Here is a 53,243-nt window from a genome sequence, read left to right as displayed (position 1 = left end):
ATCAGGCCGACCTGGTGAAAATCAGGGCCTGCCTAACGGCAGGCCGTTACCGGCCCGCACACAAAAAATCTGACAGTCCCGCGGCGCTCGATCTCACAGGCGCAATCCCTCCAAGAGGTTGACTCCCCGGCACAGCTCAACCCGAGTTTCGCACGCCCGCCGGCCGCCCACACCTGACATTTTTACCAGTTTCGGATTTGCATTCCCCCCATTAGCCTTCCCCCAACGTTGTACGGCTGTTCACAGCAACACGCGTATTCGGGAGATGGCAATGGCAAAACCAAAGGCCGGCAAGGCCGCATCGCTGTTCGAAAAGCTGCTCGATACCGAGCCAGGCATCAAGGTCAAGCTCAAGTCCACCCCGCTGGCCGACAATTTACTGGTCGGCCTGCAGCACCTGCGCCCGACAGCGTTGATGGCACAGTTCCCGACCCTGACCCACGCGCAAGCGAAGCGGCTCAAGGCACGCCTGGATGTCAGCCGCGCGGCCATGATGCGGGCCTTCCGGGAAAAGCGTTTGAGCGATGGCCGCAGGCGCTCGGCGGACGAACTCAAAGGCCCTCTCGCGCAGTCGACCGGGCCCACTTTCGAAAACCAGTTTCGCCCAAGCTGGGGCAATAGCGCTGATCCTCAGGCGGTGGATGCGACCATCTCGCCTGCTGCCTACTTGATCGATTTGCTCCTGTTCGTCCAGTTATGCCTGGAAAGCACGGCCGATGAAGACCGTGCGCTGTCCCTGCGAGCGCGCCGGCCCGATTTGTTCGAGCTGATGGTTGACGCGCAAACCATGAACCAGCAGGTGACCCAGGTCGAACTCGTCATCCATGTGCTGCAGAAACTGATCAAGAGGCAGCAAGCGGCGAATGACTTGACGCAGATCGAGGACAAGCTGCTGGCGGTTCGCTACCCGCCGCGGTTGTTTCCCTACGAAGCCTACTGGGCGCAGATCCGCACAGTCCTGGGCCACAGCAAGGTCCACCTGAGCGAAGTCTCCCGCCTGAGTGACACCCAGGCGCCATATTTCATCCGCCCAGGCGCCCACTCAGCACACTCTGACGATGCCTTGCTGCAGGACACTTCAATGGGGCCGCTGCTGCGCCAGATGCTCCTTGAGGTGCCCTATTTCGAAGAAGGCACCGGGGTTCAGCTGAGCCCACGGGCGGCACAACTGCATGCGATGCACAAGGGCAGCCGCGCCGGTGACGACGACGAAAAGCCGTCTCCCCAAGAGACGTTCTTCAAGCACAATTTTGGTGTTCAAGGGTTCCACAACCTGCAGAACGTGGTCAATTTCTACCAGGCGCTGCAGATCGATCAGCCGGGCATGGAGCAGCTCTTCGCCTTGGCCGACCACACCCCGCTGCGCTCGCCCAACGTGCCCGTCGCAGCCACCGGCAAATGGGCAAGCGCCAGCCAGGCAGGCGCGCGTTTCATCAACAGCGGCGGCGGCGAGCCGGTCGGGGTCGGCAGCAAGGACGGTGATGAAACACAGCACGAATTCCACTTTCTCACGGCCGCCCGGTGCGACCGGCTGAACCGCCTGGTGCGCGTGGCCAGCGCCCTTGGCCTGGCGTACGCGCAAGCCGACCAGCTGCTCTGTGCTGCCATCGATGGCGAAACGCGCAGCGTGATCGAGCGCAGCCGCGGGCGCCTGACCAACGTCGACGGGCCGATGGTGATCACGCCCAACACGCTACGCAGCCTGGGCCTGTTCCAGTTCCTGCGCGAACGGTTTGCCATGGCCGACACGCCGGAGAGCCTCGCCCGCTTCACCGAGGGGTTCTCGGCCTTGCTGTCCGGCATGTCCATCTACGGTACCAGCATGGCGTCCAGCCTGTTCGATCAGGTGTTCAATGGCGACGGCCCGAACGCCCTGGTGCTGGATGACCAACCGTTCAGCCTGGCGGCTGACGACAGCGCCAGCAAACGCACCGTCGACCAGTTGTGCAGCGGCTTGGGCATCAACATGGAGACCTTCCGGCCACTGTCGCGGGCGATCATGCAGGCCCAGGGCGGGGCAGGCCTGACCCGTTCGTTGGCGGTGGTTTCGGCGTTCTACCGGGTGGTATGGCTGGCCCGCCTGTTGTCGATCACCCCGGTCGAACTGCTGTCTTTGCTGGAAGTGCTCAACCCGGAGGGGCTGTACGCGCTGCAACTGGCGGGCAAACCCCAGGTCTCGATGTACCGCAACGACACGAGCCAGACCGATGTGGTCAACGTTGTCCATGCCCTCGCCACGTGCGTGCTCTGGTGCCAGGAGCAGGATATTCCGATTGCCTGGCTGGTGCGCCAATTGCTGCCCCTCGAGCGTTCGGATGTGGCGTCCATGGAGGTCAGGGTCACGCTGACCGAGCTGGCCAGCAAGCTGCAACCCTTCCGTGACTTCAACAGCCTGCTCAAGGACGCAGGGGTGATGCCGCTGAACAAAGGCAATTGGCAAAGCTACCTGGTGCAGATCGTGGATGGTGAGGGCTTGATCAGCGACAGCGGCAGCCCGGAAGAGGACTTCGACCCGGTGAAGTATGAAGACTTCGCCAAGCGGGAAATCCAGGCCGTGATCAAGCGATTGCAGCCACCGGAGGATGACCCAGGGCGCTCGGCCGAGGACGCCGAATTGCCGGAGTTGATGGAGGATGAAGCCGAGCACCTGACCAGCCTGATTCTTGGGGTGGTACTGCGCGTGCGCTTGCAGCAATGGGGCGTGGTGCAGGAACAGTTGGCGCAGTTGTTCGGCCTTGAGTCCAACATGATCGTCCCGGTGATTTACTGGGCCGAGTCCAACGTGCATCAGTGGATGGCCAGCGCGGTCGCGTTCGACCCGGGTCAGCTGGACTCGCGCGAGCTGGAGATCATCCTGCCGCTGGAGCGGCGCATGCAGACCCGCGCCGAAGTGGCCAGGCGCTTTACCTTGAGCCCGGCCTTGTTCTCCAGCTTGCTGGTCCGTGTGCACCGCCAGCGCTTGAGTATTCCGTCACTCGACCTGACCTTTGCGACGCTCTACTACCTTGAGCGCTACACCCGTTTGCTGCGCATGGCCAAGCAGTCGGAAGCGCAACTGTTGGGCTACTTCGCGTTGGTCGAGGCCCTGGGCGACATGACCGACAACGAACGCCGCCTGGTCAAGGATGCCGCCGCCGAGAAGATTGCCAACTGGCTGGGCTGCGGTATTCGTGAGGTGCTGGACGTGGCCAGCCTGATCTCGGCAGATGGCATCATCCGCAACCTCGGCCAATTGTGTGCACTGCTCGATACCCGCGAATTGTGCCGGCGAACCGGCTTGAGCGCTGCCTCGTTGATGAAGCTCAGCCAGCTTGGCCCCGGCAGCGATATTGCAGCCTTCCGTGCCGCAGCTGAAGAAATGCTCAGCAGCCTGCTGCATTCGGCCGGTGCACCGACGGATGACGAGGAACTGCGCCAGAGCCTGTCCACGCGCTGTACCGCGACCTCCCTGCGACTGGTGGCCAACGTGGTGGGTCACAAGCTTGAACAGCAGTACGAGGAACATGAAAAACGCACGACGTTGACGTTGACCTTGCTGGACATGAACAACAGCCCGGTATCGGACATTCGGGTGAATTGGTCCACCGACCAGGGGGTATTGCTCGACCATTTCAGTTACACGGATGAGCAAGGGCGTGCTGAGGTGACCCTGCAGGCGGGTAACACGCAGGGGGTTGCGAACGTCAAAGCCCGTTATCTGCTCGACAGCGAGGCGTTCGCGCCACCCGTCGTCATTGATTGCGATGACGCGACCTTGAGGATGTGGGCCGCCAGTGACCGGCCCCAGGAGCCTTGGCTCCCTGCGGGCAACCAAGGCACGTACACCCTGCGTTTCCAACTTGTGGATCAACTCGACAACGTGGGGGGGGATCGCCCTGTGCACTGGTCGACCAGCATCGGCCGTCTGGTCGACAGCGATGGTACCACCGCGACCGATCATGAAGGCTACAGCACCATGCGCGTGCAGAGCATGGCGGCGGGCACCGGCATTGTCATGGCCTGGTTCGGCGATTTGGCCCCGTTGCAGCGCGAAATCGGCTTCGCCAATCAACCGTTCATCAGCACCCTGACCCTTGTCTCGGCGGCTGTGGCCGGCGAGCCGATCGTCATCCGAGCCTTGATCAACGGCCTGGATGGCAACCCGGTGGGCAATCAGCCGCTGCGCTGGGAATGCGAAGGGGCTGAACTGGATATGGCTGACGCGCAGAGCGACAAGGACGGCATGGCCAGCGCCACCTTCAAGAATGCCGTCGCCGGTCCCATGCGGGTCACGGTGTTTTTGACCACTGATGGCCTGGACTACGTCAGTAAAGACCTGGCGTTCGAGGTACTGCTCGATGCCGATGAGCATGAGCTCATCCAGCCTTGGGACTGGCCAATGGCGGACGGTATCTCGGCGGCTGAATTCGCCGTGAAGATCTGCAGTTCCAAAGGCGAGCCGGTGGCGCGTTATCCGGTGACCTGGAAGGTGCTGGAAGACGATGCCCTGTCCACGGTGCAGTTGACCGGGGCAGAAGGTATCAGCCGCTTCTTGCTTAAGAGCGATGAACCGAAAACCTCCCAGGTCGTTGCCAGCTGGGCTGGAGAGGAACGCGAATTCGACCCCATCGAATTCCTGCCGGCGCTGGAGATTGACGTCGAACTGGACGGTGAGCCCGCACCACAGGGTGTCGAGATCACGCAGCCATTGTCAGGGCAAAGCACGCACGTTCTGAGCTTCCACCTGAAAGACCATCCATTGCTCGGCATGGAAGTGAACTTGCGCTATTTCGGCCGCCATTCGGCGTACTCGCTGGGGCTTTCCGTCGACCCTGGGCTTGGCGAGAAGCAAAAATTCGTCGATGGCAAGGTGCAATGGACCCTCGTGTGCGAAAACACGGCGTTGCCTGAAGCCCGCGCAGGCGAGTTCCGGCTGATGTACGACCATGCCGTTGACGGCGTGCTGGTTCCGGTCAAAGTCCATCCAGCCCGCTGAATCCCTTTTACCAAGACCCGGTCTTTCATCGCGGCTACCGAGGTGACCATGAACACTGCATTGAGCAATCAGCTGGCCGAACAATGGCGGGACGCCTTGTCGAACTACTGCATTCACCATGTTTTGCCCGACGTGTTGCAGGCGTCGGCGCTCAACATGGTGACGCCCGAGCACTTGAGCAAATACGTCTTGCTCGATACCCAGGTCACGTCGGCGGTGACCACGTCGTACCTGGCTGAAGCGCTGGCCTGTGTACAAACCTACATCAACGGCATTTTCAACAATATCGAGCCAGGCTATGACGAGGCGTTTGCACAGGACTTGCGCACGTTCTGGCAGCAGGGCATGGCCAACTATTCGATCTGGGCCGGCTACCAGATGCTCGAAGACTACCCGGAGAACTACATCCGCCCGGAACTGCGCTTCGACAAGACCGCGCTGTTCCAGACGCTGGAAAGCGACCTGGCCCAGGGCAAGATCACCGATGCGGCCGTGCAGAACGCGCTGTTGAACTACCTGAGCGGCTATGAGTTGCAGAACAGTATCCGCGTGCAGTCAGGCTACATCGATTATCCCGGCCCGCAGGGGGACGAGGGCCAGTTCCCCGGTTATACCTTGGCCAATTCGGATTACTACCTGCTGGGCTGCGACACCGCGTCGCCGCCGAAGTATTACTGGCGCAAAGTCGCTGTGCGCTTGGACCAGGACGCCACCTATGTGCAACCCGATGCCTGGAGCGAGTGGCAAGCCATCAGCATGCCGCCTGCCGCCACGGTACTCGAGGCCCGACTCGTGCTGTTCTGCGGGCGCTTGCACCTGGTGTGGCTGCAACAGGAAGCGCCGCGCGAAATCGAAGAGGGTACCAAGAAGCACTACGACTTCAACGTGCAGTTGATGTACCTGGGCTTGGATAAACAGTGGTCGACACCGGAGCTGTTGCTCAGTAGCTATGAGGAAACCGTAAAGGATAAAGATCCCCTAAAGCCCATCAATTATCGTTTACTGACCTTGGCCGTCGGTAAGGCGCAGGGTAGCGACGACCAGTTGTATGTCGCCTGGGTGGAAAACCAAACACTGGTCGGGCACGTGCAACGTGATGTTCTTAAGCGCGATACGCCTGAGGATAAAGTCTTCAGTGAAACTGACCGTAACGCGCTGCTCGCAACCTTTGCCGATCCAGCGGGCGGCCTGGCTTTTCAGCGCCGAATCACCCATGCGAAGCAGGAACCGGTGACGGTCACGCGAAAGCCTGGAAGTGACACCTTTCTTGAAGTGGATGTATCGCTTGAAGCACACCCAGCAGAAACCTACACACTTCGCGCACGAGGTCGCTGTGCCAAGGTTGAACCCATTCTGCGCCCCAAGTCGGTTTATCTCAGCAGCATTGGGGCTCATTTTGTCATCACGAGTGGCGTGAACGCAGAGGTGTTCACTGGCCCGTCCGGCGTGTTGTTGCTGCGTTGCATCACTCCTTTCTTACCAGCGTTCCAGAGTGTGGAGTTGAAGCACGAGGGAAAACCCGTCACTCAGGTATTGAGTAACAAATTCAAAATGCGCCGTTATGGCTGGTACGAGGTGGAGGTTGAACTTGAAGACTTTGATGTTCAATTGCTCGGCTATAAAGCCAGCGAAATCCTCAAGGGCGCCGGTTTCACCTTCAGCGTTGATGGCAGCCCGGCACGGCCACTGGCGAGCCACAACAACTTTATCACTGGGCTGGTCGAGACAATGGCCACCAGAGACTTCACGCTTACCATTGCTGGAGAAAAATTTGGCGCGCAGACCTTGACGCTGAACGGGAGCGCCACCAGCGCCTGGAGAAGTAAGCCGCTGACAAAAGGAGCCGATGAGGTCACGATCACATTTGCAAGTGGCAGCGAATCCGCAGAGTTTGTGGTCGAGCTGGGCAACCTGATCGATGTCGGTAAGGCACCGATCATCGCTCGGCAGGCGAGCGGTACGGACTTTCTGGTCGTGCGCTTGTATCAGGCGAAGGATAAATATCGAGACGTTATCTCGCGCTTGAACTCCCAGCATGTCACCGATCTGATCAACCGAGCGCAGGCCTCACCCCAGGCCGTTTTTGCCTGGGATGCCCAGCTGCTGCAAGAGCCCGCCTACAAAGCCAGCACGAACAGTGTGACTTATCAGGGATGGCAGCGCGCGGACAATGATCCCAGGGTGGAATATTTCGACGCCAATGGCCTGTACCTTCGCGAACTGTACTTCCATGTACCGCACCTGATCGCCTCGCGGCTACAGGAGGAGGAGCGCTTCGAGGACGCGCGCCGTTGGCTGGGGCTGGTGTTCGACCCGCAACGCAAGCAGGCGGCGACCGAACAGGCCGGTGTCGATTACTGGAGTTGTGCTTGGCTACTGGAAGACGACACCCAGGCCCCCGGCCTTGAGCACCAGCTGGCCGACCCCCACGCGATTGCCTTGCATGCACCGTCCCACTACCGCAAGGCGGTGTTCATGCAGCAGGTGCAGTTGCTGATCGGTGAGGCCGACCTGCTCTATCGGCGCCAGACCCGTGACAGCCTGGCCAATGCCTGGTTGCTCTACAACATGGCGGCAGACCTGATGGGGGAGGCGCCGAACGCCAGGGCGATTGATACCTGGCAGCCCAAGACCGTCGATGCGTTGCTGGAAGCATTCGATGGCGGGCAGATGAGGCTGCTTGAGCATGCCCATGCCTTGCAGCCCGCCGATCTGCCCAAGCAGCTGGAGACGTTCGTCTGGTGTGGCGCGGCGGCGCACCCGGCCTTCCGCGCACCGGCGAACCAGCAATTGCTGGACACCTGGGGCGTGCTGGCACGGCGGTTTCATAACCTGCGGCATTTCCTCACCCTCGAAGGCCAGCCGATGCAGTTGCCGCTGTACGAGGCCCCAGCCAACCCCTTCGACCTCCTGCTCGCGCGCATGGGCGGCAACGCCAGCCTGGCGCACCTGCAGGGCTACCGCACCGTGGTGCCGCCGTACCGCTTCCGCACCCTGCTCGCCAAGGCACAAGAAACAGTGGCCAGCCTGATCCAGTTCGCTGAGTTGCTGCGCGGTTTCATGGAAATGGAAGATCGCATCAATCAAGAGCAGCTGCAGTTCAGCCATGCGGCGGAGATCGCCGAGTATGCCATCAGCATGCAGCAACAGCTGTATGAGCAGCAGCGCAAGAACCATGACGTGCTGACGGTGATGCAGGCTGGCGCGCGAGAACGCCATGATCATTACAAGAAGCTGTATGACGAAAATGTCTCGGTCCTGGAAACCACGGCAAGGATTGTCGCTGGCGAGAGCTCGGCTGTTACCATCGCTGGCAGCGTGATGATTGCGAAAGGCTATCTGATGAATACCCCGCCGAATATCTTCGGCGTAGCTAATGGTGGGCAACAGCTGGGCAATCCCCTGATCGCAGCAGGGACCTTAACCCACGCGGCGGGAAGTGCGGTGGAGGTCGCCGCGAAAAACATGCAAGACACCGAGATGTACCGCCGCCGTCGGCAAGACTGGCAGTTGCAGTACAAACAGGCTGAAAAAGAGCTACAGGTGCTGGACAAGCAGCTCGCAGCCCAGGCACTCGCCACCCAGGCGGCACACGATGGGTACGTTCACAGCTGTAAAGCCCGGGACCAGGCTAAGGCTATGGTTGAGTTCTACACCAAGCGATCGACCAACGGGGACCTGTACAAATGGCTGCGAACCCAGGCTACCACATGGCTTTCGACGTTGTTCGATGTGGCCGTCAGCCTCTGCAACAGCGCCGAAGCCTGCTGGCAGTTTGAAAGCGGCAGATACGACAAGCGCATCATCCGCACGACAGTGTGGCAGGCCGACCGCCGCGGCCTCAATGCGGGCGGAGAGTTGCGCCTCGACCTGCAACGCCTGGAGGCTGAAGCACTGCTGCGCAACGAGCGGCACCTTGAGATTCGCAAGACGGTCTCCTTGCAGCAGTTGCTGCTGGGCGATGAGCAGCTGCTGTTCGATAAAAATGGCGACCCGATCAAGGACTGGGCCGGTGTGCTCAAAGCGTTGAGCTCTGACGACGGGCTGGCGTTAAACCTCTCGCAATCCCTGTTCGACCGAGATTACCCCGGCCATTACATGCGTCGTTTGCACAGTGTGGCCGTGACGCTACCTGCACTGCTGGGGCCTTATCAGAATATCTGCGCCACCCTGACCCAGACACAAAGCAGCTTGATGATCAGGCCTGACATCGCGGCGGTGAACTTCCTGACGCCACAGGCCCAACGCGACGGTGATGGCCGCAACGTGATGATCAGCCTGCGCTCGCACCAGCAAGTGTGTCTGTCCACTGGCAACCAGGACCTGGGGCTGGTGACCGCCGCCGACGCAGATGACCGCTACCTGCCGTTCGAAGGCACCGGCGCCGTTTCGTCCTGGCACTTGCAGTTCCCGCTTCCCGACTCGCAAAAGGCGTTGCTGGAAGGGCTTAGCGATATCGTCCTCGACGTACGTTACTTCGCCTTGCCCGGCGGCGTGCAGTTCACTCGCGACGTAACAGCGTTGCTGGCTCCAGTGCGGATAACCCCTGCGCCATCCCCTCTTTCAATGCAGCCTCAGGCTGGAGACGATCATGTCCAAACTTCACCAAGCGAATGACGAAAAACCGGGCGTTCCCAGCGGGCGCCAGGGCGATAAGCAAGAGGAAAGCAAGAGCCATGACCTGGTCAGGGAACCTTCGTTCCCACTCGGTAGCATTGGTACCGGCAAGGCCTGGCAGTTCAAAGGCGATTACGAGCAACCGAGCGCCGCCTACCCCTATGTGGCCCTGTACCCTGAGGCGCAATTGTGGCAGGACATCGTCTTGCCGGTTGCGGCAAACCCTGTCGACGATGCTCGGCCCGATTACTGGGTGGGTTGGGAATATGACACCGGCAGTTTGACTGACTGCACATTGACGGTTCATGACTTCAGCGAAGGGAAAGAAGGGGCACTGCTTGACACCCTGGTCATGGAAGGTGTGAAGGCAACCCCGCCCGCGCATGGATTGCCACCCGTGCCCAAACCGGAGAACGTCAACTGGACAACCCGTGATCTGCAGCGCATCAAGGGGCTGCACAGTGGCATTACCGCGATTCGAATCAAGTTCGAAGCGGGTGACGGCCGCTCCTACCTCAATTTGCGCAACACCGACCTGGATGTGCGTTTGCCCGAGTTGAAGGCCAAGGTAACGCTGGTCGTCGACCCGGACGGCCTGAAGATCGAGCAGGCTGCAGCCCCTTACCAGTTTTGCCATGGGGCAGAGCATCGGCTTGAGGTTTCAGGGGACGAGGCTGGCAGCTGGCTGGATCAGCCTGTTGCCTTGAGCTGGCATGAGGATAAATTGCCGATCGAGCTGGCGTTGCAGGCCGCCCCGCCTTTTCAGCGCGGCGACGTCGACGGCGACAGTTTCCAGAATACGCTCAGCGCCACGAAAACCGCCTGGACCATTACCTCGAGCGCAGATGCCACAACCGCTTCCGTGCCCTTGTCGCTGGGTTTGAAAAGCTGGTGGCAGGCGGCGATAGGCAAGCACGATGCTAACGTCGGCGACTACGTCTATGGCTTGAGCAAGATCGAGGGGGGAGAGGTCGCACTGGTCATCGACGACCAGAACGCCAACAGCGCCACGCTCACCACTTACGTTTCCAACTTTTTCGTGCCTGGGCGGAGCATCAAAGGCGCGCAAGTCCAGTGGTTGGTCAATGGCGTCCCCTTCGCAACCGAGCCAAGCGATGAACGTGGCCAGGTGCTAGTGAAGTACACGGCCCAGAAGGGTGATGAGGGTACCGGCAACGAAGCTGAGTTAAAGGCAATTTGCACAAGCCTGGAAGGCTATTCAAGCGAAAAAAACCAGAAGATTCGTGTATTTGCCAGCAGCCCTTGGGCCGATGAAGTGGAGGTGTGGCTCAACGGCAAGCAGGTGGATGGGAAAACGGGTGGCCTGCACCTGACGCTTGGCTCCGGAGAGCACAAATTGCAGCTCAAGCCCAAAGGCGGGTTCTTCATTGATAAGGAGATTGCGCTGCAGTCGCCGGGCGGCAATGCAGAGAAACTGGGGATCGGTTTTTCTCCCAGCGGCTCGAGGCGCATGACCGACCAGGGGCTGGAATGGACAATCACCAGCGGTAATCAGCGAGGAGTGTTCGTCCTGGATGCCGTCGCGGCGGGTTTGAACGTACCGTTTTCGCTGGAAGGCGGGCAGACCTCGGCGAACCTGGCAGATGAAGTCGACTTCAAAGTGGCAGGTGTCATTACGCAAAAACCTCCCGTGTTCTGGCGCAGCAAGGCTCAGGTTTTCAGCATGGTGCCGAAGCCTGACAGCCCGCTCAAACGCTTGGCGCTGAAGGCTACTTTGACATTTGTCGATGGCAGCGTGGCAAAACCTCACATGTCAGCCGTTCCAGAATTCGGCAAGGAGAACGCTCAGGAGGAGAGCGGGTGGTCGTGGTCGCTCACGGGCGGAGCTGCCAGCGGTACTTTTGGCCTGAGTGTAAGCCTTGAAGGTTTCAGTGCACCGGTGTCATTGGCCAAAGCCATGTTGTTGTCCACGCGATTGGATGACGAAATGCTAGTGACAGTGAAGTGGCTCTCACCAAGTAGCGAAGTGTTCTACCGCGGGTTGGAGCAAGAAGTCAGGCTCGTGCCCAGGGCCGGTAGTCCGATCGCCGATGCGTCGCTCAAAGCGAGCTTAACCTTTGTCGCCGGGACGCTTGCCAAGGAGCACATGAAGGCGGAGCCAGACTATCCTGAAACCCAGGATATCACCGCGAGTGGAGCGAGTTGGTTGCTTACCGGCCAAGAGGCCAGTGGCACCTTTGGTTTCAAGTTCAGTGCCGACGGCTTTTCCGAATCGATTGAGTTGAGCGGGGGGGCTCTGCTGTCTACCCTTTTATCAGATGAGCTGGATTTGGAATACAGTAGTCAGGTTTTACAAAGGGGGAAGGCAGCAACCTTTAGTGTGCGACCCAAGCCTGCAAGTCCACTGGCGAAACTCAAATTGCGTTGCAAGCTAGAACTCAAATCCTTGGGGCCAATAACGAAAGATACAGTGTCCGCTGAACCGAATTATGCTGAGCTGGTCGATTGGGTTGATGGCCGTATTCAGTGGTTATTAACGGGTAAAGAGGTCAGCGGGTATGTGGACTTGCAGGTGATTCTCGAGGGGGATAGATCGAAGGTAACTTCTAATTATCTCGTGCTGGTGTCAACCAGTCTCATCGACGAAGCGGACCTGATCATCAACGGTAAACCAGTGCAGTATGACGCATTCATGTTGCCGCAAGGTGAAGAAGTTACAGCGCTAGTGCGGCCGAAGCCGGGTAGCCCGGTGGAACGTTTAAGCGCCTTCTTCGACTATTTCACTGTTGAGGTTCCTTCTACTCCGGAAAGGATAAAATCACAGCGTTTGACGGAAAATGGCGCCACCTGGAAGTTGACTGTTCCAGCGGGCAGTCAGAAGCTGAAGATGGGGTTTTATGTGCCAGGGATTGATCGCGGGTGGGAGAGAGAAAAGTTCTTGGTTTTGCCGAGCAATCTGGAGGATTCGCTGGAAATTACGCGTGAACTCGTTGCTATAAAACCGAAGGAGACAGTGGTCGATTATTTTAAGGTTAAAAGTCCAGTCGGGAGTGTATTGGCCGAGGCAGGCGAGGAAGTCAATGTTTTCTATGATATCAGCGGGCCTATGCCGAGAGTAAGCTTTTCGCCGGGCACGAATGTCAAAAGAACACTGATCGCAGGGGGCACGCTAGCATGGGATGTCATAGGTGATGATTTTGTAAAAGAGTCAGGTGCCGCCCGTGTGATATTTCAGAATCGGCTTTATGACAGGCCGGCATCTGCCGGTACGATAGTGTGGCTAACAGGAGTTCCGTATGATGATCTGGCTTTATGGGTGGATGACAAAAGGGTGGGGCCTGGCTCAACGTGGAACGTGGGCATAAAATCGGGAGTCAAGACTAAGTTTGTGTGGGCAGGGATTGATAATTTTTTGCGCGGAGGAGCTAAAGTCAGAGTTTCTGTCGACCTTGCTTACCGTGTAAAGGGATATTCAATTGATCACGTTGATGAAAAAACTTTTTATGTTCAGGCGACTAAGGAGGATGATAGTGCGTACTTGAGAGTTGTTTGCGAAATTTATGAGGGTGAGAATATTTTTCATCGATATGGAAATTTAAAAGTTCAGATTGAGTGACCGGTTCGAGTTGTTTTACTGTAGTTTTATCTGAAAGACACAATCAGGTACGGCCCCTATGTCAGAACACGCTCGTTCTATTTCCATGGACGCAGAAGGCGGTAGTGAGTCATTTTTCACCGCCCCGTCACTCCCCAAAGGCGGTGGCACCGTGTCCATCGGCGGCGGCATGCTCTCGGCCGGTGGCCCGGACGGCGCCGCCAGCTGGCAGCTGCCTTTGCCATCGCCCGCCGGTCGAGCCTTGGGCGCTGAACTGACCTTGCAATACTCCTCCGGCGGCGGCAATGGCGCATTCGGCGCCGGCTGGGATTGCCCATTGCCAGCCGTGGTGCGCATGACCCGCTTCGGTTTCCCCAAGTACGGTACCAGCGATCGCCTGGCCGGCCCGTCCGGGGAGGAGATCCGCCTGGCCGGGCCCGCGCGCCAGGCCAACCGCCTGCCGCTGGCCGACACCCCGGGCAGCTACACCGTGACGCCGTGGCGTGCGCGCCGCGGCAGCGCAGCGGAGCGCCTGGAACACTGGGTGGACAATAGCGGCGAACAACCGGCAGGCTTCTGGTTGCATTACCCCGGCGATGGCAGCCTGTCGCTGTATGGCTGGTCGCCATCGGCCCGTCTGCAAGACCCGGCCCAGGCGCAGCATGTGGCCTGCTGGTACCTGGAAGAGACCGTGTCCACCCGCGGCGAGCATGTGGTGTACCGCTATCGCGGGGAAGATGAGCAGGGTTGCAGCGACGATGAACGGGCTGCTCATCCGCAGGTCACGCATGTGTACCCGGCGTCAGTCCACGCCATGAACGTCACGCCCTCGGATGCCCTGTTGATCCCACAGGGCGCGTTCGTGGAAAGCGACTTCCTCACCTTTACCCTGTTCGATTACGGCGAACGCGGCGCCGACACTGGCGCACCCCCTCCGTTCGATACCAAACAACCCTGGCCGCTGCGCGAGGACCGTTTCTCGTTCTGGCGCTACGGCTTCAATGTGCGTGTGCGCCGCCTGTGCCGCGATGTGTTGCTGTGGCACCGTACGGCGCGCATGGCGGGCACGGACGACGACACACCGACCTTGGTCGCGCGCCTGCACCTGCAATACGACAGCAGTGCGGTTGCCAGCGTGCTGACACAGGTGCAACAGGTTACCCATGAAGCCAGCAGCCACATGCCGCCGCTGGAATTCGCGCTGAGCCGGCCAGGGCGTGACAAGCCGGTGTGGGAGCCGCTGGAGGCGCTCGACGGCTTCTGGTCGCCGGCCTGGCAATTGGCCGACCTCTATGGCGAGGGGATTCCCGGCCTGTTGTACCTCGACCAGGGCGCCTGGTACTACCGGGTACCGCAACGGCGGCCAGGTGCTCAGCAGGATGAGATCACCTGGGGCGCCCCTCAAACCCTGCGTATCCAGCCAGACAGCTCGACAGGTACCTTGATGGACCTGGACAGCGATGGTCGCCCGGAATGGCTGGTCACCGCGGGCTTGCGGGGCAGTTTCACCCTGGCGCCCGATGGCACCTGGGGCGGCCTGGTGCCGTTGAGCGCCTTGCCGACCGAGTTCAACCACCCCCACGCGCGGATGACCGACCTGACTGGCAACAGCCAGCAGGATGTCGTGCTGCTGCGCGCGCTGGGGCCAAGGAGTGTCCGGCTGTACCCCTCCAACGGCACCGCAGGCTGGTTGGCCGCGCTTAATCAAGGGTATGACGGGGACGAACCGTTGCCCTCGCTGGAGCCTTCCGAGCACCAGCTGGTGGCTTTTGCCGACCCTGCCGGCAGTGGCCAGGCGCACCTGGTGCGCATCACCGGCCAGGGCGTGACCCTGTGGCCGTCGCTGGGCCATGGCCGTTTCGCCGACGCCATCGCGATTGCCGGTTTCGAAGTGGAAGACTTCAATGCCTCCAGGGTGTTCCTGGCCGATACCGATGGTGCTGGCACCACCGACATTCTGTACCTGCAGCCCGATGGCATCCGTGTGTTCATCAGCCAGAGCGGCAACCGTTACCAGGAAGGCGCGTTCATACCCGCGCCACCAGGTGTGACGCTGGATACAGAGTGTTACCTGCAGGTTGCCGATATCCTCGGGCAGGGTACGGCAGACCTGCTGCTGACCAGCCTTCACCATGGCAAAGACCTGAAGCCGTGCAGCTGGTTGTACCGTTTCAACGATAAGCGCCCCTGGTTGCTGGAAACCGTACTGGACAATGCCGGCAGCTGCACGGAGCTGACTTATCGCAGCTCGGCGCAGGCCTGGCTGGACGAAAAGGCGGCGGTGATCAAGGCAACCAAGAAGACGCCGGTCAGCTACCTGCCATTCCCGGTGCATACGGTCAGCAAGATTACCCGATACAACCTTATCACCGGCCTTCGCTTGGGCAGCGAGAGCACTTACCTGGGGGGCGTATGGGACGGCAAGGAACGCGAGTTCGCCGGTTTCACCCGGTTGCAGCAGACCGACACCCATGAACTGGCCAGTGCCGGCGCCGCGCAACTTTCGCCGCCGGCGCGCACCTGCAGTTGGTTCTATTGCGGTATCGAGGCCCATGATCAATTCGCCCTGGGCGCCTATACCGAAGCCGAACATGGCTTCGATCCTGGCGCGGTGCGCTTTACCCAATGGCAGGACGAGGGCGAGCAGGCCTACGAGCCTGGGCCGGATGAACGAGCGTGGCTGTTTCGCGCCCTGCGCGGCCAGCCGATGCGCGTGGAAGTCTACGGTGACGATGGCCACGCCCGTGCCGACCGGCCCTACAGCGTGGCACGCCCGCGCCTGCAGGTGCGCGCCTGCCCGACGGCCGACCCGCTGCGCCCGGCGGCGCTGGTAACACCGGTGCAGGCCCTGGCCATCACCTGCGAACGCACCCCTGAAGACCCGCAGATCAAGCAGGACATCGTGCTGCGCCAGGATGCCTACGGCACGGTGCTGGAAAGCGTCAGCATCCATTACCCGCGGCGCCTCTCGCCAGGGGCGCTCGAGGCCGAGGAGCGAGACCGGGCGATCTATCCGAAGGCATTGCCCGAAGGCCTGATCACCGCCAGTTGCGACCCCCAGCAATACGATTGCTGGGTCAATCTCACGCGCACCACGGTGCACAACCTGGTCGACGACGACAGCTGGGTGATCGGCCTGCCCGACACGCAGCGCAAGGATGTGGTGCGCCTTGCCGCCAGCGATGAGCCGGCGGGTGGTTTCACCCTTGAGTACCTGTTGGAAAAAGGCCTGCCGCTGGCCGACCCGGGGAAGACCACCTTGGCGGGTTACGAGAAAGTGGTCTGGCGCGATGCCAAGGGCACTGGCGTGGCCAACGTGCCGTCACCTCAGGCGCTGGTGGCCTATAGCCGCACCGCGATGCTCGACAAGGCTTCGCTGGACGTGCTGCGCCCGACGTTCGAACAGACCTTGCACGACCTTGTAAGGCAAGCATTGAACTCCCCGGACAACCATCCAGAGGTCTTGCAACGGGTGCGCCAACGCCTGCCAGCCCTGGCCGAGGGCACGTCGCTTTACCCGGTATTGCTTGCCTACCTGAAGACTGCGCCAGACGATAAAGCAGCCAGTGGCATATTGCGTGAAGCCTTGAAATCGGTGATTTCGGTGGATGCCCTGCGCCTGCGCCTGCTGGATGCCGACCCGGCGCACTTGCCCGAAGGCCTGCAGGCGGCGATATACAAGCAAAGCCGCGTGCCGGATACGGCACTGTGGGCGGTGCTGACCTGGTTTGCCAGCCATGAGGAGGAGGGCGGCACGACCCTCAACCTGTTGCACGGCAACGCCGATGCAGCCCTGGCACGCGCCGACGCTACCCCCGTACTCTGGCGTGCCGTGCTGAATGCCCTGCAACCGGGCGCGGATGACGTGCCGTTGCCACAGGCCAACCAAACCTGGCTGGCCGCTGTGCAGGCGCTGCTCAACCAGCGCGTGCAAGCTGAGACGCTGCCTGAGTTGCTCAAGCGCGGCGGCTATGTCGCCATGAGCCGCGCCCCGGACGCGCCGGAGCTGGCAGACCCCCACGATCCCGAGGATATTGGCGTACCGGGCATCCCGGGCGAGCCGTTGGTCGAGGAAGCCTATTGCGGCCACCATGGCATCAGCCACTACCACGACAGCAAGCTGTTCTGGCTGCCCAGGACAGTGCAGGAGAACACGGTCACCGGGCCCAGCCAGCTGGAATACACCGCCCATGGCCTGGCGCTGCGTCTGGTCACCGACGCCGCCGGCCTGACCACCACGGTCGAGGCGCATGACTGGCGCTTCATCACGCCGATCCAGATCAAGGATGCCAACGACAACACCAGCACCGTCGAGCTCGATGCCCTGGGCCGGGTCCGGCATACCCGCTTCTACGGCACTGAAACCCCTGGTGGCAGTGATCAGGCGGTGATGAGCGGCTACACCCCGGACGTGCCCTTCGACCCACCTGCCACGGTCGAGGCCGCGGTGGCACTCAATAAGAGCAAGGAGGTTCCGGTGGCCCAGGCGTTCACTGTCGTGGCCGACAGCTGGATGCCGTTGGCGCTGAAGGCCGATGGCAGCACCGACAGCAGCAGGCGTTGCGGTGAGCTGGCCTGGCGCCGAGATGCCGAGCGCTTGCGCCGCGATGGGGTTTCGGTGCCGTCGATGATGGAGGGGCGCACGCCACCCTACGTGATCCAGATCCAGACCGACCGGTATGACAGCGACGAGGAGCAGCAGGTCAGGGTCAAGGTGGTGCTAAATGGGGGCGGGCAGGTCCTGCAGACGGCCATCCTCAATCCGTCGGGTGAAGCCTTCGTGCGCACCGAGGCCGGCGGCCTGCAAACCGATGGCCAGGGCCAGGCCGTCGTCAAGGACACTCCGGTGCGCTGGGCGGTGACCGGCAAGACCGAGTTCGACAACAAAGGCCAGGCGGTGCGCGTGTGGTTGCCGTTCTACCTCGATGACTGGCGCTGGGTCAGCGACGACAGTGCGCGCGAGGGCATCTACGCCGACACCCACTACTACGATGCGCTGGGCCGTGAATACAAGGTGGTGTGCGCCAACGGCGAGGACGTGGAAGGCCAGTGGGCGAACTACGAGCGGCGGGTGCAGGTGTATCCCTGGTTCACCGTGTCGGAGGACGAGAACGACACCTGGGCCGAGGTCATCGAACTGGCGCGGGACAGGGCCCGGCGGACGTTGCACTGAGTGTGGACGAAGCGCATGAGCGAGCTATCGTTACCGACCCTGCATGCTGGCACGCCAGAGGTGGCCGTCGTCGCCAGCAGCGGCATTCAGGTGCGGGCGTTGCACCTGTTGCGCCAGCCGGACCCGGCACAGCCCATGCGCTGGCTGACCGTGCGCACGGTCATTGATCCACTGTCGCGCACCGGCTGCCAGTTCGGCGCCCGACCGCTAAAGGCAGCGGCCGACGCGCCAGTGCTGGCTGACGCCACCACCGTGCTGGGCCTTGACGGGCAAACGCTAAGGCTGCACACAGTTGACGCTGACGCCACCCTGGCGCTGACGGACAGCGCCGGCCGAGCGCTGTGGGCAAGCAATGCCCAAGGCACGGTCCTGACGCACGTGTATGAACACGACAGTGCCGGCGGGCGCTTGGTCGAGGTTTGCGAACAGGCGGCGGGCGATGTGAAACGTCAGCGTGAGCGCCTGGACTATGGCGAGCCGCTGGCGGCGCGCCGGGGCCACAACCTGGCGGGCGAACGTGTCGCGCACTTCGACAATGCCGGGGTCATGTACACCCACTCGCTTTCACTGGGCGGCCGGGCCCTTGAGACATGCCAGCAATTGTTGCGCCCGCAGGCGCAACAGCCTGACTGGGCGGGCAGCAGCGAGCAGGAACTGGAGCCGCCCCTGCGCGTGATCAACCGTATGGATGCCGTCGGAGCGCGCCTTGAGCAAGTCAATGCAGTGGGCGTCAGCACGCGATCGGTCTACGACGTCAGCGGTGCGGTAGCACAAACCTGGATGGGGCAGGGTGCAGGTGAAACCCTGGTGCTCAAGGCCGTGCAACGGCGCGCGGATGGCGTGCCGTTGTCGCAAACGGCAGGCAACGATGTGACCGATACCTATGCCTATTCGGCCCGTTCCCAGTACCTGAGTCGCCATCGAACCCACCGCCGCGGTGATCATCCACAGGGCAAGCTGGAGATCAGTGACCTGCACTACACCTACGACCCGGTTGGCAATATCCTCAGCCTGGACGATCAGGGCGCCTCCCCGACCTGGCATCGCAACACACGCGCCGATGGCCTGCGTGAATACGGCTACGACACGCTGTATCGCCTGGTCTCGGCCAGCGGTAGAGAGCGCATTCAAGTAAGCGGCATCTGGTCGCCGGCCTTCTCGGCTGCGGACCGCAAGGGGGGCAATGCCTGGAGCAAGTACACCGAGCATTACACCTACGATGATGGCGACAACTTGATCGTGCTCAGCCACAACGGTGGGGCCGGTTCGCGCAGCCGCAAGCGGATGGTGTCCAAGCAGAGCAATCGTGCGATGCCTGAGGGGCACGAGCTGACACCGGAAACCGGGTTTGTGCCTGGCGGTTTGCAGAAAGCCCTGGCCGATGGCAGGCCTTTGAGCTGGCAGGCGGACAACCAACTGCGCCAGGTCAGCCTGGTCAGGCGTGCCGAGGGTGAAGATGACGTGGAGCGTTTCCACTATGCCGACGGCGGCACTCGTACGCGCAAGGTCACCACACTGAAGTTGGCGCAAGGGTTGCAGACCACCCTCGTCACCTATGCGGGCGGCTGCGAAACCCGTAGCCGGCAGCTCGATGGGCAATTGCAGAAACAGGTGGTTATCACTGAACACGCCGGCGTGCGCTGGATACAGTCGCCCCTGAACGGTGAGTATCAGCTGCGGTATGGGTTCACCGACCACCTGGGCAGCAGCAGCGGCGAAACCGATGCGCTTGGCAGGGTGGTGGCTCGCCAAGAGTACGCGCCCTACGGTGAAACGACCGGGAGTGATGAGGACAGCGTTGAAATCGACAACCTGCAGCAACGCACCTTGCGCTACTCGGGCAAGGAACTGGATGCGACGGGGTTGTATTACTACGGATGGCGTTACTACCTGTCAGCGTTTGGCTGCTGGTTGAGTGCAGACCCGGCAGGCACGGTCGATGGGCTCAATCTTTTCTGCATGGTTCTGAATAACCCGGTAGTGCGGGTTGATGAACAGGGTTTGATGTTCTCACCTGAGTCTCTGGTCAGAGGTATGAGAGGTCTGATGGACCAAGGACGGCCACTCACGCCCGAAGCGCCAGCACAGGGAGAGCCCAACCAGGATGAGTCTGAAACGCCTGAGGAAGCCGCATCATCATCCAGAATGGTCGAGCCGGCCGCAGAAACAGCTGTTGATCGCAAGCCAGGCAAGCCCGGCAAGAAAAAGCGCGAGGCGAAAAAGGCGTCCATGGATGCAGCCCTCGCGCACGAAGAAGACAATGATGGTTTTTCTACAGTCGCTTCACGTTCTTCGCGTGGATCCTCAACTTCGAATTTGTCCCGAGCGTCCACCCAGCCGCCGAATAGTCCTGTCAGAGTAATTGGAGGCGGGCAGGGCAAGAAATACACAACTGACCCGACGGAAATGGTCCGGTACCTGAGTAAGCTGACAATGAGTGTTGAACAGGGCGTGCAGGTAATCGGCGCAGGCGAGCGCCCCAGGCCGGACGTGCACGGTAATAAGGTGTTCTACCTCACCAAAGGCAAGGGCATGGGTTTGAATCATGTAGTGAGGAGACATGAGCAAGACTTCATGGACGCAGGTATCGCCATGACGGATCTGCCGGTCTTATTGCTCGAAGCACTCGCTGCAGGAAACATAGTGGAAGGGGAGGGAAATCCCACTCGTCCGGTTTACCAAGTCAACTTCAAAGGTAAAAAACACTTTATCGCCATTTCGGTAGGCAAAAGGGGGCAAATAGTGGGTGCTCACCCGCATAACCGATTTCGCGGTCTTCAGGCGAGAGAAGCCAGGCTCTTTACGAGAGTCTGAGGAGGAACTCGCAGGCGTAATCCCTCTTCCGGTGAACACTGTTGCCCCACAAACACCCCTGAAGCATTTTGCCCCCATCCCAGCACCAAACCCCCGTCAAACCCCAACAAAATCAACCCCTTGAACCCGGCACAACTCCTGCAACAGGCCTCCCAAAGCCCAGTCCCCGCAGGAGCGCCCTTGAACACACCCATTTTCCCCCTGATCCCGCTCTGCACCGCACTGGCCTTGCTCGGCTGCGGCAAAGCCGAGCAGCACACCGCGCAAAGCACCACGCCGCAACCGGGCGGCACCCTGGTCTACGCCACTGACCGCGAACCCACCTGCCTCGACCCGCATGTGGCCGGCGACATGCCCCAGGTATTCGTCGCCCAGCAATACCTCGACTCGCTGGTGTCGATGGACAGCCAAGGCCAGATCGGCCCCTGGCTCGCCACAAGCTGGGAAGTCTCCCCGGACGGCCTGCGCTACACCTTCCACCTGCGCCGCGACGTGCACTTCACCGACGGCACCCCCTTCAACGCCGAGGCGGTCAAGGCCAACCTCGACCACATGGCCAAACCCAAGACCCAGTCCAGCACCGCGGGCGGCTATATCCGCCAGTACCGCGGCACCAGGATCATTGACCCCTACACCGCAGAGGTCACCCTGGCGACGCCCTATGCGGCCTTCCTCGAAGTGTTGGCCCAGGGCTTCCTCGGCATCCAGTCACCCACCGCGCTGCTGCGCAGCCGCGACCAGAACTGCGAAAGCCCGGTGGGCAGCGGGCCATTCAAGGTGGCGCGCTGGGACCGGCAGAACCAGGTGGAGCTGGTGCGCAACCCGGACTACAACTGGGCGCCACCGACCGCCCAGCACCAAGGCCCGGCCTACCTCGACCGCATCGTCTGGAAGTTCATCCAGGAACCCTCGGTGCGCTTCGCCTCCTTGCAGGCCGGCGAAGTCGACGTGATCGAAGCGCTGCCGCCAGAGTCCCACGAAGCCGCGCGGCGCAACCCGAACGTGGACCTGATCATCGCCCAGCGCCCCGGCAACCCCACCAACGGCACCTTCAATCTGCGCCGCGTACCCTTCGACGACATCCGCGTGCGCGAGGCCTTCGTGCGCAGCGCCGATGTCGAGGGGGCGCTCAAGAGCGTGTACTTCGGCGAGTTCCCCCGCGCCGGTGGCCCGCTGAGCATCGCCACACCGTTCTACAGCGGCGACTTCGAACACAGCCAGGACTACGACCCGGCCCGTGCCGCCAAATTGCTCGACCAAGCCGGCTGGACCAGCCGCGACAGTGAGGGCTACCGCACAAAGAACGGCCAGCGCCTGCGTGCCGTGGTGCTGATCGGCGCGCGCACGCCATCCTCGGAGCTGACCTTGTGGGAACAGGTGCAAGCCACCACTCGCCAGGCCGGCCTGGAGCTGGTGCTCGACCAGATGAGCGATGCCCAGGTCACCGCCCGCCAGGCCGCCTGGGACTACGACATCCGCACCGGCTACTGGAACACCAACACCCCCGACGTGCTGCGCATCATCTTCACCACTGCCTTCGTGCAGCCGGCCGGGGTCGGCGGCTATCACCAGAACTCCTCCGGTTATGCCGACGAAGGCTATGACGCGTTGCTCGACAGCGCCCTGGCCACCCAGGACGCCGACCAGCGCCGCCAGCGTTACTTCAAGGCGCAACAACAGGCCGCCGCGCAGTACTTGCAACTCACTACCTACCCGCAAAGCACACGCCTGGGCATCTACAAGACCGCCCACGGCGTGCGCCTGGAGCCTTCGCTGGCGGTGACCTACCTCTATGACGCATGGGTGAACAAATGAGTACGACGACACTCGCGGTGACCGACCCGCGCCGCGAACGCCTGGCCGCCCTGGGCCGGCGCGCTGCCATCCGCCTGGGCGGCGGTGTGCTGGTGCTGTGGGCGGTGGCAAGCCTGACCTTCTTTGCCCTGCGCCTGATGCCGGGCGACCCGGTGCTGGCCATCCTCGGTGGCCCCAGCGCCAACCCGACACCGGAAGCCATCGAGGCTGCCCGTGTGGAATTCGGCCTCGACCAGCCATTGGCTGTGCAATACCTGCTTTACCTGGGGAGGTTGCTGCAAGGCGACCTCGGCGTGTCGTACTCGCAGCACCTGCCGGTCACCCGCGTGCTGGCCGAGCAGGGTGGGGCGACACTGGAGCTGACCATCGCCGCGTTGGGACTGGCCTGGCTCTTGGTCCTGCTGTTGACGGTGATAACTGCCGGGCGTGGCAGGCTGGTGGGCGGCATCGCCTCGCTTGCCGAAACCCTCAGCGCAGCCTTGCCGCACTTCTGGCTCGGCGTGGTGCTGCTGGCCGTGTTCGCCTTCGGCTTGCGCTGGTTCCCGCCCGCAGGTAGCGACAGCGTTGCCAGCCTGGTGCTGCCGGCGTTCTCGCTGGCGATTCCGCTGGCCGGGTTCATTGCCCAGGTCACGCGCGAATCCCTTGAGCTGACCCTCGAACAACCCTTCGTACTGACTGCCCGCACCCGGGGCCTCAGCGACCTCGCCGTACGCTTCCGCCACGCCCTGCGCCATGCCTTGCTGCCCGGCGTTTCACTGTCGGGCTGGGCCATCGGTGCGCTGATCAGCGGTGCGGTGGTGTGCGAGGTGATCTTCTCGCGCAAGGGCATCGGCCGCCAGCTGTACCAGGCGGTGCAGGCCCAGGACATGCCCCTGGTGATCGGCGTCAGCCTGGTGGTAGCGGCTGGCTATGTACTGGCGAACATTCTGGTCGACCTGCTGTACCAGTGGATCGACCCGCGGCAACAGGAGGCTGCAGCATGACTGACCTGACCCTTGATCGAACCCTTGCGCCGTTGCGCCGGCAGCGCCAACTGCAGCTGCCGCCGCTGGGTGCCAGCCTGGCGATCCTGTTCCTGTTCGCCTTGCTGCTGGCTGCGTTGCTGCCGGGGCTGTTTACTCGCATCGACCCGTTGGCCATCGTCCCCCGTGACGCCTTTCAGCCGCCGAGCTGGGCGCACTGGCTGGGCACTGACCAGTCGGGCCGTGACATCTTTGCGCGGATCATTCACGGCGCGCGGCAAAGCCTGCTGATCGGCGTCGCGGCCACGGCCATCTCCATGGCCATCGCCATCACCCTCGGCTTGCTCGGTGGCCTTGGCGGGGCGCGGGTGGACCGTGCGCTGGGCTGGCTGCTGGAAGTGCTGTTCGCCTTCCCCAGCCTGGTGCTGGCGCTGCTGTTCGTGGCGGTGTTCGGCAGCGGTGTCGGCCCGCTGATCGTCGCCACCGGGCTGGGCGGCGCGCCGGGTTATGCGCGCATGGTGCGTGGCCAGGTACTGGCGGTGCGCAATGCCGGTTACATCGAGGCGGCGCGGGCGTTGGGGCATCCGACTTCGCGCATTGTGCTGCGTCAGCTGTTGCCCAACGCGATGCGGCCGCTGGTGGTGACGCTGACCATGGGCGTCGGCCAGGCCATCGTCTGGGCCTCGGCGCTGAGCTTCCTCGGCCTGGGTGCACGGCCACCAGCGCCGGAGTGGGGGACCATGTTGTCCATGGGCCGCGACTTCATTGCCAATGCCTGGTGGCTGACGTTCTTCCCCGGCCTGTTCATCGTCCTCACCACCTTGGCCACGACCGTGACTGGCCGCTACATCCAACAACGCCTGGAGGGGCGCCTGCCATGAGCGACAAGACCTTGATCGTCGAAGGCCTGAACGTGGCCTTCGCAGGCCGCAGCGTGGTGCGTGAGCTGTCCTTCACCTTGCAACCAGGCCGATGCGTGGCGCTGGTGGGTGAGTCGGGTTCGGGCAAGAGCGTCAGTGCCCGCAGCCTGGTCGGCCTGGCCGGCGCCAAGGCCCAGGTGAGCGCCCGGCAGCTGAGCTTTGCCGGGCATGACCTGCTCGACTTGAGCGAACGCCAGTGGCGTGCGGTACGTGGCAAGGACATCGGCTTCGTGCTGCAAGATGCCTTGGTGTCACTCGACCCACTGCGTCCCGTGGGCAAGGAAATTCTTGAAGTGCTGCAGACGCATCAGTACGGCGACCGCCAATCGCGTGCGACACGGGTGCATGAGCTGCTTGAGCGGGTTGGCGTGCCCGACGTCGAGTTGCGCGCTCGACAGCGCCCTGGTCAGTTGTCCGGTGGCCTGCGCCAGCGTGCGCTGATTGCCAGTGCCCTGGCCCTGGACCCTGCACTGGTGATCGCCGACGAGCCGACCACCGCGCTCGATGCCACAGTGCAGGCGCAGATCCTCGAGGTGTTTCAGCAGATCAAGGCCCGTGGCGCCTCATTACTGATCATCAGCCACGACCTGGCGGTGGTCGCGCAGCTGGCCGACGACGTGGTGGTGCTGCGCCACGGCGAAGTGGTGGAGCAGGGGCCGATGCAGCAGGTACTGCGCCAGCCACGCCACCCCTACACCCAGGCCTTGCTGGCGGCGGTGCCGGCCGAGCATCCGCGTGGCAGCCGGTTGTCGCCGGAGCGGGCAGGTGTGCGCCGCGAGCCACGGGCACGTGCGCACAGCGACGTGCTGCTCGAAGGCCGCGGCCTGGGCAAGCGCTACCTCGGCCCGGATGGCCTGTTGCGCCAGGTGGTGCAGGGGGTCGATTTCACCCTGCGCGCCGGGCGCACCCTGGGTATCGTCGGCGAGTCCGGTTCGGGCAAGACCACGGTGGCACGCATCGCCCTCGGCCTGCTGCAGCCCGACCAGGGCGAAGTGCTGTATCGCGGCCAGCCGTGGAACCGCCCGGCCAATGCCGTCAGCGAAGCAACACGGCGGCCGTTGCGTCGGGAGATCAGCGTGATCTATCAGGACCCGCTGGGCTCGTTCGACCCGCGCTGGAGCGTAGCGCAGATTCTCGATGACGCCTTGCAGGTGGCCGGTGTCGAAACGGCGGCCCGACCGGCACGCATTGCCGTGCTGCTCAATCAGGTGCGCCTGCCGGCGGACCTTGCCCAGCGCCGGCCATTGCAGCTGTCCGGTGGCCAGCGCCAGCGCGTGGCCATCGCCCGGGCGATTGCCAGTGAGCCGAAGGTGATCATCTGTGACGAGCCGGTCTCGGCGCTGGATGTGTCGGTGCAGGCCCAGGTGCTCGACCTCTTGGCCGACCTGCAGGACGAACTGGGCCTGGCCTACCTGTTCATTTCCCATGACCTGGGCGTGATCCGCCATGTCAGCGACGACGTGCTGGTGATGCGCCACGGCCAGGTGGTGGAGCAGGCGCCGGTCGAGCAGCTGTTCGAGCGACCGGCCCACGCATACACCCAACGGCTGCTCGGCGCGGTACCGCGCCTGCCCGGCAGCGGCGCCGAACTGGTGGTGCCGCCGCTGGACCTGGAACACGAAGCCTTCGACCTGTTCGACGAAACCCGCCTGTGGAAAATCGCCATCTAAAGGACTGAACCATGACCACTTTCCAACGTTTCCCAACCCAGGCTCCGGCGACCAATGTTGCGCAGCTCAAGGCCCGCATCCTTGCCCTGTTGCCCGCCATCGGCGCAGGCGCCGCACAGCGCGAACGCGAACGCCAGCTGCCTCATGAAGCCATCGCCCAGCTCGCGGCAGCCGGGCTTTACACCGTGCGGATCCCTACCCGTTACGGCGGCCCTGGGGGCGCCGTCAGCGATGTGATCGAACTGCTGTTGCAGATCGCCGCGGTCGACTCCAACGTCGCCCAGGCCCTGCGCCCGGGCTTCGCTTTCGTCGAAGGCCTGCTGGTCGCCCAGGGCGAGGGCGCCGAGCAGGAGCGTGAACGCTGGTTTGCCCGTTACCTGCAAGGCGCCGTGATCGGCAACGCTGGCTGGGAACTGGGCGGGGCCAACGGCGCCATTGCGGCACGCCTGGTCCGTGACGGCGAGCACTACCGCGCCAACGGCAGCAAGTTCTACAGCACCGGCGCCTTGTTCGCCGATTACGTCAGCGCGGTGGCATTGGATGAGGATGAGCAACCCGTGTCGTTCATCCTGCCGCGTGACCGCGAGGGCCTGGAGCTGGTCGACGATTTCGATGCCATGGGCCAGCGCCTGACGGCCAGTGGCACCACGCACCTGCGCAATGTGCGGGTCGAGGCCAGCGAGATTCGCACGCGTACCGTGGAGGAGGGCAAGCGCACGATCGTCACGCCGTTCCTGCAGCTGTTTCTCGGCACCGTCCTGGCCGGCATCGCCCGCAACGCACTGACTGATGCCACGCGTTTCGCCCGCGAGCATGCCCGGCCAATCAAGCACAGCACGGCCAGCCGTTCAGTGGATGACCCGTATGTGGAGCTGTCGGTAGGCGATATCGCTGCCCGCGCTTATGGCGCCGAGGCGCTGGTACTCAAGGCCGCAGCGACGATCGACAGGGCTTGGCTGGCGCAGCTGGATGATGCCGCCGTAGAACAGGCCGCCATTGAGGTTGCGCAGGCCCAGTATCTGGTCGCCGAGCTGGCGCTCAAGGCGGCTGAAACCCTGTTCGACGTCGGTGGCGCCTCCACCACCGGCCGCCAGCACAACCTTGACCGGCACTGGCGCAATGCCCGTACCGTGGCCAACCACAACCCGCGCCAGTGGAAGGCGGCGGTGGTCGGTGTCTGGCAGCTCAAAGGCACCCGCCCACCTGTGTCGGGGCTGTTTTGACCGCCCAGCCGGCCCTGCTGGCCGGCCACCTGCAAAGCCCCAAGGTGCCGGTGATCATTGGCGCCGCGCTGTTCATGGAGCTGCTCGACAGCACGGCGGTGATGACTGCCTTGCCGCAGATGGCCGCGGACTTCGGCGAGCCAGGGCTGCGCATGAACCTGGTGGTGTCGCTGTACATGCTGGCCCTGGCACTGTGCGTGCCGGTCAGTGGCTGGGCCGCCGAACGCTTTCGCCCGCGCCGGGTGATGTTGCTGGCGATGGGCTTGTTCACCACCGCCTCGCTGGCCTGCGCCCTGGCCGATACGCTCTGGCAGCTGTGCCTGGGGCGCATGCTGCAGGGGGCGGCGGGGGCGTTGATGACGCCAGTGGGGCAGGTGATCATCCTGCGCTGGTCAAGCCGCGAACAGCTGCTGCAAGCCATGTCCTGGCTGGCCCTGCCGGCCCTGGTCGGGCCGTTGATCGGGCCACTGCTCGGCGGGCTGCTGGTGACGGTGCTGTCATGGCACTGGATCTTCCTGGTCAACCTGCCGATCTGCCTGGTCGGCTGCTGGCTGGTCCTGCGCCATGTGCCGGACTACCCGGCACGGCCGGTGCCGCCGCTGGATGTACGCGGCCTGCTGCTCAGTGGTGGTGCCTTGGCCATGCTGGTGTTCGGCCTGGAGTCGCTGGGGCTGGGGCAATTGCCAAAGGCCTGGGCGCTGGCGCTGGTTGCCGGTGGTCTGGCCTGCGCCTTGGGTTACCTGCTGCATGCCCGGTGGCACCCCAGCCCACTGGTCGATCTGTCGCTGTTGCGCCTGCGCAGTTTCGGCGTGGCCCAGGCCGGGGGCGGGCTGTTTCGCCTGGGCTCGGCGGCGCAACCGTTCCTGATCGTGCTGCTGTTGCAGAACTGCCTGGGCATGAGCCCGCTGGCGGCCGGTTGGCTGGTGGTCAGCGGTGGCGTGGGTGCGCTGTTGATGAAGCTGCTGGCCGTGCCGCTGGTGCGGCGCTATGGCTATCGGCGGGTGCTCAGTTGCAACGCCGTGCTCAGCGCTGCGGGGATTGCCTTGTGTGCCGGTTTTGATCGCGACACCGCGGTCTGGCTGATGGCGCTGGTGCTGTTCGCAGCAGGCCTGGTGCGGTCACTGCAATTCTCGACCTTGGGGGCTGCCAGTTACCAGGACGTGCCAGGTGAGCGTTCGGCGGCGGCCAGTTCGCTGTCGGCGATGTCGGTGCAGCTGACCATGGCCATGTCGGTGAGCCTGGCCGGGGTGATGCTGGGGCTATTGGCCGTGCTGGACGGGCGCAGTGAAACCTCGGTGGCCGACATTGCCACGGTGATGCTGCTGTGCGCTGGGGTGTGCGGAGCATCCGGACTGGTGTTCCGGCGTTTGGCGGGCTGAATCGAGGCCGTATCGCCCTGGCATTTTTGTCAGTAGCTCCTACCCGCGCGTTCGGCTAACGTTCCACTGTGGCGCAATGGAGCTGGCTATGGACAACAGAGCCTGTGAGGTGCATCGAAACACTCCAAACGTGAGTGTGAGTGACAGTCGCGGGCTTCTGGTGCGTGATCTTGTCTATAGCCGCCATCCGGACACGCCGCAGGGGACAGAAGCGCTCGTCACGAAGCACAGCCAGGACGCGCGTGGTTACCTTGCATGCAGCGCAGATCCGCTGCTGAGTCGGGCCGGGGTTGTCAACGTCGTTGGGCGCTACGATTTACCGGGCAACGCTGTACGTTGGCAGAGCGTGGATGGCGGAACCTGCCTGCAGCTTACAGATACTGCCGGCCAGCCATTGCTGCGTGTCGCCCACATCGCCACGCCTGACATGGCGGCGGACGATTACAGCCAGGCTGTAACCCAGTACTGGCACTACGAGCTGCAGGGCCTTCCCGGGCGGCTGGTGGCCATGACCGAACAGGCAGCTGGTGCCCCCCTCCGGTGTGCCGAGCGTCGTGTCTACGCCGGGCCGGACCTACAGCACCAGCAGCGTAATCTGGCAGGGGTATCAATTCTGCATTACGACACGGCAGGGCAGATGAAGATTCTCAGTGTTGCCCTGAGCGGCGTACCGTCTGGCGTCAGCCGGCGGTTGATGACCGAGGCGGACGATATCGGTGCGCAGGTTGACTGGCAAGGCGAGGACCCATCGGCCTGGGATGAAATGCTGGTTCCGCAGCATCAGGGGCACATCACCTTGAGTACGCTGGATGCGATGGGCACGCCGCTGAACCATGAGGATGCGGCGGGCCATGTGCAGCGTATGGCCTATGACCTGGCCGGGCGGCTTGCCGCGACCTGGTTGACGCTGCAGGCAGGTGCTGAGCAGGCTGTTGTCAAGGCACTCAATTACGGTGCAGCCGGGCAGAAGCTGAGCGAGGCCCACGGCAATGGTCTGTTCACCCGCTATCGCTTCGAGGCCCGCACCGTTCGCCTGCTGGGCATCGCGACGGTGCGGGAGCCCGAACTGAAAGTGCTGCTGGACCTGGCTTACACCTATGATCCGGCAGGTAATGTCCTGCGCGTGGCGAATGCCCAAGCGACCCGCTTCTGGCGTGGGCAGAAGATTGAAGCGGGCAACCAGTATGTCTACGACAGCCTTGGTCAACTGGTGCGCGCCAGTGGTCGTGAAATGGCCTTGGCGAGGCATGCGTTCATCACCTACGACCACGCGACCTACAGCCAGTACACCCGCACCTATCGCTACGATGCGGGAGGTAACCTGATGCAGATTCGCCACAGCGGGCCGGCCACTGGCAACAGCTACACCACGGATTTCACTGTGAGCGATCGCAGTAATCGCGTGGTGTTGAGCGCGTTGACGCCGAATCCGCGGGAAGTGGAGGGCATGTTCACGGCTGGAGGCCAGCAGCGTTTGCTTTATCCGGGGCAGCGTCTGCTCTGGACGCCACGCGGCGAGTTGCAACAGGTGTCGCCTGTCACCCGTGAAGGCGCAGATGACGATTTTGAAGGTTATCGCTACGCCGGCGACCGACAGCGGGTGTTGAAGCTGACTTCGCGAGAAACGGCTGGTGCCAGAATGGGGCAGCGGGTTGTGTATTTGCCTGGGCTGGAGTTGCGTTCCACATTCATTGGAGGCGCACAGACGGAGGCGCTGCAGATAGTCACCATGGGTGAGCCTGGTCGCGCCCAGGTGCGGGTGCTGCGTTGGCATGTCGGCCAGCCGGCTGGGGTCGAAAATGATCAATGGCGCTTCAGCCATGATGACCTGAGCGGCAGCTCCCTGCTGGAGACGGACGGCAAGGGCAGCGTCATCAGTCAGGAAGAGTTCTATCCGTACGGGGGGACAGCCATCTTTACCGGGCGTTCCGCGACCGAGGCGAGCTACAAGTGCTTGCGCTATTCCGGCAAGGAACGTGATGTCAGCGGGCTGTACTACTACGGCTGGCGCTATTACCAACCTTGGGTCGGACGTTGGCTGAGCGCCGATCCTGCTGGCATCGTGGACGGTCTCAACCTGTACCGGATGGTCAGGAACAATCCGACTTCAGCCGTCGACCCTGATGGCAAGAATTCGCAGGATTTGGCTACCGAGCATGCTAACCCAGGTTCGCATTTCGAGGCGCCACCGCGCCAGCTTGTCGACATGATCCGGGAAACTTTTCAGGTGCGCGCACGTGAGATGAGCCTGGTTCCAAATGAGCGGGTCATTCAAACGGATCAATTCACCTTGTATCGGGGGGCCGCGCAGCCAAAGCGGCTCAAGATTATCTCCCATGGCAAACCAGTTGCTACGCCGGCCACGGATGGCCAGCATGTAGAACGAGTATTTACCGCACCAGCCAACATGAACTTTTTCACTGAAAACGGCTTCATGGCTATAGTCGCTACCGAACCGGCGTCACCGAACTCGCTTGAGTCTTTCGTCAAAGGTGAGCGGCCGGTGAGAGAGCGGCTTTTGCGGGGTGACAATGTTTCTAACTATACATTGGCAGAGCTGGCGCCAGGAAAGAGATCAAGTGAGACGGTGAAAGAGTATGAGCGAGCGCCGTTCAAGATGAAGATGGAGCGGATGGCGAATCACAATGAGGTCGATGTCCTATTGATAAACGCACCGGTCAATGTCCGCGACGTGCTGCAATCGCTCGAGTCCCGGGGATTGCACTATTCCTCCGTTGATAATCTGTACTGCCGCGGTGCAAGGCCCGTTCGAGGGCCTCGGTTCTGGCGCGGGCTTGTTGGGCGTCTGCAAAATTGGCGGGACGGCGCCGGGCCGCAGCGTGCCGCCCACAGATAGCCCGCGCATGGGCCGGCACAGGAAAACTCAGATGGACAACCGCACCACTCGGTTATCCAGCACCTGCAGCTCCTGCGCCCGGCGTTTGTTCACCACCAGCTCCCCGATCGCAATCAGCCGCGTACGTGTGACGTTGCGCGACAGCCCCAGCAACTGCGCGGTATGCACCTGGTTGTAATGGCAGAAGTGATACGCCGAACGCAGCAGGGCATTCTCGACCTTCTCGTACAAATCGCCAGGCTGCTCCTCATACAACCGGCTGAATGCCTGCAGCAGCAGATCGTCCACGCCAGGGTTCACGGGCGCTTCCTCCTGGCGCTCCAGGCGCAGGTTGGACAGTCGCAGGTCCTGCGCCTGCACCAGCCCGTCGCCGCAGGTCAGCAGGCTGTGGTGAATGACGTTCTCCAGCTCGCGAATGTTGCCTGGCCAGCTGTACTCGACCAGCTTGGCCTGGGCCTTGGGGCTCAGTTCCACCGGCCCGTAGCCCAGCCGCTCGCTGTAACTGCGGATGAAGTGCCGGGCCAGCGGCAGGATGTCCCCCGGGCGGTCGCGCAGCGGGTGCAGCTGCAGGGTCACCACGTTCAGCCGGTAGTACAGGTCTTCCCGGAAATGCCCGGCGTTGATGGCTTTTTCCAGTTGCACGTTGGTCGCGGCCAGCACCCGCACATTGATCGGGATGCTCTTGCGCGAGCCCAGGCGCACCACTTCGCGCTCCTGCAACACGCGCAGCAGCTTGACCTGGATCGGCAGCGGCAGGTCACCGATTTCGTCGAGGAACAGCGTGCCGCCGTTGGCCTCTTCGAACCAACCAGCCTTGGCCGCCAAGGCGCCAGTGAAGGCGCCTTTTTCATGGCCGAACAGTTCGGCTTCGACCAGCGATTCGGAGAACGCACCGCAGTTGACCGCGATGAACGGGCCGTTGCGCCGGCCGCTGAGGTTGTGGATGTGGCGCGCGACCAGCTCCTTGCCCGTGCCGGTTTCGCCAATGATCAGGACGCTGGCCTCGCTGGGGGCGACCTGTTGCAGGTGGGCGAGCAGCGCCTGCGACCTGGGGTCTTCGAAGACCTGTGCGGTCGCCCTGATCGAGGTAGCCAGTGTCGGTGACGGGGGGAGGGTCAGCAGTTGCATGAGCGATCCTTAGGAATAGAAGGATGGGGCGGGGCGCTTGCCGCCGAGGGCCCACTCGCCGAGCTCGTGGATGCGGTAATCCACCGGGTCGTGCAGGGTTTGCGTCCTCAGGTTGCGCCAGTGGCGGTCGAAGCGCAGCGAGGCGTGGGTGGCGCGGGCGCCGGTTACCTCGAACAGGCGGTTGCAGATGTCCAGGCCGTGGCGGGTGGCCGCGACCTTGGCGGTGCCGATGGCCAGGGCCAGGTCGCCACGTTCCTCGGCGCTCAGCGCCTGTTCCTTGGCCCAGGCGCTGTCGAGCTGGCGGGCGGCGCGGGCGATCAGCAGGCGCACGCTCTCAAGGCCCACCCAGAACTCGCCATAGTGGCGCAGCACGTAAGGGTCTTCGGCGCTGCTGGCGGCCGTCGAGCGGAACCATGGGCGGCTTTCCTTCAGGCTGTACTGGCGCGCCTCGTCGAAGGCGCCTTCGGCAATGCCGAGGAACAGGTTGGCGAAGTGCAGCTGGGCGATCAGCGGGCGCAGGGCGGCGAACGGCGTGCTCAACGGCCCAGGGTCGAGCAGCAGTTCGGCGTGTTCGACGCGCACCCGTTCAAAGGTGGCGCTGCCGCTGTCGGTCTGGCGCTGGCCGATGTTGTTCCAGTCGTTGTGCAGGGTGATGCCGGTGCGCCCACTGGGGATCGCGGCGATCAGCAGCTTGCCGCCTGCGCGCTCGTCCACCGCCGAGGCGATCAGCATTTCCGAGTCGCTGGCGCCGGAGCAGAAGCTCTTCTTGCCGGAGAACTCGCACCAGCCGTCGAGGTGCCTGACTACGGTGCGGGTGTCCAGCGGGTTGAGGGCGTTGCCCCAGAACCAGTGCTTGCGCGCGGTCTGCTCGAACCACGGTTGCCACTGCTCAGGGCGCGAGAACAGGCGCACGGTGGCCAGCATCAGGTGATGGAAGCCGAACACGTGGGCGATCGAACTGTCGACCCGGGCGAACTCGCGCACCACCTCGAAGGTGTCATGCCAGTTTGCACCCTGGCCGCCATAGGCTTGGGGAATGACCAGCGACAGCAACCCGCTGTCGCGCAGGGCATCGCGTTCGGCCTTGGGCGTGCCACCACGCTCGTCACGTTCCACTGCGGTCTGGGCGAACTGTGCGGCCAGTTCGCGCGCTACCGCCAGGGCCGGACGGGCCGCATGCAAAGGTGCATTCATGGCGGTTCCTCAGGCGCTTTGACGCAGTGCGTAATGGGCGCCGAACAGCGGCACGGCGCGCTCGGCGGCCAGGCGGATGCGTGCGCCAAGGGCGTCGCTGGAAACCTGGTAGTCGGCAAGCTCCGCTTGGCTGGCGTAGACGCCGATCGGCAGGGTCAGGGCCTGCAGGAAGCTGAACAGCGGGCGCAGCTGGTGGTCGAGTACCAACGCGTGGCGCTCGCTGCCACCGGTGGCGGCGAGCAGTACGGGCGTGTCGACCAGGGCGTCCTGGCCGATCAGGTCGAACAGGTGCTTGAAGTGGCCGGGGAAGCTGCCGCGGTAGACGGGCGTGGTCACCACCAGCAGGTCGGCCTTTTCCACCAGACGCAGTTGTTGCTCCACCGCTTCGGGCAGTTCGCTGCGCCACAGCGCGGCGCCCAGTGGCCGGGCGATATCGCCCAGTTCGATCAGCTGCGGCTTGATGTGCAGGTGTTGGCCGAGTTCGGCGAGGATGGCCTCGGTCAGGGCCAAGGTGCGAGATGGGCGGCTAGTACCGCCAGACAGGGCTACGACGTTCAATGGGGTGCTCATGGGCAGGTCTCCGGTTCTTGTTGAGCGGGGGACTTTGCTTGAGCAATCGTCGTGCCGATTTATTAATTCGTTATGGATCAACAGGTTGCGAATACTGATGCGCTGCCGCTGTTGCCTTGTGGGCGTTGTTTGTTGATCGGGTGTTGCGCTGCAGACAGTTGGCCGGGTGTTGGCGGCTGTACAGTTGGGAGAGTTATAGCGGAATTGAATTTGGTTAAAAAAGAATAAGAATTTATATTCTTATGCCTATTTTGTTGGGGTGCATGAGGCCGGTGCAGGTATCACCGAGTGCTGCGTCCATACGCCTGGCTGATGCGGTCGATCACCATGGCCAGCGCGACGATGGCCAACCCGGCTTCCACGCCCTGGCCGACATTGAGCGTCTGGATCCCTGCCAACACATCCTCACCCAGCCCCCGGGCACCGATCATCGATGCCACCACCACCATCGACAAGGCCATCATCACCGATTGGTTGAGGCCGGCCATGATGCTCGGCAGCGCCAGCGGCAGGGCGATGCGCCGCAGCCGCTGCCAGCGGCCGGCACCCAGGCCGTGGGCGGCTTGCAGCAATGAGGGGTCGATCTGGCTCAGGCCCAGCTCGGTCAACCGCACCAGCGGCGGCAAGGCATAGATCAAGGTGGCGAACACTGCCGGCACCTTGCCCAGGCCGAACAGCATCAGCACCGGGATCAAATAGACAAAGGCCGGCAGCGTCTGCATCACATCCAGCACCGGCAACAGCAGGCGCCGGGCCAGCGGGCGGGTGGCCAGGAGGATGCCCAAGGGCACGCCGATCAACACGCACAGGCCGGTACTGACCAACACCAGGGCCAGGGTCTGCAGCAGTTTGTCCCACAGCCCGAGCACGCCGATGAACGCCAGCAGCGCGACCAGCACCGCACTGCGCAGCAGGCTGCGGCTGGCGTGCCAGGCGAGCAGGCCGACCAGCAGCAACAGCAGCCACCAGGGCATCAGGCGTAGCAGGTTCTCCAGGCCGACCAGCACTTGCAGCAGCTGGTCGGAGACACTGCGCAGGTGGTCGCCGTAGTGCAGCACCAGCCAGTCGACCAGGCGGTTGATGGTGTCGGCAAAGGACAGTTGCAGGGCTTCGGGGAAGCCCGTGCTCACAGGCTGGCCTCGACCTTGCCGGCCACGTCAGCGGGCAGCCAGGCCTTCCACACATCGGGGTTGGCGCGCAGGAACGCCTTCGCGGCATCGGTGGGTGGCTGGCGCTTTTCGTTCATCTCGGCCAGGGCCTTGTTCAGCCGGTCGAGGGGCAGTTCGACTTTCTCGAATACTGTCACCAGGTCCGGGTAGCCCTCGCGAAATGCTTTGGACACACCGATCGACAACTTCGCAGGCAGCGACTGGCTGCCTTTCGGGTGGGGGTTTTTCGCGTCGGTCAGGGTGGCCCAGGCCGCCGCATCGAAGGGGGGTTCTTGCAGGCGCACCAGGTCGTAGCGGCCAATCAGCGGGGTGGGGCTCCAGTAATAGAACAGCACCGGCTGGCCGCGGCGGATGGCCGAGCTGATTTCGGCGTCCAGCGCCGCGCCCGAGCCACTGCGGAAATTGTTGTACAGCCCGTCCAGGCCATAGGCCTTGAGCTTCTGGCTGTTGACGGTCTCGGAAGTCCAGCCGCTGGGGCTGTTGAGAAAGCGGCCCTTGTCTGGCATCTCGGGGTCGCGGAATACCTGCGGGTAGCGCTTGAGGTCGTCGACGCTGCGCAGGTCTGGGGCCAGCGGCTCGAGTTTGCGAGCCGGGTCGCCCTTGATCACGTAGGCCGGTACCCACCAGCCTTCCTCGGCGTTCTTCACCGTGTCGCCCAGGGCGAACACCTGGCCGGCCTGTTCGGCCTTGACCCAGGCGGGGCTGCGCCCGGCCCACTCCTCGGCTATCACTTGCAGGTCGTTGCGGGCCAGCGCCACTTCCATGCTCACGGAACTGCCGGGGAGGGTGTCGGTGGGGTAGCCGTAACCATGTTCGACGATGTGGCGCAGGATTTCCGTGGTCAGGGCGCCGCTTTCCCAGCCGATGGCGCCGAAGTGGATGGGTTTGGCTTGCTCTGCCGATGCGGCACTGTCGGTGCTGGCCAGGCCGATGGCGAGCAGCAGGCTCGCCAGCAGCGTTGGAAGTTTCTTCATCGGGGCCTCGTCGTTAGCGTGCCTTGGGTGGAGCAAGTGTAGACGACGGATCGGAGCGGCCCGCCAGGAAGGCTTTCGGCATGCTAGCGAGGGGGCCCCGGGGGGAACAATCCAGCGGCGCATGACACCTCGTCATGCCCTTGAGGAGCGCAGGCCAATGAACCTCGATCTGGATTTCGTGTACTACCGCAACCTTCGTTTCGACGGCAAGTTTCATGTCCGATGTGCCGGCGGCGATCTCGACAAGGTTGCACGCATCCGCTATGAACTGGAGCGTATCGAGCCGGAGGGGCCGGTACACCTGACGGGTGAGTCGAGCGTCTCCATGGCATTCAGTGGGGCGCTGGTCGACCATGGATGCCCGGCGACGCTGTTCACCGCGGCCCGCTCGGGTACCTACCGGATCAGCCCCAGGGTCATCCTGCTCGATGCCCAGGCCCTGGCGCACGGCTTGCCACCGGGCGCGCTTGGCGTGATCGACCTTGAGCCACTGACGCTGGTCATCACCGAGCAGGATCTGACCCGAAGCGTTGTGGATGCCGTGCCGCTGCGCCGTCGTCGCCGTGCGTTGGCGGAACCGGCGACTGCCCCATCGCTCGATGAGCCTTTCGCCCAGCTGAGTGAACCTGCCGGCCACTCGGCTGTTGGCACATCACTGCCGCCGCTGCTGGTCAGGTTTGCTCCAGGCGGTGTCGATCAGTTACTCGCCGACCTCCAGCCTCAGTCGCACTCGATGCTGGCGCGTCTGTGGCCGAAACTCGGCGAGGTGATCGAACTGCGGCCCTTGCTGGCCGCGCACGAGCAGGACAATCCACGCTTGCAGGTGCTTGCCGCGTACGGTCTGATCGAGCAACCGCGCAGCATGCTCAATGATACCTTCCTGGCACTGTCGCGGACCTTGGCCTCGCTCGACTACGTGCAGACGATACAGTTCCTGGCCGAGCAACCTGACCCGCACCCTGTCGTGCTATTCGTGGCCGGCGCACTGGCGACCTTGCTGACCGGCGTTGCAGTGGTGGCTGGCGATCGTGCGTACGAGAATGCCTTGCCCACCCCGGACTATGAGCCGCGCCAGGATTATCTGGACGCCCCTCGCGGGCGCTGGCAGGGCTTGAATGTGCGCCAGGCGTGGAGCCAGCAGGTAAGGGGCAAAGGGGCAAGAGTCCACTTCAGCGATGGGGGGTTGTTCCCCGATCATGAAGACCTGCGCAACAACCCCGCGCTGAAGATCGTTGCACTGGAGCCCAATGATAACCCCCGGCATGGCACGGCTTCGGTTGGCCTGTTGCTGGCGGCCAACAACCACTTCGGGGTCACCGGCATCTGCCATCAGAGCGAGTTGTTCGTCTATCACAATCGGGCGACGGATGGCGCAGGCCATCTGCGTACCCTCAAGGACCTGCTGCGCCAGGTGGAGCCAGGCGACATCGTCGGGATCAATCGCCAGACCGCCAACGTCAACGACCCTTACACCTTCCTGCCGAGCGTACATGACTACGCCTGGTGGGACACGGTCCGCAGCCTGACCGAGCGAGGTGCAGTGGTGCTGGCCGCAGCGTGCAATGGCAGCAATCGGACGGACGAGCGAATCGGCAGTGTGACCGGGCAGGGAGTCGACCTTTCGCACTGGCCTCACTTCAAAGATCACGGCGATGCCGGAGCGATTCTGGTGGGCGCCTGCCAATCCTGGGATGGCAAGGCGCATCAGTTCTCCAACCATCACTATCGCTACCGCATGCTCAATGCCTGGGGTGACAGCGTGATGACCCTGTCCTACGGCAAACTGCAGGACAAGCCCGGCGATGATCGCGACTACACCGCCAGCTACAGCGGTACGTCATCGGCAACGCCCATGGTGACCGGCGCCTTGAGCCTGATCCAGTCCTATGCCATCGGGCAGCACCATATCTACCTGAACGCCGACCAGATGCACCTGCTGGTCATGGCGTCGGGCTATGACGATGCCAGCGAGGCCGGCAGCGAGGTATTGCCAATGGGGGCCAGGCCCAATGTGCAGGGGGCATTGCTGTTGCTTGACCAGCTAATGGGTAGTGGTCGTTTCCTGAGCGCGCATGACGAGTTGTGAAGCGTGCCCGGGCCGCTGTGCGCTTGGCACGGCGGCCCGGGGCCGGGCGGGGGATCAGACGCGGAACTGGTCCATCAGCGCTTGTTGCTGGTTGGCCAGGCTGTTCAGCGACTGGCTGACCCGCGCCGACTCGTTGGCCTGGCCGGACAGCGATTCGGTGACATCGCGGATCGTCGCGACGTTGCTGTTGATCTCTTCGGCCACCGCGCTCTGTTCTTCGGCGGCCGAGGCGATCTGCAGGTTCATGTCGGTGATCACGCTCACCGCCTGGCCGATGCGCTGCAGCGCGGTCACCGCCTGGCTGACCTGCTCCACACCGCCCTGGGCCTGACGATGGCTGTGGTCCATGCTGCCGACCACATCGCGGGTGCCGGTCTGCAGGGCTTCGATCACCTGGCGGGTTTCTTCCACCGACTCCTGGGTGCGCTGGGCCAGGTTGCGCACTTCATCGGCGACCACGGCAAAGCCACGGCCGGCTTCACCCGCACGGGCCGCCTCGATGGCGGCGTTGAGCGCCAGCAGGTTGGTCTGCTCGGCGATCGAGCGGATCACCTCCAGCACCGAGCCGATCTTCTCGCTGTTCTGCGCCAGGCCTTCGACTTCGGCCATGGCCTCGCTCATGTTGGCGGCCAGGGCATCGATGCTGGTGGTGGTGCGGTCGATCACCGCCAGGCCTTCGCGGGTGGCCTGGTCGGCCTCGCGGGCGGCTTGCGCAGCTTGGGCAGCGCTGCGGGCAACGTCCTGGGCGGTGGCGCTCATTTCGTGGGAGGCGGTGGCCACCTGGTCGACCTGGCGGTATTGCTGCTCCATGCCGGCACTGGTTTCAGTGGCGATGGCCGAGGACTGGTCGGCGGTACCGCGGGCGGCCTGCACCGAACGCTTGACCTCGGCGATGGTCGGTTGCAGCTTGTCGAGGAAGCGGTTGAACCAGCCGGCCAGCTCGCCGAGTTCGTCGCGCTTGTCGTAGGTCAGGCGGCGGGTCAGGTCGCCTTCGCCGCTGGCGATGTCCTTGAGCATCGCTGCCACACCGAGGATCGGTTTGGTCACGCCACGGGCCATCAGCCAGACCAGCAGCAGGCCGGCGATCGCTGCGGCCAGGCCCAGGCCCAGCTCCAGCAGGGTACCGCTGGTGTTCAGGGTGTCGAGCTCTTGCTTGAGCTTTTCGGCGGGACCGGTCAGGGCATTTTCCGGCACATCCAGCAGCACGCCCCAGGGTTGGGCACCGGGGATCGGTTCGAAGGCCGCCAGCACTTTCAGGCGAGCCTGGTCGTGGAGGGTGCTCAGCTTGCCAGTGGCCAGCTTGCCTACCAGCTCGGCGCCCTGGCGCGGGTCGACCTGGTCGAAACGCTGGGCCAGCTTGCTGGCGTCGGCGCTGTAGCCAGCCAGCAGGCCGACCGGGCTGAGGATGCCGACCGTGGTGCGGCCTTCGTAGAGGCTGCGGCTGGCATCCTGGCTCAGGGCCTGCAGGCTGTTGAGGTTGATATCGATGGACAGGGTGGCAATGATCTTGCCGTTGACTGCCAGCGGGAAGACGATGCTGGTCATCAGCACGCGCTGGCCGTCGATGTCGTAGAAATACGGCTCCACCACGCAGACCTTGCCGGTGCTGCGCGGGCAGGTCCACCAGGTGTTGGCCGGCTGGCCGCTTGGGCCGATCTCGGTGTTGGCCAAGTCGTGTTCGGGCAGGGCCATGGCGGTCAGCTGGCCGGCGCGTGGCTGCGACCAGTACAGGGAGAAGCGCCCGGTTTCGTTGCTGCCCAGCTCGGCTTTGCCGGCGAACAGGCTGTCCTTGTTGTCCAGCGCATTGGGTTCGAACACCAGCGACAGGCCGAGCAGGTCGGGGTTGGCTTGCAGTGCGGCGCGCACTTGGCGGGTCAGGTCTTCGCGCAGGTCGAAGGCGTCGAGGAAGCGTTTTTCCGCCTGTTCCCGCAGGAACAGCACCTGGCGCGAGAAGCCTGCGCCGTACTGGTAGGCGTCCATGAACTGGCGGCGGATGTTCAGCGCCTGGACTTCACCTTGCGACTCGATGCGCGACTGCGCAGCTTCGGAAAGCATCTGCATGCTGCTGGCCTTGACCAGGTCCGAGCTGTGGTCCATGCGGTACAGTGAAAGGCCGACGAGCAGGGTGACGATGCTGGCGAGGCAGAGACCGGCGAGCAGGGTGATCTTCCACTGGATGGAAAGTTGTCGCAAAGGCATGTGGGGAATCCCTTTTTTTGTCAGTAAGGGTTTGGCGGTGGGGCTTGGAGGTGTTTGGCTTGAGGTGTTTGGCGCCTGTGAGATCGAGCGCCGCCCGCGCGGCGCTCGATCTCACAGGCGCTGAAAACCTAAAGGCAGGCATCTCTGAGCTTCCCCCTATATCGGCCCTGGCGCTTTTTTCTTTATTCAAACATTCAATTTAAAATGCCAGCGAAATGCGCCGCAACATGGCGCTTTTGACATCCAACTCCCACTCCGTCACAGTGCGCGCTTTTTTGTCTGCCGCTATGAGGAACCCCAAACCATGAACGCAGTGATCGCCGCCGTCGGCATCATGCTCATACTCAGCCTGTCCCGCGTGCATGTGGTCATCGCCCTGATCATCGGCGCACTGGCCGGTGGCCTGGTGGGCGGGCTGGGCATCGAAGGCACGCTCAAGGCCTTCAACGGCGGCCTCGGTGGCGGCGCCACGGTGGCACTGTCCTACGCGCTGCTCGGCGCCTTCGCCGTGGCCATCGCCAAGTCGGGCCTGGCCCATGCCCTGGCCGACCGCGCGCTGAACATGATCGATCGCCAGGGCCATGCCAACGGCGGCAAGGTCAAATGGCTGCTGATCGGCCTGATGCTGGTGGTGGCGGTGTCGTCGCAGAACATCCTGCCCATCCACATCGCCTTCATCCCGTTGCTGGTGCCGCCGCTGCTGTACGTGCTGACCCGCCTGCGCATCGACCGCCGGCTGATCGCCTGCGTCATCACCTTCGGCCTGATCACGCCGTACATGTTCCTGCCGGTGGGTTTTGGCAACATCTTCCTCAACGAGATCCTGCTGGCCAACGTCGCCCGGGCCGGGGTCGATGTCAGCGGGGTCAATGTCACCCACGCCATGGCCATCCCGGCCGCCGGCATGTTCGTCGGCCTGCTGCTGGCGGTGTTCATCAGCTACCGCAAGAAGCGCGACTACGACCTGGCGCGCATCGAGCAGGTCGAGCAGGTCAGCGTGCAGTACAACCCGCTGACCCTGCTGGTGGCGGGGCTGGCGATTGCCGCGGCATTCATCGTGCAGCTGTGGCTGGACTCGATGATCATCGGTGCCATGGTCGGCTTCCTGATCTTTTCGCTGTCGGGCATCGTGCGCTGGAAGGACACCGACGACCTGTTCACCGAAGGCATGAAGATGATGGCCATGATTGGCTTCATCATGATCGCCGCCTCAGGCTTTGCCGATGTGATGAAGGCGACCGGTGAGGTCAACAGCCTGGTCGAGGCTTCGGCGCAGTGGATCGACCACAGCAAGGGCATTGGCGCCTTGCTGATGCTGCTGGTGGGGTTGCTGGTGACCATGGGCATCGGCTCGTCGTTCTCGACGGTGCCGATCCTGGCGGCGATCTTCGTGCCGCTGTGCGTGCAACTGGGCTTCGACCCGCTGGCCACGGTGTGCATCGTCGGTACCGCAGGTGCCCTGGGCGATGCCGGCTCGCCGGCGTCGGACTCGACCCTCGGCCCGACCTCGGGGCTGAACGTGGATGGCCAGCACCATCACATCTGGGACACCGTGGTCCCGACCTTCCTTCACTACAACTTGCCGCTGCTGGCGTTCGGCTGGCTGGCAGCGATGACGTTGTAAGGTGTCAGCCCTTGGTGGGGGGCGGTGAGATGCTGTTGAGGACGGTGCTGCCGTCCTTGCTGCGGGTCAGGTAGATCGGCAGCACCTTGGGCAGGTTGTCCACCAGCCGCTCGACCTCGCGAGTGTTGTAGATGCCGCTGATGCGGATGCGCCCGGTGCCGGGGTCGGCCAGCAGCAGCGGGGCGTCGAGGTAGCGGTTGATCACCGGCAGGGCCTGTTCCAGGCTCAGGTTGTCGAGCACCAGCTTGCCGTCGCGCCAGGCCAGGCTGTTGTCGTAGTCGCTGTTCTCGGCCAGTTGCGGCTCGAAATCCCCGGTGTGGTAGCTGGCCTGCATGCCAGGGCCAAGGCGGTAGCCGCCAGCGCTGCCATCGCTGCTGACCAGCACCGAACCCTGCACCAGCGTGACCTTGACCTGGTCCTGGTACTTCCAGACGTTGAACTGGGTGCCGGTGACGCGGGTCTGGCCGCGGCCGGCGCGGACGATGAACGGGTGGCTGCTGTCGTGCTGCACCTTGAAGAAGGCCTCGCCGCGCTTGAGTGTGACCTGACGCTGGTCCTTGTAGTTGAGGTAGGTCAGTTCGGTATGGAGATTGAGCTCGACCGTGCTGCCGTCGCTCAACTGCACGGTCTGCATCTCGTTACCGGCTTCGAAGTGCTGATAGTGGTTGGGCAACCAGCCTTGCTCCCAACCCACCCAACCGGCCAGCGGCAATACCAGCAGGGCCAGCGCCGCTGCCGACGCCAGTGGCCGCCAGTGGCGTGCCCGTGGCACATGCCGCGCAGGCGGGTTGAAGTCGATGACCGTGGCGGTGCGCGGCAACAGTTCGGCGGTTTGCCAGATTTCCAGCATCGCCTGGTATTCCTCGGCGTGACGCGTGTCGGCCGCCAGCCAGCGGGCGAAGGCTTCACGTTCGACCTGCGTGCAATCGTCGGCGTGCAGGCGCATGCACCAGTGCGCGGCGGCGTCGGTGATGGCATCGTCTGGGCTGGGATTGTGGCGGTCTTGGTTCATCGTGGCTCCGGGTTTTGCGCATTCTACCCCTGCAAAGGGGCTCCCGAGAACCGAGGTAATGGCGAATGACTATCAGTTATGTGTGTTTTTCGTCGGTTTCGCAAGGGATTTCCAGCGATTGAGAACGCTTCGCGGCAAGCACGAAGCGCTCCCTTGCCGGCTCAGAACTGCTCGGCTGCCATCGCGTACAGGCTGGCGCTACCGGCGCGGATGCTGGCATCCAGGGCCAGGCTGCGCGGCAGCAGGCGCTGGAAGAAGAACGCCGCACAGGCCAGCTTGGCGCCATGGAAGGCCGGGTCTTCGGCGTGCCTGGCCTGGGCCACCGCCGCCATGCGCGCCCACATGTAGGCGTAGGCGGTCAGGCCGAACAGGTGCAGGTATTCCACGGCCACGGCGTTGACCAGGTTGGCCTCCTCGCGTGCCCGTGCCCGCAGCCATTCGCTGGTGGCTTCCAGGCGCGCCAGGCTGGCCTGCAGGGCTTCGCGGTGCAGCGGTGCCCCGGCACTGAAGGCCCGCACTTCGGCGGCAAAGCAGGCCAGGGCCTGGCCACCATCGGCCAGCACCTTGCGCCCGAGCAGGTCGAGGGCCTGGATGCCGTTGGTGCCTTCGTAGATCTGCGCGATGCGCACGTCGCGCACCCGTTGCTCCTGGCCCCACTCGCGGATGTAGCCATGGCCGCCATACACCTGCTGGCCAAGCACGCAGCTTTCCAGGCCGTTGTCGGTGAAGAACGCCTTGGCCACCGGGGTCAGCAGCGCGACCAGGCGCTGGGCATGCTCGCGTTCACCTCCATCCTCGGCGTAGCGTGCCAGGTCCAGCTGCTGGCCGACATAGGCGGCAAAGGCGCGGCCGCCTTCGGTGAGGGCGCGCATGGTCAGCAGCATGCGCCGTACATCGCCATGTTCGATGATCGGGTCGGCGGCCTTCTCAGACGCCTTTGGGCCGGTGGCGGCGCGGCTTTGCAGGCGCTCGTTGGCGTAGCGTGCGGCGCTCTGGTACGACGCTTCAGCGCAGCCGATGCCCTGGATGCCTATCGACAGGCGCTCGTAGTTCATCATGGTGAACATCGCCGCCAGGCCCTTGTTCGGCTCACCGACCAGGTAGCCACTGGCGCCGTCGAAGTTCATCACGCAGGTGGCCGAGGCCTTGATGCCCATCTTGTGCTCGATCGAGCCACAGTGTGCGGCGTTGCGCGGGCCGAGGCTGCCGTCGGCCTCGACCTGGTACTTGGGCACCAGGAACAGCGAGATGCCCTTGGCCCCGGCCGGGGCGTCCGGCAGCTTGGCCAGCACCAGGTGGACGATGTTCTCGGTCAGGTCCTGTTCGCCACCGGTGATGAAGATCTTGCTGCCGCTGATGCGATAGCTGCCATCAGCCTGGGGTTCGGCGCGGCTGCGGATCAGCCCCAGGTCGGTGCCGGCGTGGGGCTCGGTCAGGCACATGGTACCGGCCCAGCGGCCTTCGTACAGCGGCGGCAGGTAGGTGGCCTTGAGCGCTTCGCTGGCATGGGCGTCGATGGCCAGGCAGCTGCCGGCGCTCAGCGCCGAATACAGGCTGAAGCTGCAGTCGGCGGCGTAGAGCATTTCTTCAAACAGCACACCGAGCATTTTCGGCATGCCCATGCCGCCGTATTCGGGGTTGCCACCCAGGCCGACCCAGCCGCCTTCGCGGTAAGTACGCCAGGCGTCGCGAAAGCCCTGCGGGGTGGTGACGTTACCGGCGTCGAAGTGCACACCTTGCTCGTCGCCGTTACGGCTGAGCGGGGCGATCAACTGGCCAGTGACCTTGGCGGCCTCTTCGAGAATGGCGTCGGCGGTTTCGCCGTCGACGCGCTCGGCCAAGGCGGGCAGGCGTGCCCAAAGGGCCGGGCCCTGGAACACGTCATGGAGGATGAAGCGCATGTCGCGCAGCGGAGCGGTGTAGTCGGTCATGTCAGGCTCGATAACGGTTCACAGGGCCTTGGCGCGGTCGCGCAGGACGTATTTCTGGATCTTGCCGGTGGAGGTCTTGGGCAGCTCGCCGAAGACCACGGTCTTCGGCACCTTGAACCCGGCCATGTGCTCACGGCACCAGCTGATGATGTCGCTTTCGCGGGTCTGCTCATGGCCGGGCTTGAGGGCGACGAAGGCACAGGGCGTTTCGCCCCATTTGTCGTCGGCGCGGGCGACCACGGCGGCTTCCAGCACGGCGTGGTGCTTGTACAGGGTGTCCTCGACTTCGATGGTCGAGATGTTCTCGCCGCCGGAAATGATGATGTCCTTGAGCCGGTCCTTGATCTCGACGTAGCCGTCGGCGTGCCACACGGCCAGGTCGCCGGTGTGGAACCAGCCGCCGCGGAAGGCCTCGGCGGTGGCCTCGGGGTTTTTCAGGTAGCCCTTCATCACCGTGTTGCCACGCATGAAGATCTCGCCCAGGGTGTTGCCGTCCTGCGGTACCGGCTGCAGGGTCTGCGGGTCGGCGACCATCAGGCCGTCGAGGGTGGGGTAGCGCACGCCTTGGCGCGACTTGATCCGCGCCCGTTCCTCCAGCGGCAGTTCGTCCCATTGGTCATGCCAGGCGCAGACGGTGACCGGCCCGTAGACCTCGGTCAGGCCGTAGGTGTGGGTGACGCGGATGCCCATCTGCTCGACCGCGCCGATGACCTTGGCCGGTGGTGCGGCGCCGGCGACCATGGCCTGCACCGGGTGGTCGATGGCGGCCTTGGCGGCCTCCGGCATGTTGACCAGGGCGTTGAGCACGATCGGCGCGCCGCACAGGTGGCTGACCCGGTGTTCGCGGATCAGGGTGAGGATCTTCTGCGGGTCGACCCGGCGCAGGAACACGTGGGTGCCAGCCAGCGCGGTGATGGTCCAGGGGTAGCACCAGCCGTTGCAGTGGAACATCGGCAAGGTCCACAGGTACACCGGGCGGTGGCCCATGGTCCAGGTCATCTGGTTGCCGATGGCGTTCAGGTAGGCGCCACGGTGGTGATAGACCACGCCCTTGGGGTTGCCGGTGGTGCCCGAGGTGTAGTTCAGCGAAATCGCCTGCCATTCGTCCTCGGGCCATTCCCAGGCAAAGTCCGGGTCGCCTTCGGCCAGCAGCGCTTCATAGTCGAGCTCGCTGAGCGCACGGCCTTCGCCGTATTCGGGGTCATCCACGTCGACCACCAGCGGCGGGTGTTCGAGCAAGGCGAGGGCGGCGGCGATCACGCCGTGGAACTCGCGGTCGGTGATCAGCACCTTGGCTTCGCCATGCTGCAGCATGAAGGCGATGGCCTCGGCGTCCAGGCGCACGTTGAGCGTGTTGAGCACGGCACCGATCATCGGCACACCGAAGTGCGCTTCAAGCATGGCCGGAATGTTCGGCAGCATCACCGCCACCGTGTCGCCGCGGCCGACACCGCGCCCGCTCAGGGCGCTGGCCAGTCGCCGGCAGCGCTGGTAGGTCTCGCGCCAGTTGCGGCGGATGGCGCCGTGGATCACGGCCGGGTAATCGCCGTACACGGCAGCGGTACGTTCGATGAAGCTCAGCGGGGTGAGGGCGACGTGGTTGACGGCAGCGGGCATCAGGCCCTGGGCGAAGATCGACATACGGTAATCCTGTAGGGGAGGCAGACGCAGCCTGTGCGTGTGGCCCCCCGGTGGCTGATTGTTAGCTCTGATCAGGGTGCGGGCAGCGCGCCGATGGCCGCTTGCCCCTGTCGCAGTTTTACGCGAACCGCTATCGTAGATGGAATATCGACTATAGCAATATAGTAAAACTACTATAAGAACGAGCGCCGACAGTGGACCAGACCCTTTCACCCTTGCTCGCCAAGGACCCACAACCCAGTGTGCTGCTGGCCGCCGATGCCCGTGCCCTGGCAAGCAACCCGGCTTTGCAGGCGCTGATTGGCGCAGGCGCGGTGCTCAACGACTGGCTGCCGGGCAACTGTGCGGCGCTGGTGCGTGCCTGCCTGCGTCAGCACCGGGCAATCGCCGATGTGGAAAAGCAGGTCGGCGATCGCATTCTGCTGTGGACCTTCATCCCCGATGACCAGGGCCAGCGGGTGCTGGTGCGCTGCCGCGATGCCAGCGAGGAGCGCCAAGGCGCCCGTGAGGCGAGCCGCGCGCGGCGCCTGTATCGGCTGATCATCGAGAACACCACCGACCTCATTTCCCGGCACAGCCCGGACGGCCGTTTCCTCGATGCCTCGCCAGCCGCCTACCGCCTGCTTGGCCTGTGGCCGGAGCAGCTGCGCGGCATGCCGGTACGGGCCCTGCTGCACCCGCACGAGCGGCGCCAGGTGCTGCGCCAGGCCGGTGCCGCATTGGACCAGGACGGTTATCACACCATGACCTGCCGCGTCCGCCATGCCAGCGGCGCGTATCGCTGGTTCGAGATCGCCAGCCGGGCGATCCGTGAAACCTACACCGGTGCGGTGGTGGAGGTGGTCAGCGTGTCGCGTGACATCACCCTGCGCATCGAGGCCCAGGAGAACCTGGCCCATAGCGCCCGGCTTGCCACCTTGGGCGAACTGGCGTCGGGGATCGCCCACGAGATGAATCAGCCGCTGGCTGCGGTGGTCAACTATGCCAATGCCAGCCAACGCTACCTGCAAGGCCTGGAGCGCGACCCGCAGGCGCGTGAGCGGGTCGGCCAGGGCCTGCAACGCATCACCGAGCAGGCGACCCACGCCGCCGAGGTGATTCGCCGCCTGCGCGCCTTCCTGCGCAAGGGGCCGCGGCGTCTGCAGGCGGTGGAGGTGGCCGAAGTTGCGGCTGAAGCCATGCGCCTGTGCGCCTGGGAGGCGGCACGTGACCAGGTCGCTGTCGAACTGCGCATCGGCGGGCAATTGCCAGCGGTGTTCGCCGACCGGGTACTGCTCGAACAAGTGCTGCTCAACCTGCTGCGCAATGCCATCGAGGCCAACCGCGAGCAGCATGGCGCGCAGCCGTCACGTATCCTGCTGGGCGCCGTGCGCGAGGGCGACGGGGTGCTGATCGAGGTCGCCGACCAGGGGCCGGGCGTGGCCGCCGAGCGCCTGGATGAGATCTTCACCCCGTTCAGTACCAGCAAGGCCGATGGCCTGGGCCTGGGCTTGAGCATGAGCCGCAGCCTGATCGAAGGTTTCGGCGGCAGCCTCTGGGCGCGTGCGGGTGAGGCGGGTGAGCTGGTGCTGTGCTGCCGTCTGGCAGTGAACCGGGGATAAGGAGAGAGCAGGGTGCAAGCGAAGGTGTATGTAGTCGACGACGACCAGGGCATGCGTGATTCGACGGTGTGGTTGCTGGAATCGGTGGGCCTGCAGGGCGTGCCGTTCGCCAGCGGCCAGGCGTTTCTCGATGCCTGCGTGGATGATGGGCCGGCCTGCGTGCTGCTGGATGTGCGCATGCCCGGGCTGGGTGGCATGGCGGTGCAGCAGGCGCTGCGCGAGCGCGGCCAGCAGATCCCGGTGATCTTCGTCAGTGGCCATGCCGATGTGCCGATCGTGGTGCGGGCGTTCAAGGCCGGGGCGAGCGACTTCATCGAGAAACCCTACAGCGACCAGTTGCTGCTCGACAGTGTGCAGGCCGCGCTGGAGCGGGCAGGGCAGGCGCGCCAGGACGACCTGGTGCTGGCCGCGGTGCAGGCACGCGTGGATGCCCTGACGCCGCGTGAGCGCGATGTCTTCGTGCCGCTGGCCCAAGGCTTGAGCAACCGCGAGATCGCCGAGCGCCTCGGCATCAGCGTGAAGACCGTGGACCTGTACCGAGGGCGGGTGATGAAGCGCTTGCAGGCGGGCAGCCTGGCCGAACTGGTGGGCATGGCGATCGCCTGCGGGGCCGTGGAGGCGCTGGGTTTGCGTGCGCGGTGAAACGTTGCCGGCAACGGCCGTTTCATGAAAATTTGCATAGCCCCCTAATCAAAGCTTTGACATTCACTGCCTAGGCAGTAATATTTTTAAACAATTGCCCGAGCAGACCCCGATGTCCCATTTCACCCCGGAAAACTTCCAGACCTGTGCCATCGGCATGCTGCTGGGCCGTGCGGCGATCCTCAAGGACCGCATTCTCGACTGGCACCTCGAATCGGAGGGCGTCACCGCCGCACAGTTCAAGGTGCTGATCATCGTCACCCAGTACGAGGTGGATACCCCGGCCGAACTGTGTCGCTACCTGGGCCTGGACAGCGGTTCGATGACCCGCATGCTCGACCGCCTCGAGCAGAAGGGCCTGATCCTGCGCAACCGCTGCGCCGATGACCGCCGCCAGGTGCGCCTGGCGCTGACCGCCGACGGCCAGCGCCTGGCTGACCGCCTGCCGGAGATCGGCGCGGCGGCGATGAACGAACTGGTCGGCGTGTTGCAGCCAGACGAGCTGAAGACCCTCGAAGGTTTGCTGGCCAAGGTTCTGCTGGGTGCCGGCGACCCTCTGACGATCCGCCGCTTCGGCGATCGTTGATCCCTGTTACGCATATTCCAAGGTATTGTCATGGCCACTCCCACAGACACCGCAACTCCCCCCGCCGACGCGCCAGCGTCGGGCAAGCGCAAGGCCTGGCTGCTCGGCCTGATGTTGCTGGTGCTGCTCGCTGGCGCCGGCACCTGGGCCTGGTACAGCCTGGTCGGGCGCTGGCACGAAAGCACCGACGACGCCTACGTCAATGGCAACGTGGTGGAGATCACCCCGCTGGTGACCGGCACCGTTACCAGCATCGGCGCCGATGACGGCGACCTGGTGCATGCCGGCCAGGTGCTGTTGCAATTCGACCCGTCCGACAGCGAAGTGGCCTTGCAGTCCGCCGAAGCCAAGCTGGCGCGCAGCGTGCGCCAGGTGCGCGGGTTGTACAGCAACGTCGACGCGCTCAAGGCCCAGCTGGAAACCCGCCAGGCCGAATTGCAGAAGGCCCAGCAGAACTACAATCGACGCAAGGTGCTGGCCGACAGCGGCGCAATCGCTGCGGAAGAGATCTCCCATGCCCGTGACGACCTGACCGTGGCCCAGGCCGCCGTCAACAGCGCACGCCAGCAGCTCAACACCAGCACTGCGCTGGTCGACGACACCGTGGTGTCCTCGCACCCTGAGGTGATGGCGGCTGCGGCCGACCTGCGCCAGGCCTACCTCGACCACGCCCGCACCACCCTGGTGGCGCCGGTCACCGGTTATGTGGCCAAACGCACCGTGCAGCTTGGCCAGCGCCTGCAGCCCGGCACCGCGACCATGGCGGTGATCCCGCTGAACGAGGTGTGGATCGACGCCAACTTCAAGGAAACCCAGCTGCGCGACATGCGCATCGGCCAGCCGGTGGAAGTCAGCGCCGACCTGTATGGCGGTGAGGTCAAATACAGCGGCACGGTCGACAGCCTCGGCGCCGGTACCGGCAGCGCCTTCGCCCTGTTGCCGGCGCAGAACGCCACCGGCAACTGGATCAAGATCGTCCAGCGGGTGCCGGTGCGCATTCACCTCAGCCCCGACCAGCTCAAGGACCACCCGCTGCGTATCGGCCTGTCCACCGTGGTCGAAGTCGACCTGCACGACCAGAGCGGCCCGACCTTGGCCCAGCAGCCTCCGCAGCAGGCCAGCTACACCACCCAGGTGTATGACCGCCAGCTGGTCGAGGCCGACAACCTGATCGCCCGGCTGATCCACGAGAACAGCGCCACCGGCAAGACGGCGCAGCGATGAGCAACAACGCCCCGGCGCAGTTCACGCCGCCGAGCCTGCTGCTGACCACCATCGGCCTGTCGCTGGCGACCTTCATGCAGGTGCTCGATACCACCATCGCTAACGTGGCGCTGCCGACCATTTCCGGCAACCTGGGGGTGAGCTACGAGCAGGGCACCTGGGTGATCACCTCGTTTGCGGTGAGCAACGCCATCGCCTTGCCGCTGACCGGCTGGCTGAGCCGGCGCTTTGGCGAGGTGAAGCTGTTCATCTGGGCCACGTTGCTGTTCGTGCTGGCATCGTTTCTCTGTGGTGTTGCCCAGTCGATGCCGGAACTGGTGGGCTTTCGGGTGTTGCAGGGTGTGGTGGCCGGGCCGTTGTACCCGATGACCCAGACCTTGCTGATTGCCGTGTACCCGCCGGCGAAACGGGGCATGGCGTTGGCGTTACTGGCGATGGTCACGGTGGTGGCGCCGATTGCCGGGCCGATATTGGGTGGCTGGATCACCGACAGTTACAGCTGGCCGTGGATCTTCTTCATCAACGTGCCGATCGGCCTGTTCGCCGCTGCCGTAGTGCGCCAGCAGATGCGCACGCGCCCGGTGGTGACCAGCCGCCAGCCGATGGATTACATCGGCCTGCTGACGCTGATCGTCGGCGTGGGGGCGTTGCAGGTGGTGCTGGACAAGGGCAATGACCTGGATTGGTTCGAGTCGTCGTTCATCATTATCGGTACGCTGATTTCGGTGGTGTTCCTGGCGATCTTCATCATCTGGGAGCTGACCGACCGCCACCCGGTGGTCAACCTGCGGTTGTTCGTGCACCGCAATTTCCGGGTCGGCACCATTGTGCTGGTCGGTGGTTATGCGGGGTTCTTCGGTATCAACCTGATCCTGCCGCAGTGGCTGCAGACGCAGATGGGCTACACCGCCACCTGGGCGGGGCTGGCGGTGGCGCCGATCGGTTTGCTGCCGGTGATCATGTCGCCGTTCGTGGGCAAGTACGCGCATCGCTTCGACCTGCGGGTGTTGGCGGGGCTGGCGTTTCTGGCGATTGGCACCAGCTGCTTCATGCGTGCAGGGTTCACCAGTGAGGTGGACTTCCAGCACATCGCCCTGGTGCAGTTGTTCATGGGAATTGGCGTGGCGCTGTTCTTCATGCCGACGTTGAGCATTTTGCTGTCGGATTTGCCGCCGCACCAGATTGCTGATGGTTCGGGGCTGGCGACTTTCCTGCGCACGCTGGGGGGGAGTTTTGCGGCTTCGTTGACGACGTGGATCTGGATTCGTCGGGCGGACCAGCATCATGCCTATTTGAGCGAGCACATCAGCCAGTTCGACCCGGCGACGCGGCATACGCTGGAGCAGTTGGGCGGGGCGAGTGCGCAGAACTATGCGCAGCTGGAGCAGATCGTCAATGCGCAGGCGTACATGATGTCGACGGTGGATTACTTTACCTTGATGACCTGGGTGTTTGCCGGGTTGATATTGTTGGTGTGGTTGGCCAAGCCGCCGTTTACTGCCAAAGCGGGGCCAGCTTCGGCGGGGCATTGAAGCAGTAGCGTTGCTCTTGCTCTTGCTCTTGCTCTTGCTCTTGCTCTTGCTCTTGCTCTGCTTTTGCTTTGGCTTCTAAGTGCGCGATAGTTCAGGCGACGCAGATTGCGACTTCAGGAGGCCGAACGCAGGTCTTGCGGAGGGAGGTGACGGGCATGGATGCCCGTCA

Annotated in this window: 28 protein-coding genes and 1 pseudogene; 19 read left to right on the top strand and 10 right to left on the bottom strand. The window is 63.7% G+C overall.

Annotated elements, in window-relative coordinates; all coding sequences use genetic code 11:
- Positions 1 to 271 precede the first annotated feature (271 nt).
- The 12 genes from F6X59_RS08520 to F6X59_RS08465 all read left to right on the top strand — a co-directional run bounded on the left by F6X59_RS08520 (position 272) and on the right by F6X59_RS08465 (position 31,961).
- Positions 272 to 4,975, top strand: a complete 4,704-nt coding sequence (locus F6X59_RS08520) for an Ig-like domain-containing protein (RefSeq protein WP_178120055.1) — start codon at positions 272 to 274, stop codon at positions 4,973 to 4,975.
- A gap of 48 nt (positions 4,976 to 5,023) precedes the next feature.
- The gene (locus tag F6X59_RS08515) at positions 5,024 to 9,592 is read left to right on the top strand and encodes a neuraminidase-like domain-containing protein (RefSeq protein WP_152955857.1); all 4,569 of its coding nucleotides are present in this window, start codon (positions 5,024 to 5,026) and stop codon (positions 9,590 to 9,592) included.
- Entirely contained in the window at positions 9,567 to 13,169 is a 3,603-nt protein-coding gene (locus F6X59_RS08510) for a hypothetical protein (protein WP_152955856.1), read from the top strand. The genes F6X59_RS08515 and F6X59_RS08510 overlap by 26 nt, the downstream gene beginning before the upstream one ends.
- A gap of 58 nt (positions 13,170 to 13,227) precedes the next feature.
- The gene (locus F6X59_RS08505; protein ID WP_152955855.1) at positions 13,228 to 18,321 is read left to right on the top strand and encodes a SpvB/TcaC N-terminal domain-containing protein; all 5,094 of its coding nucleotides are present in this window, start codon (positions 13,228 to 13,230) and stop codon (positions 18,319 to 18,321) included.
- Positions 18,322 to 18,336: 15 nt separating this feature from the next.
- Positions 18,337 to 21,135, top strand: a complete 2,799-nt coding sequence (locus F6X59_RS08500) for an RHS repeat domain-containing protein (RefSeq protein WP_152955854.1) — start codon at positions 18,337 to 18,339, stop codon at positions 21,133 to 21,135.
- Positions 21,136 to 21,315: 180 nt separating this feature from the next.
- Positions 21,316 to 22,950: an ABC transporter substrate-binding protein gene (locus F6X59_RS08495; RefSeq protein WP_152955853.1), complete on the top strand. Its 1,635-nt coding sequence runs from the start codon at positions 21,316 to 21,318 to the stop codon at positions 22,948 to 22,950.
- Positions 22,947 to 23,933 carry an ABC transporter permease gene (locus F6X59_RS08490; RefSeq protein WP_152955852.1) on the top strand — a complete coding sequence of 329 codons (987 nt, stop codon included), beginning with the start codon at positions 22,947 to 22,949 and terminating at the stop codon, positions 23,931 to 23,933. The genes F6X59_RS08495 and F6X59_RS08490 overlap by 4 nt, the downstream gene beginning before the upstream one ends.
- A complete protein-coding gene (locus tag F6X59_RS08485; protein ID WP_152955851.1) occupies positions 23,930 to 24,793 on the top strand; it encodes an ABC transporter permease in 864 nt (287 codons plus the stop codon). The genes F6X59_RS08490 and F6X59_RS08485 overlap by 4 nt, the downstream gene beginning before the upstream one ends.
- Positions 24,790 to 26,502, top strand: coding sequence for an ABC transporter ATP-binding protein (locus tag F6X59_RS08480; RefSeq protein ID WP_152955850.1), 1,713 nt, complete (start codon positions 24,790 to 24,792; stop codon positions 26,500 to 26,502). Before F6X59_RS08485 ends, F6X59_RS08480 begins: the two co-directional genes overlap by 4 nt.
- 11 nt (positions 26,503 to 26,513) lie before the next feature.
- Entirely contained in the window at positions 26,514 to 27,725 is a 1,212-nt protein-coding gene (locus F6X59_RS08475; RefSeq protein WP_152955849.1) for an acyl-CoA dehydrogenase family protein, read from the top strand.
- Positions 27,722 to 29,104 (top strand): MFS transporter, encoded by a 1,383-nt coding sequence (locus tag F6X59_RS08470; RefSeq protein WP_152955848.1) that lies wholly within the window; start codon positions 27,722 to 27,724, stop codon positions 29,102 to 29,104. The genes F6X59_RS08475 and F6X59_RS08470 overlap by 4 nt, the downstream gene beginning before the upstream one ends.
- Positions 29,105 to 29,192: 88 nt before the next feature.
- Positions 29,193 to 31,961 carry an RHS repeat-associated core domain-containing protein gene (locus F6X59_RS08465; protein WP_178120054.1) on the top strand — a complete coding sequence of 923 codons (2,769 nt, stop codon included), beginning with the start codon at positions 29,193 to 29,195 and terminating at the stop codon, positions 31,959 to 31,961.
- Between the two features lie 27 nt (positions 31,962 to 31,988).
- On the opposite strand, the gene sfnR is transcribed toward F6X59_RS08465, so the two are convergent.
- The 5 genes from sfnR to F6X59_RS08440 all read right to left on the bottom strand — a co-directional run bounded on the left by sfnR (position 31,989) and on the right by F6X59_RS08440 (position 36,996).
- Positions 31,989 to 33,089 carry a sigma54-dependent transcriptional activator SfnR gene (sfnR, locus tag F6X59_RS08460; RefSeq protein ID WP_152955846.1) on the bottom strand — a complete coding sequence of 367 codons (1,101 nt, stop codon included), beginning with the start codon at positions 33,087 to 33,089 and terminating at the stop codon, positions 31,989 to 31,991.
- A gap of 9 nt (positions 33,090 to 33,098) precedes the next feature.
- Positions 33,099 to 34,283 (bottom strand): acyl-CoA dehydrogenase family protein, encoded by a 1,185-nt coding sequence (locus tag F6X59_RS08455; RefSeq protein WP_152955845.1) that lies wholly within the window; start codon positions 34,281 to 34,283, stop codon positions 33,099 to 33,101.
- 9 nt (positions 34,284 to 34,292) lie between these two features.
- On the bottom strand, positions 34,293 to 34,853 hold the full coding sequence (gene msuE, locus F6X59_RS08450) for an FMN reductase (RefSeq protein WP_152955844.1): 561 nt from the start codon (positions 34,851 to 34,853) through the stop codon (positions 34,293 to 34,295).
- 281 nt (positions 34,854 to 35,134) lie between these two features.
- Positions 35,135 to 35,983 carry an ABC transporter permease subunit gene (locus F6X59_RS08445; RefSeq protein ID WP_346654377.1) on the bottom strand — a complete coding sequence of 283 codons (849 nt, stop codon included), beginning with the start codon at positions 35,981 to 35,983 and terminating at the stop codon, positions 35,135 to 35,137.
- The gene (locus F6X59_RS08440) at positions 35,980 to 36,996 is read right to left on the bottom strand and encodes an ABC transporter substrate-binding protein (RefSeq protein ID WP_152955843.1); all 1,017 of its coding nucleotides are present in this window, start codon (positions 36,994 to 36,996) and stop codon (positions 35,980 to 35,982) included. The genes F6X59_RS08445 and F6X59_RS08440 overlap by 4 nt, the downstream gene beginning before the upstream one ends.
- A gap of 157 nt (positions 36,997 to 37,153) precedes the next feature.
- On the opposite strand from F6X59_RS08440, the gene F6X59_RS08435 reads away from it, so the two are divergent.
- The gene (locus F6X59_RS08435) at positions 37,154 to 39,082 is read left to right on the top strand and encodes a S8 family serine peptidase (RefSeq protein WP_152955842.1); all 1,929 of its coding nucleotides are present in this window, start codon (positions 37,154 to 37,156) and stop codon (positions 39,080 to 39,082) included.
- A 54-nt stretch (positions 39,083 to 39,136) separates the two neighbouring features.
- Here the strand turns inward: F6X59_RS08435 and F6X59_RS28940 are convergent, their stop codons facing one another.
- Positions 39,137 to 39,892 (bottom strand): methyl-accepting chemotaxis protein, encoded by a 756-nt coding sequence (locus F6X59_RS28940; RefSeq protein WP_372240334.1) that lies wholly within the window; start codon positions 39,890 to 39,892, stop codon positions 39,137 to 39,139.
- Between the two features lie 102 nt (positions 39,893 to 39,994).
- Positions 39,995 to 41,062 (bottom strand): annotated as a pseudogene (locus F6X59_RS28935) (HAMP domain-containing protein); the annotation flags it as partial.
- A gap of 523 nt (positions 41,063 to 41,585) precedes the next feature.
- Here F6X59_RS28935 and F6X59_RS08425 point away from each other — a divergent pair.
- A complete protein-coding gene (locus F6X59_RS08425; RefSeq protein WP_152955840.1) occupies positions 41,586 to 42,905 on the top strand; it encodes a Na+/H+ antiporter family protein in 1,320 nt (439 codons plus the stop codon).
- Between the two features lie 4 nt (positions 42,906 to 42,909).
- On the opposite strand, the gene F6X59_RS08420 is transcribed toward F6X59_RS08425, so the two are convergent.
- The 3 genes from F6X59_RS08420 to F6X59_RS08410 all read right to left on the bottom strand — a co-directional run bounded on the left by F6X59_RS08420 (position 42,910) and on the right by F6X59_RS08410 (position 47,489).
- Positions 42,910 to 43,917, bottom strand: a complete 1,008-nt coding sequence (locus F6X59_RS08420) for a FecR family protein (protein WP_152955839.1) — start codon at positions 43,915 to 43,917, stop codon at positions 42,910 to 42,912.
- A gap of 161 nt (positions 43,918 to 44,078) precedes the next feature.
- Positions 44,079 to 45,848 carry an acyl-CoA dehydrogenase C-terminal domain-containing protein gene (locus F6X59_RS08415; RefSeq protein WP_152955838.1) on the bottom strand — a complete coding sequence of 590 codons (1,770 nt, stop codon included), beginning with the start codon at positions 45,846 to 45,848 and terminating at the stop codon, positions 44,079 to 44,081.
- A gap of 18 nt (positions 45,849 to 45,866) precedes the next feature.
- Complete coding sequence (locus F6X59_RS08410; RefSeq protein WP_152955837.1) at positions 45,867 to 47,489, bottom strand: acyl-CoA synthetase; 1,623 nt, start codon at positions 47,487 to 47,489, stop codon at positions 45,867 to 45,869.
- 194 nt (positions 47,490 to 47,683) lie between these two features.
- On the opposite strand from F6X59_RS08410, the gene F6X59_RS08405 reads away from it, so the two are divergent.
- From F6X59_RS08405 to F6X59_RS08385, 5 genes are all read left to right on the top strand, one after another.
- Entirely contained in the window at positions 47,684 to 49,090 is a 1,407-nt protein-coding gene (locus F6X59_RS08405; protein WP_372240333.1) for a sensor histidine kinase, read from the top strand.
- 12 nt (positions 49,091 to 49,102) lie between these two features.
- The gene (locus F6X59_RS08400; protein WP_372240332.1) at positions 49,103 to 49,732 is read left to right on the top strand and encodes a response regulator transcription factor; all 630 of its coding nucleotides are present in this window, start codon (positions 49,103 to 49,105) and stop codon (positions 49,730 to 49,732) included.
- A 112-nt stretch (positions 49,733 to 49,844) separates the two neighbouring features.
- Positions 49,845 to 50,318, top strand: coding sequence for a MarR family winged helix-turn-helix transcriptional regulator (locus F6X59_RS08395; RefSeq protein WP_085679303.1), 474 nt, complete (start codon positions 49,845 to 49,847; stop codon positions 50,316 to 50,318).
- Positions 50,319 to 50,348: 30 nt separating this feature from the next.
- A complete protein-coding gene (locus tag F6X59_RS08390; RefSeq protein ID WP_152955836.1) occupies positions 50,349 to 51,542 on the top strand; it encodes an HlyD family secretion protein in 1,194 nt (397 codons plus the stop codon).
- Positions 51,539 to 53,074, top strand: coding sequence for a DHA2 family efflux MFS transporter permease subunit (locus F6X59_RS08385; RefSeq protein ID WP_152955835.1), 1,536 nt, complete (start codon positions 51,539 to 51,541; stop codon positions 53,072 to 53,074). The genes F6X59_RS08390 and F6X59_RS08385 overlap by 4 nt, the downstream gene beginning before the upstream one ends.
- Positions 53,075 to 53,243 lie beyond the last annotated feature (169 nt).

Source organism: Pseudomonas sp. MN1F (genome assembly GCF_009391885.1).
Classification (GTDB): domain Bacteria; phylum Pseudomonadota; class Gammaproteobacteria; order Pseudomonadales; family Pseudomonadaceae; genus Aquipseudomonas.
The sequence above is the reverse complement of the archived record's forward strand: the minus strand, read 5'-3'. Positions and strand labels throughout refer to the sequence as shown.

Excerpts from the sequence above, each read along its gene's own strand:
- F6X59_RS08520 (WP_178120055.1), top strand. The coding sequence starts at position 272 with ATGGCAAAACCAAAGGCCGGCAAGGCCGCATCGCTGTTCGAAAAGCTG.
- F6X59_RS08515 (WP_152955857.1), top strand. The coding sequence starts at position 5,024 with ATGAACACTGCATTGAGCAATCAGCTGGCCGAACAATGGCGGGACGCC.
- F6X59_RS08510 (WP_152955856.1), top strand. The coding sequence starts at position 9,567 with ATGTCCAAACTTCACCAAGCGAATGACGAAAAACCGGGCGTTCCCAGC.
- F6X59_RS08505 (WP_152955855.1), top strand. The coding sequence starts at position 13,228 with ATGTCAGAACACGCTCGTTCTATTTCCATGGACGCAGAAGGCGGTAGT.
- F6X59_RS08500 (WP_152955854.1), top strand. The coding sequence starts at position 18,337 with ATGAGCGAGCTATCGTTACCGACCCTGCATGCTGGCACGCCAGAGGTG.
- F6X59_RS08490 (WP_152955852.1), top strand. The coding sequence starts at position 22,947 with ATGAGTACGACGACACTCGCGGTGACCGACCCGCGCCGCGAACGCCTG.
- F6X59_RS08485 (WP_152955851.1), top strand. The coding sequence starts at position 23,930 with ATGACTGACCTGACCCTTGATCGAACCCTTGCGCCGTTGCGCCGGCAG.
- F6X59_RS08480 (WP_152955850.1), top strand. The coding sequence starts at position 24,790 with ATGAGCGACAAGACCTTGATCGTCGAAGGCCTGAACGTGGCCTTCGCA.
- F6X59_RS08475 (WP_152955849.1), top strand. The coding sequence starts at position 26,514 with ATGACCACTTTCCAACGTTTCCCAACCCAGGCTCCGGCGACCAATGTT.
- F6X59_RS08465 (WP_178120054.1), top strand. The coding sequence starts at position 29,193 with ATGGACAACAGAGCCTGTGAGGTGCATCGAAACACTCCAAACGTGAGT.
- sfnR (WP_152955846.1), bottom strand. The coding sequence starts at position 33,089 with ATGCAACTGCTGACCCTCCCCCCGTCACCGACACTGGCTACCTCGATC.
- F6X59_RS08455 (WP_152955845.1), bottom strand. The coding sequence starts at position 34,283 with ATGAATGCACCTTTGCATGCGGCCCGTCCGGCCCTGGCGGTAGCGCGC.
- msuE (WP_152955844.1), bottom strand. The coding sequence starts at position 34,853 with ATGAGCACCCCATTGAACGTCGTAGCCCTGTCTGGCGGTACTAGCCGC.
- F6X59_RS08440 (WP_152955843.1), bottom strand. The coding sequence starts at position 36,996 with ATGAAGAAACTTCCAACGCTGCTGGCGAGCCTGCTGCTCGCCATCGGC.
- F6X59_RS08435 (WP_152955842.1), top strand. The coding sequence starts at position 37,154 with ATGAACCTCGATCTGGATTTCGTGTACTACCGCAACCTTCGTTTCGAC.
- F6X59_RS28940 (WP_372240334.1), bottom strand. The coding sequence starts at position 39,892 with ATGGAGCAGCAATACCGCCAGGTCGACCAGGTGGCCACCGCCTCCCAC.
- F6X59_RS08425 (WP_152955840.1), top strand. The coding sequence starts at position 41,586 with ATGAACGCAGTGATCGCCGCCGTCGGCATCATGCTCATACTCAGCCTG.
- F6X59_RS08420 (WP_152955839.1), bottom strand. The coding sequence starts at position 43,917 with ATGAACCAAGACCGCCACAATCCCAGCCCAGACGATGCCATCACCGAC.
- F6X59_RS08415 (WP_152955838.1), bottom strand. The coding sequence starts at position 45,848 with ATGACCGACTACACCGCTCCGCTGCGCGACATGCGCTTCATCCTCCAT.
- F6X59_RS08410 (WP_152955837.1), bottom strand. The coding sequence starts at position 47,489 with ATGTCGATCTTCGCCCAGGGCCTGATGCCCGCTGCCGTCAACCACGTC.
- F6X59_RS08395 (WP_085679303.1), top strand. The coding sequence starts at position 49,845 with ATGTCCCATTTCACCCCGGAAAACTTCCAGACCTGTGCCATCGGCATG.
- F6X59_RS08390 (WP_152955836.1), top strand. The coding sequence starts at position 50,349 with ATGGCCACTCCCACAGACACCGCAACTCCCCCCGCCGACGCGCCAGCG.
- F6X59_RS08385 (WP_152955835.1), top strand. The coding sequence starts at position 51,539 with ATGAGCAACAACGCCCCGGCGCAGTTCACGCCGCCGAGCCTGCTGCTG.